At 67.6% G+C, this 41,894-nt stretch carries 37 protein-coding genes, 2 other RNA genes and 1 pseudogene; 7 read left to right on the top strand and 33 right to left on the bottom strand.

The window, feature by feature from the left end; genetic code table 11:
* Positions 1 to 682: 682 nt before the first annotated feature.
* The 6 genes from ssrA to mtnA all read right to left on the bottom strand — a co-directional run bounded on the left by ssrA (position 683) and on the right by mtnA (position 5,991).
* Positions 683 to 1,032, bottom strand: a transfer-messenger RNA (tmRNA) gene (gene ssrA, locus OXF11_01905).
* 30 nt (positions 1,033 to 1,062) lie between these two features.
* Positions 1,063 to 1,530 carry an SsrA-binding protein SmpB gene (gene smpB / locus OXF11_01910; protein ID MCY4485853.1) on the bottom strand — a complete coding sequence of 156 codons (468 nt, stop codon included), beginning with the start codon at positions 1,528 to 1,530 and terminating at the stop codon, positions 1,063 to 1,065.
* Positions 1,531 to 1,587: 57 nt separating this feature from the next.
* Positions 1,588 to 2,442, bottom strand: a complete 855-nt coding sequence (gene panC / locus OXF11_01915; protein ID MCY4485854.1) for a pantoate--beta-alanine ligase — start codon at positions 2,440 to 2,442, stop codon at positions 1,588 to 1,590.
* Between the two features lie 8 nt (positions 2,443 to 2,450).
* Positions 2,451 to 3,254 carry a 3-methyl-2-oxobutanoate hydroxymethyltransferase gene (gene panB / locus OXF11_01920; protein ID MCY4485855.1) on the bottom strand — a complete coding sequence of 268 codons (804 nt, stop codon included), beginning with the start codon at positions 3,252 to 3,254 and terminating at the stop codon, positions 2,451 to 2,453.
* A gap of 312 nt (positions 3,255 to 3,566) precedes the next feature.
* A complete protein-coding gene (locus OXF11_01925; protein ID MCY4485856.1) occupies positions 3,567 to 4,910 on the bottom strand; it encodes a glutamate--cysteine ligase in 1,344 nt (447 codons plus the stop codon).
* A gap of 43 nt (positions 4,911 to 4,953) precedes the next feature.
* On the bottom strand, positions 4,954 to 5,991 hold the full coding sequence (mtnA, locus tag OXF11_01930) for an S-methyl-5-thioribose-1-phosphate isomerase (protein MCY4485857.1): 1,038 nt from the start codon (positions 5,989 to 5,991) through the stop codon (positions 4,954 to 4,956).
* Positions 5,992 to 6,128: 137 nt separating this feature from the next.
* Here mtnA and OXF11_01935 point away from each other — a divergent pair, with 137 nt between their 5' ends.
* Positions 6,129 to 6,392, top strand: coding sequence for a hypothetical protein (locus OXF11_01935; GenBank protein MCY4485858.1), 264 nt, complete (start codon positions 6,129 to 6,131; stop codon positions 6,390 to 6,392).
* Here OXF11_01935 and ftsZ read toward each other — a convergent pair.
* From ftsZ to OXF11_02040, 21 genes and pseudogenes are all read right to left on the bottom strand, one after another.
* Positions 6,389 to 7,612, bottom strand: coding sequence for a cell division protein FtsZ (gene ftsZ, locus OXF11_01940; protein ID MCY4485859.1), 1,224 nt, complete (start codon positions 7,610 to 7,612; stop codon positions 6,389 to 6,391). The genes OXF11_01935 and ftsZ overlap by 4 nt on opposite strands.
* Before the next feature lie 40 nt (positions 7,613 to 7,652).
* Entirely contained in the window at positions 7,653 to 8,879 is a 1,227-nt protein-coding gene (gene ftsA / locus OXF11_01945) for a cell division protein FtsA (protein MCY4485860.1), read from the bottom strand.
* A 37-nt stretch (positions 8,880 to 8,916) separates the two neighbouring features.
* Positions 8,917 to 9,762 (bottom strand): FtsQ-type POTRA domain-containing protein, encoded by an 846-nt coding sequence (locus OXF11_01950; GenBank protein ID MCY4485861.1) that lies wholly within the window; start codon positions 9,760 to 9,762, stop codon positions 8,917 to 8,919.
* Positions 9,755 to 10,720, bottom strand: coding sequence for a D-alanine--D-alanine ligase (locus OXF11_01955; protein MCY4485862.1), 966 nt, complete (start codon positions 10,718 to 10,720; stop codon positions 9,755 to 9,757). Before OXF11_01955 ends, OXF11_01950 begins: the two co-directional genes overlap by 8 nt.
* Positions 10,717 to 11,631 carry a UDP-N-acetylmuramate dehydrogenase gene (gene murB, locus OXF11_01960; protein MCY4485863.1) on the bottom strand — a complete coding sequence of 305 codons (915 nt, stop codon included), beginning with the start codon at positions 11,629 to 11,631 and terminating at the stop codon, positions 10,717 to 10,719. Before murB ends, OXF11_01955 begins: the two co-directional genes overlap by 4 nt.
* On the bottom strand, positions 11,628 to 13,040 hold the full coding sequence (gene murC / locus OXF11_01965; protein ID MCY4485864.1) for a UDP-N-acetylmuramate--L-alanine ligase: 1,413 nt from the start codon (positions 13,038 to 13,040) through the stop codon (positions 11,628 to 11,630). Before murC ends, murB begins: the two co-directional genes overlap by 4 nt.
* A gap of 86 nt (positions 13,041 to 13,126) precedes the next feature.
* A pseudogene (gene murG, locus OXF11_01970) lies at positions 13,127 to 14,173 on the bottom strand (undecaprenyldiphospho-muramoylpentapeptide beta-N-acetylglucosaminyltransferase).
* Entirely contained in the window at positions 14,170 to 15,270 is a 1,101-nt protein-coding gene (ftsW, locus tag OXF11_01975; GenBank protein ID MCY4485865.1) for a putative lipid II flippase FtsW, read from the bottom strand. The pseudogene murG and the gene ftsW overlap by 4 nt, the downstream one beginning before the upstream one ends.
* The gene (murD, locus tag OXF11_01980) at positions 15,267 to 16,652 is read right to left on the bottom strand and encodes a UDP-N-acetylmuramoyl-L-alanine--D-glutamate ligase (GenBank protein MCY4485866.1); all 1,386 of its coding nucleotides are present in this window, start codon (positions 16,650 to 16,652) and stop codon (positions 15,267 to 15,269) included. The genes ftsW and murD overlap by 4 nt, the downstream gene beginning before the upstream one ends.
* 11 nt (positions 16,653 to 16,663) lie before the next feature.
* On the bottom strand, positions 16,664 to 17,740 hold the full coding sequence (gene mraY, locus OXF11_01985; GenBank protein MCY4485867.1) for a phospho-N-acetylmuramoyl-pentapeptide-transferase: 1,077 nt from the start codon (positions 17,738 to 17,740) through the stop codon (positions 16,664 to 16,666).
* Between the two features lie 3 nt (positions 17,741 to 17,743).
* Positions 17,744 to 19,141 carry a UDP-N-acetylmuramoyl-tripeptide--D-alanyl-D-alanine ligase gene (locus OXF11_01990; GenBank protein MCY4485868.1) on the bottom strand — a complete coding sequence of 466 codons (1,398 nt, stop codon included), beginning with the start codon at positions 19,139 to 19,141 and terminating at the stop codon, positions 17,744 to 17,746.
* Positions 19,142 to 19,157: 16 nt separating this feature from the next.
* A complete protein-coding gene (locus tag OXF11_01995; protein ID MCY4485869.1) occupies positions 19,158 to 20,687 on the bottom strand; it encodes a UDP-N-acetylmuramoyl-L-alanyl-D-glutamate--2,6-diaminopimelate ligase in 1,530 nt (509 codons plus the stop codon).
* Positions 20,688 to 20,692: 5 nt separating this feature from the next.
* Positions 20,693 to 22,600, bottom strand: coding sequence for a penicillin-binding transpeptidase domain-containing protein (locus tag OXF11_02000; protein ID MCY4485870.1), 1,908 nt, complete (start codon positions 22,598 to 22,600; stop codon positions 20,693 to 20,695).
* Between the two features lie 32 nt (positions 22,601 to 22,632).
* Positions 22,633 to 22,980, bottom strand: coding sequence for a cell division protein FtsL (gene ftsL / locus OXF11_02005; protein ID MCY4485871.1), 348 nt, complete (start codon positions 22,978 to 22,980; stop codon positions 22,633 to 22,635).
* Positions 22,981 to 22,985: 5 nt separating this feature from the next.
* Positions 22,986 to 23,933 (bottom strand): 16S rRNA (cytosine(1402)-N(4))-methyltransferase RsmH, encoded by a 948-nt coding sequence (rsmH, locus tag OXF11_02010; protein ID MCY4485872.1) that lies wholly within the window; start codon positions 23,931 to 23,933, stop codon positions 22,986 to 22,988.
* 12 nt (positions 23,934 to 23,945) lie between these two features.
* Positions 23,946 to 24,314, bottom strand: a complete 369-nt coding sequence (locus OXF11_02015; GenBank protein MCY4485873.1) for an STAS domain-containing protein — start codon at positions 24,312 to 24,314, stop codon at positions 23,946 to 23,948.
* 34 nt (positions 24,315 to 24,348) lie between these two features.
* Positions 24,349 to 24,801 (bottom strand): division/cell wall cluster transcriptional repressor MraZ, encoded by a 453-nt coding sequence (gene mraZ, locus OXF11_02020; GenBank protein MCY4485874.1) that lies wholly within the window; start codon positions 24,799 to 24,801, stop codon positions 24,349 to 24,351.
* A gap of 396 nt (positions 24,802 to 25,197) precedes the next feature.
* An RNA gene (gene rnpB, locus OXF11_02025) (RNase P RNA component class A) lies at positions 25,198 to 25,577 on the bottom strand.
* Positions 25,578 to 25,624: 47 nt separating this feature from the next.
* Positions 25,625 to 26,359: a C4-type zinc ribbon domain-containing protein gene (locus OXF11_02030; protein ID MCY4485875.1), complete on the bottom strand. Its 735-nt coding sequence runs from the start codon at positions 26,357 to 26,359 to the stop codon at positions 25,625 to 25,627.
* A 173-nt stretch (positions 26,360 to 26,532) separates the two neighbouring features.
* A complete protein-coding gene (locus OXF11_02035) occupies positions 26,533 to 27,933 on the bottom strand; it encodes an FAD-binding oxidoreductase (GenBank protein MCY4485876.1) in 1,401 nt (466 codons plus the stop codon).
* Positions 27,934 to 27,950: 17 nt separating this feature from the next.
* A complete protein-coding gene (locus OXF11_02040) occupies positions 27,951 to 28,721 on the bottom strand; it encodes a 3-oxoacyl-ACP reductase FabG (GenBank protein MCY4485877.1) in 771 nt (256 codons plus the stop codon).
* 215 nt (positions 28,722 to 28,936) lie between these two features.
* On the opposite strand from OXF11_02040, the gene OXF11_02045 reads away from it, so the two are divergent.
* The 6 genes from OXF11_02045 (at position 28,937) to OXF11_02070 (ending at position 36,012) form a co-directional block, all read left to right on the top strand.
* Entirely contained in the window at positions 28,937 to 31,006 is a 2,070-nt protein-coding gene (locus OXF11_02045; GenBank protein ID MCY4485878.1) for a hydantoinase/oxoprolinase family protein, read from the top strand.
* A 115-nt stretch (positions 31,007 to 31,121) separates the two neighbouring features.
* Complete coding sequence (locus OXF11_02050; GenBank protein ID MCY4485879.1) at positions 31,122 to 32,909, top strand: hydantoinase B/oxoprolinase family protein; 1,788 nt, start codon at positions 31,122 to 31,124, stop codon at positions 32,907 to 32,909.
* 220 nt (positions 32,910 to 33,129) lie between these two features.
* Entirely contained in the window at positions 33,130 to 34,878 is a 1,749-nt protein-coding gene (locus OXF11_02055) for a hydantoinase B/oxoprolinase family protein (protein MCY4485880.1), read from the top strand.
* A gap of 64 nt (positions 34,879 to 34,942) precedes the next feature.
* Entirely contained in the window at positions 34,943 to 35,188 is a 246-nt protein-coding gene (locus OXF11_02060) for a hypothetical protein (GenBank protein MCY4485881.1), read from the top strand.
* On the top strand, positions 35,160 to 35,726 hold the full coding sequence (locus tag OXF11_02065) for a nucleotidyl transferase AbiEii/AbiGii toxin family protein (GenBank protein MCY4485882.1): 567 nt from the start codon (positions 35,160 to 35,162) through the stop codon (positions 35,724 to 35,726). The genes OXF11_02060 and OXF11_02065 overlap by 29 nt, the downstream gene beginning before the upstream one ends.
* Before the next feature lie 97 nt (positions 35,727 to 35,823).
* The gene (locus OXF11_02070; GenBank protein MCY4485883.1) at positions 35,824 to 36,012 is read left to right on the top strand and encodes a glutathione S-transferase; all 189 of its coding nucleotides are present in this window, start codon (positions 35,824 to 35,826) and stop codon (positions 36,010 to 36,012) included.
* A gap of 56 nt (positions 36,013 to 36,068) precedes the next feature.
* On the opposite strand, the gene OXF11_02075 is transcribed toward OXF11_02070, so the two are convergent.
* The 6 genes from OXF11_02075 to OXF11_02100 all read right to left on the bottom strand — a co-directional run.
* The gene (locus tag OXF11_02075) at positions 36,069 to 36,728 is read right to left on the bottom strand and encodes a glutathione S-transferase family protein (GenBank protein ID MCY4485884.1); all 660 of its coding nucleotides are present in this window, start codon (positions 36,726 to 36,728) and stop codon (positions 36,069 to 36,071) included.
* 152 nt (positions 36,729 to 36,880) lie between these two features.
* Positions 36,881 to 38,308 (bottom strand): amidophosphoribosyltransferase, encoded by a 1,428-nt coding sequence (gene purF / locus OXF11_02080; GenBank protein MCY4485885.1) that lies wholly within the window; start codon positions 38,306 to 38,308, stop codon positions 36,881 to 36,883.
* Between the two features lie 53 nt (positions 38,309 to 38,361).
* A complete protein-coding gene (purL, locus tag OXF11_02085; GenBank protein ID MCY4485886.1) occupies positions 38,362 to 40,593 on the bottom strand; it encodes a phosphoribosylformylglycinamidine synthase subunit PurL in 2,232 nt (743 codons plus the stop codon).
* A gap of 85 nt (positions 40,594 to 40,678) precedes the next feature.
* Entirely contained in the window at positions 40,679 to 41,380 is a 702-nt protein-coding gene (gene purQ, locus OXF11_02090) for a phosphoribosylformylglycinamidine synthase subunit PurQ (GenBank protein ID MCY4485887.1), read from the bottom strand.
* Positions 41,381 to 41,384: 4 nt separating this feature from the next.
* A complete protein-coding gene (gene purS / locus OXF11_02095) occupies positions 41,385 to 41,627 on the bottom strand; it encodes a phosphoribosylformylglycinamidine synthase subunit PurS (GenBank protein MCY4485888.1) in 243 nt (80 codons plus the stop codon).
* A gap of 141 nt (positions 41,628 to 41,768) precedes the next feature.
* Positions 41,769 to 41,894 (bottom strand): phosphoribosylaminoimidazolesuccinocarboxamide synthase (locus OXF11_02100; protein MCY4485889.1); only part of this gene is annotated, 126 nt, incomplete at its 5' end.

The following is a 41,894-nucleotide window of genomic DNA, read 5'->3' on the forward strand; positions in this document are numbered from 1 at the left end:
CCACCAGCGGCAAGCCAAGGGCCTCGGCCGCCCGCTCGACGGCTTCCCATTGCGTCGCCGAGAAGGACACGTTCAGCCGTCCGCCCGCGTACAGCGACACCCTAGCCCGTCGTATTGGCCGGGCCGTCTGTCCGGAGGCCTTGTCCCGCCTCGTGTCCGCTCTCGTGTCCTTGCCCCTCATGCTTTCCGTCCCTACAGGACGTGGCGTGTTGTCATTGCGCCAACGCGACAAGTTGGCTTGGTGCGTGTGCTGGGCAGCCTCGCGGAACGTGAGCACCGTCACCTTGCGCTCGTCGCCCAAGGGATCGCCGCCAGCCCATGCCGTCCGGCGGTTCTCAAACGCCCTCTCCCTGGCTTCGCGGAGAGTCACGAGCGGGAACGGTCCCAAACCGATGTCGTGACGCTTACCCTTGATGGTGAGCCGCTGGACGAATGACTTTGAGCCGCCAGGGTGGACCACCAGGAACAGCGTCCCGCCGTCCCCGTACCTACCTGGACGCCTAAGACCCTCAATCGTCTTGACCGTGAGCTTAATCTGGACTCTCTCCGTCCCACGAGTTTTCCCACGTTAGGTGTGGAAACATAAGGGAATCGACCGGAACTGTCAAGCTCACGAAAGCCCCTGTTTACAGGGATTTCGTGAGCTTTGGGGGAATGTATGGGAACAGGAAAAACTAGGCCATGGTGGAGGCGGGGGGAATCGAACCCCCGTCCGAAGGCTTTCCGCCGAAAGTGACTACATGCTTAGTCGCCGTTTTGATCTCATCGCCCAAGCCCCCGGCGACGGGGTCTTGTGCGACTATCCGGTTTAGATCTCGACCTCATCCCCTCCGGCAGAGGAATCGGTCCATCCCGCTGAATGACGCCTTGTCCGACCCCGCGGGAGAAAGCCGGCAAGACGCTGGCTATCTAGGCAGCCAGGGCGTAATCTTGTTCGTCTGCAGTTACTTGCAGTCCTGCGTTATTAACGAGGCCGCAGGACCCCGGCATGCCACTTTGACTTCCCACCCCCGTCGAACCCATATCGCCCCCAAAAGATGAGATGTGCCCCGGCAGTCCACTTCAACGGCTCTTCATGGAGCGTTCCATCTCCCGCCGGACCATCCGTTCCTTGACCGTGGCGCGCTTGTCGTAGAGCTTCTTGCCCCGGGCCAGACCCAGCTCCACTTTCGCGCGCCCGTCCTTGAAGTATAGCTTTAACGGGATCAAGGTCAAGCCGCGCTCCTTGACCTTGCCCAGGAGCCTCGAAATCTCGCGTTTGCGCAACAGCAGTTTCCGCGGTCGGGTCGGCTCGTGATTGAACATATTGGCCGCCGGGTACGGGCTGATGTGGGAGTTGACCAGGACCACCTCGCCCTTGTCGACGCGGGCATAGCTGTCGGCCAGGTTCGCGCGCCCGTCGCGCAGCGACTTGACCTCGCTGCCCAGCAGCACCATGCCGGCCTCGAAGGACTCCTCGATGGAGTACTCCCGGCGCGCGCGCCGATTGACCGTGATGGTCTTCTCGTTGGTTTCCTTGGCATTGGCCATGGACGGGTCCGTTTCCTTCTCGCGGCGTGTCGTGCAACCGACGGACGCGGCATCGCGTTACGGCTGGCGGCCTTCCAATATGCGGTTGTCGATGAGCCGCGCCTTGCCCACCCAGGCGCACAGGGCCAGCAGCGTCGGTCCGCGGACCTCGGACACCGGATCGAGGTCGTCGGGGTCGCACAGGTCGGCGTACTCGAGCCGCGCCAGGGGCTGGCGGCCGATCTCCGCCACCACCGCGTCACGGACTTTCGCGGCGCTGGTCTCGCCGCCGCGCACCAACGCCTGGGCCTTGCCCAGCGCGCCTTGCAGACACGCGGCCGCCTGCCGCTCGGCCGCTTCCAGGTAGCGGTTGCGCGAGCTCATGGCCAAGCCGTCCGGCTCGCGCACGGTGGGACAGGCCACGACCTCGACGTCGAGGTTCAGATCCAGGAGCATGTGCCGGATGACCTGAACCTGCTGGTAGTCCTTGAGCCCGAACACGGCCACGTGCGGGCGCACGATGTTGAACAGTTTCAGCACCACCGTGGCCACGCCGCGGAAATGTCCCGGCCGGTGCGCCCCGCAGAGCGGCCGGCTCACCGCCTCCACGTCCACGTAGGTCTGGAAACCCCGCGGATACATGGCCTCGGCCGTGGGGTTGAACAGCAAGTCCACGCCCTCGGCCGCGAGCAGGCGCACATCGCGCTCCAAGTCCCTCGGATAACTCTCGAAATCCTCCGACGGGGCGAACTGGGTCGGGTTGGCGAAAATGGAAACCACGAGGCGGTCGCCGTGCCTCCGGCCCGCGCGCACGAGACTCAGATGGCCTTCGTGCAGGAACCCCATGGTCGGCACCAGGACGATACGCTCCCCCCCGCGCCGGACGCGGTGGCTCCACGCCTGCATCTCGGGGATTTCCTGGATGGCGGGCAGCGCCGGCATCAGTGGAAAGCGTGCTCCTCCGCCGGAAAGGCCGCCGTCCGCACTTCATCCATGTAGGTTCGCACCGCGCCGCCGATGGTGCCCTTGAGGTCGGCGTAGCGCTTGACGAACTTGGGGGTGAAATCGTCGAACAGGCCGAGCATGTCGTGCACCACGAGGATCTGCCCATCGCAGTGCATACCCGCGCCGATGCCGATGGTGGGAATGGTCAGGCGTCGGCTGATCTCCCTGGCGAGTTGCACCGGGATACCCTCCAGCACCACCGCGAACGCTCCGGCTTCATCCACCGCCACGGCATCGTCGAGGATGGCGCGGGCGTCGGCCTCGCCGCGCCCCTGGATGCGGTAGCCGCCGAACTGGTGCACCGACTGGGGGGTCAGCCCCACGTGCCCCATGACCGGCACGCCCATCTTCACCAAGGCCTCGATGGTGGCGGCCTGGGTGACGCCGCCTTCGAGCTTGACCGCCTCGGCACCGCCCTCCTGCACGAGCCGGCCGGCGTTGCGCTTGGCTTCGTCCACGCCCAACTGGAAGGTCATGAACGGCATGTCGGCAACCACCAGGGCGCGCCGGCGTCCGCGAATCACCGCGCGCGTGTGGTAGATGATGTCCTCGACGGTGACGGGCAGCGTGCTCTCGTGCCCCTGCACCACCGAGCCCAGCGAATCGCCCACCAGCATGAGGTCGATGCCGGCTTCGTCCAGGATACGGGCGAAGCAGTAGTCATACGCCGTCAGGCAGACGATCTTCTCGCCGCGTTCCTTCATGCCACGGATTTCCGGCGCCGTCATTTTCCGTCCCATTCGTTTCCCTCCTCGAAGCAGGCCACGGCCGACAACAAGACACCGACAGGGCCGAAAGCAAAAAAGCCCTCCGGACCGATCCGGAAGGCCATCCCGCTACCGTGGAAACGATAGACGCCAGAATGTCTCATCCGTCTCGGTCCGGCGCTTCCGGATCCAAGCGGCAGTGCGCGTCTTTCCGCTGCCCCCTCGTGGAGTCGGCCGGCCCTGCCTGACCGCTCCGGAGCTAGGTGTGGCGCACCACACCTACGGAAAGATGGGACGGATAGTAGCGTGAAGAACGGGAAAAGTCCAGCCTATCGCCATGGGCCCCTACGGCAGCTTGTACGAGCTGTCGTCGATGAGGCGGCGAAGGTCCTGGCGGAACTCGCCCTGCCACTTGGAGAGGATGACGTCCGCGGGGCAAAGGCCCTGCTGCACCAGGTCGCGCAGCGCTTTCAGGTGAATGGTCTCGTCCTCGCCGCGCCGGCTCAGGGCGTGCTGGCGCGCGAGCCCCTCCCAGGCGATGTCCACCATCTCCTTGGCCACGTCGCCCAGGGTATAGCGGCGGAAGCGCGCGGCGAGTCCGTCCTTGTGGGAGTCGTGGTAGGCGGTCATGCGCTCGTCGAAGGTCCAGCCCTTGACCAGATCCCAGGCGGCGCCCAGGCAGTCGGCGTCGTAGCAAAGGCCCTTGATGAGTGCCGGCAACGCGGGCATGAGCTCGGGCGCCTGGCTGTCGGCGGAGCGGAACTCCATGTATTGCTTCAGGCGCACCTCGGGAAAGAGCGTCGTGAGGTGAAGCTGCCAGTCCGCCATGGTGGCGTAATGGCCCTGGTGGCCGTGCTCCAGGAAGCGGCGGAACGAAATCGCGGTCATGTCGATGTAGTGACCGTCCCTGGAGATGAGGTACATGGGGACGTCGAGGGCGTACTCCACGTAGTGGTGGAACGTCGCGTCGGGCGAGAAACAGAACTCCAGCAGCCCGCACCGGTCCGCGTCCGTGCGTGTCCAGATGTGGCCGCGGTAGCTCTTGAAGCCGTTGGGCTCACCGTCCGAAATGGGCGAGTTGGCGAATGCCGCGCCGATCACCGGCGCCAGGCCCATGGTCGTGCGCAGCTTCGCCATGGCGTCCTTCTCGTCGCCGTAGTCGATGTTGGCCTGCACCGTGGCGGTCTGCTTCATCATGCGGTGGCCCAGGGTCCCCACCTTGGACATGTACGGTCCCATGATGCGGTAGCGCCGCTTGGGCAGCCACTCGATCTCGTCCACCCGGCTGAAGGGTTGTATCCCCAGCCCCAGGAAGGCCACGTCGAAGCGCTCGGCGACGTCGATCAGCTCGCGGATGTGCTGGGAGAACTCGGCGTTGCTGCAGTGGATGTCGTCGCAAGGCTCGCCGCTCAACTCGATCTGTCCCCCCGGCTCCAGCGTGATGGCATGGTTGCCGCGCTTCAGGCCGATGAGGAAGCCCTCCTCTTCCTGCGGCTCCCAATCGTAGTCGCTGACGAGCCCTTCGAGGATGGCGCGCACGCCGCGGCGCCCGGAATAGGACAGTGCCCTGGCCGTGTCGCGCTCGATGCCGACCTTCTCGTACTCGGTACCCACGCGCCACTGCTCGCGTGGCTTGCCGGCCTCGTGGAACCAGGCTTCCAACTCGTCTTGTCTCTCGATGACGGCCATGGTGCGGTTTCTCGTGACGGAGTGCGGGATGTTCGCCTTGCCCCTACGGAGCACAGACGTTCCGCAAGTTGCTGCGATAGGGCGCCGTGACCACGGCCTTTTCGGTGATGATGGCGGAGACCAGCGAATGGTCGGTCACGTCGAACGCCGGGTTCAGGGTATTCACTCCGTCGGGCGCGATGCGCTGTCCGGCGATGTGAGTCACCTCGTCGTCGGCGCGCTCCTCGATGGGAATCTCCGCGCCGGAGGGACAGGACAGGTCCACGGTGGAGGTGGGGCAAGCCACGTAGAATGGAATGCCGTGGCGCCGGGCCATCACCGCCACGGTGTAGGTACCGATCTTGTTGGCCACGTCGCCGTTGGCGGCCACGCGGTCGGCCCCCACCACGACGGCGTCCACGCGGTTCTGCTGCATGACGTAACCCATCATGTTGTCGGTGATGAGGGTGACGGGGATATCCTCCTTGCGCAGCTCCCAGGCGGTCAGCCTGGCGCCCTGCAGGAACGGCCGTGTTTCATCCACGAATACCTCGTCGATGGGCATTCCGCTATCCTTCATCGCCCGCAGCACCCCGAGCGCGGTGCCGTAACCCGCGGTGGCCAGGGCACCCGCGTTGCAGTGGGTCAGAATGCGCCGGGAGTCCTTCAGCAGCGCCGCGCCCAGACCGCCGAGCCTGCGGTTCGCGGCGATGTCCGCGTCGTACATCTCGACGGCCGCTTCCTCCAGGCGCTGCCGCAGCGTCCCCAGGTCCCCGTCCCTGTTGGCCTCGTAGACGCGCCGCATGCGTTCCAGCGCCCAGTGCAGGTTCACGGCCGTGGGCCGGGTGTCCGCCAGGGTCTCGAACACCTGCCGCATGGCGCTGTCGACGTTCTTCCGGTCCCGGATGTGCCGCGCCCCCAGGGCAACCCCCATGGCGGCGGTGACGCCGATGGCGGGCGCGCCGCGCACGACCATGTTGCGGATGGCTTGGGCCACCTGGCGGTAGTTGCGGCAAACCCGGTACACCTCCTTCCGGGGCAGACGCCGCTGGTCGATGAGGAGCAGCTCTCCGTCGCGCCACTCGATGGTTCTTACGGACATGTCGGTTCTTTCGGCGTTCGTCCATTCATCCGGCGGTCGTTTGTCTTTGCCACATGCTCAACTATAGTACCCATGAAAGGAGGGTCAAGGGTCGCCGGACACGGCACACTCCCGACGGCCCCGGACGCACACGCGCCATGACCGAGCTCACGTCATTGATCGGATACGCTTCCGGCGTCTTGTTCATCGGGCCGGGCCTGGAGCCCCGGACGATGCTGGCCACCGTGGCGGCCATCCACCTGTGCGACGCTATCCTCTGCTTCTTCGTGGCCCGGTACGGCGGGCGCAACCCGACGTACTGGACCCTGGCCGGACTGGTTTTCGGAGTCTGGGCCACCCTGCCGCTCCTCTTGCGGCGCCGCGTCACCGAGACGCAAGGGAACGCGATGCCCGAATCCTAATCCATCCGTTTGCGCAGAAACGTCGGGATGTCGAAGTCTTCCTCGGCTATGTCCTTCTCTTCGAGGTCGATGGGCTGAGGAGCGCTCGGCTCCTTTTCCTCGACCCGCTGCCAGTTCGGACCGCCGTACTCGTCGTCCACCAGCGTGCCGAGGTGCACGATCTTCTTGTCCCGGGCATCCCGCACGCCCAGACCCAACGACCCCTGCTTCTGCCGCGGCGCATCCTTCTTCTCCACCGGTGCCGGCTGCGGCGCAGTCAGTCCTTCGTCGCCGAAACCCGTGGCGATGACCGTGATCCGCAGTTCATCCTCGATGGCCTCGTCGATCACCGCGCCGAAGATGATGGTGGCGTCGTCGTGGGCCTCGGCCTGGATCAGGGTGGCCGCCTCGTTGACCTCGAACAGGCTCATGTCGGCGCCGCCGGTGACGTTGATCAGCACCCCGCGCGCGCCGTTGATGGAGACGTCCTCCAGCAACGGACTCGAAATCGCCTGCTGCGCCGCCTCGAGGGCGCGGTTTTCGCCGGTGGCGGAAGCCGCCCCCATCAGCGCGAATCCCATCTCCCTCATGACCGTGCGCACGTCGGCGAAGTCGAGATTGATGAGCCCCGGCGTCACGATCAGGTCGGCGATGCCCCGGACCGCCTGGGTCACCACGCCGTCGGCCACCTTGAAGGTCTCCAGCAGCGTGGTGGACTTGCCGGCGATGCTGAGCAGACGCTGGTTGGGGATGACCACGAGGGTATCCACCTTGTCCTTGAGCTCCCGGATGCCTTCCTCCGCCTGTTGCATGCGGCGTTTGCCTTCGAAGATGAAGGGCTTGGTGACCACGCCCACCGTGAGCGCTCCCACCTCGCGCGCGACGCTGGCGATGACCGGCGCGGCGCCCGTGCCCGTGCCGCCGCCCATCCCCGCGGTGAGGAAGATCATGTCGGCGCCCGTGAGGAATTCACGGATGCGCTCCTTGTCCTCCATCGCGGCGCGCCGGCCCACTTCCGGATTGGCGCCCGCCCCGAGCCCCTTGGTCAGGGAGTCCCCTATCTGGATCTTGATCTCGGCCTTGTTCGCGTCCAGCGCCTGGCTGTCCGTGTTGGCCACGATGAAGTCCACGCCCTTGAGGCCCTCTTCGATCATCGTGTTGACCGCGTTGCCGCCGCCCCCGCCGATGCCGATCGCCTTGATCCGGGCTCCCGATTCGATCGGATCCACCATCTCGAACATGACATGCCCTCCTTTTTCGAATTCCTGTTCCCGTCTAACTCTAGAAAAACTCCTTGAACCATTCGGTCATGCGCCCGCGCACCTTGAAGAACACGTCGTTGTCCCGCACGCGGAAAAGGTTTCGGTCCTGCTGCCCGAGGCCGTAGAGCAACAGGCCGGTGGCGGTGGAGTAGACCGGACTGGACACGACGTCCACCAATCCGGTGACGTTGCCCGGCAGGCCCTGGCGCACCGGCACGTCGAAGATCTTCTCCGCCATCTCGATCATGCCCGGCAGCAGCGTGGACCCTCCGGTCATGACGATGCCCGACACCACCTGCCGCGCGTAGCCGGACTTGGTGATCTCGCGGTGCACGAGATGGAAAACCTCCTCCACCCGCGGCTCGATGATTTCGCACAGCACCTGCCGCGACACCGTCCGGGGACTGCGTCCGCCGACACTGGGCACCTCCAGCATCTCGTTGCGGTTGACGACGTCGGCCCCCCCCCCGCCGTAGCGCTGCTTCAACTGCTCCGCCGCCGCCATGGGCGCATGCAGGCCCGCGGCAATGTCGCCGGTGAGATGGTTCCCGCCGACGCTCAGCACCGCGGTGTGCTTCACCGAGCCGCCGTGAAACAGCGCGACGTCGGTGGTGCCTCCGCCCATGTCCACCAGCGCCACGCCCAGCTCCCGTTCCTCCTGGGTCAGGGTCGCGTCCGCGGAGGCCAGCGGTTCGAGGACGAAATCGGCCACGTTGAGGCCGGTGCGGTTGCAGCACTTGATGATGTTCTGCGCCGCCGCCACCGCGCCGGTGACGATGTGCACGCTGGCTTCGAGGCGTACACCGGACATGCCCCGCGGCTCCTGGATCCCTGCCTGGCCGTCGAGGGCGAACTCCTGCGGGAGCACGTGCAGCACCTCCCGGTCCAACGGAATGGCCACCGCCTTGGCCGCGTCGATGACCCGGTCGACGTCGGCCTCGGTGACTTCCTTGTTCTTGACCGCCACCACCCCCTGGCTGTTGAATCCGCGGATGTGGCCCCCCGCGATACCCGCGAAGACCGTGTTGATCTCGCAGCCGGCCATGATCTCGGCCTCTTCCACGGCCTTCTTGATGCCCTCGATGGTGGCCTCGACGTTGATCACCACGCCCTTGCGCAGGCCGTTGGACGGATGGATTCCGACGCCCACCACCTCGGGGCCCTGCTCGGTCTGCTCTCCCACCACCGCGCAGATCTTGTGAGTGCCGATATCGAGCCCGACAACAAGATTGTTCTTTTTGGTCATAGCGTCTCACGCCCCTTCGTTTGATCGCGACCGGCGCTCACGCCCGCTTTCGCGGACGCGTCACCACCTGCCCCTTGAAACTCAGGTCCACGGCCCTGAAACGGGTCTCCTGCTCCCGGAACTCGCGCAGGAACCATTGGAGCCTGCGCAGCTTGTCGTCCCAGTCACCCCAGCCCATGTGGAACGGCACGGCGTAGGAATCCGGATAAAGCACCACGCCGCCGCCGGAGTGGAAGCGGACCTCCGACAACTCCAATCCGGCCCGTTCCACCGTGCGCGCCAACTTCAGCACCTGCGACAGCTTCTTCCGGGTATCCGGCGCTTCCGGCGCGAGACCGGCCGCGCGCAGGCCCGTCACGAACGGCAAGTCGACGGAGTCCTCTTCGTCGAGGGCCTTGAAGATCACGCCGTCGTCCGCCACGTAATACAGCCGGTCCAGGGCGACGATGCCGCCGGCGCTCCACTCTTCCACGGTGATGGTCAGCCGCGCCGGCAGGTCCCGCCGCACCAGCGCCCGTTTCACCCAGGGATGCCGCTCCACTTTCTGCCCAAGCTCCACGGGATCGACACTCCATATGCCGGCGTACGGCCGCAACCCGGACATCACCACGATGTCCTCCCCCTTCACCCGTGCCGCTCCCAGGACCTTGATCTCGCGCACCGTGAAATGGGGATGCGAGAGGACGAACTCCGAGATGTCTCTCGCCGTGCCGCGAATGGCCGCGGACGCCTGGAGCACAACGCCGCCCTGCCGGTAGACTCCGGCGAGAGCCCGCGGGTACAGCCACGCGGCCAGGACCAACGCGCACGCCGCGACGGCACCCGCGGCCAGACCCGCGCGGCGGCGGCCGAACTTCCGCAACCAGGCCCGTGGATCAATCATGGGCCGCCTCCAGCACCGGTGTAGGCCGGGTTCCGTTCCTGAGCACGGCGCGGTCGAGGATACGCTCCACAAGCTCGCCGAACCCGATGCCGACCCCCGCGGCGATCTCCGGCAACAGGCTGAGCGGCGTCATCCCCGGCAGCGTGTTGACCTCGAGGGCGTACAGACGCCCCTCCGGGGAGATGCGGAAATCCACGCGCGGCGCCCCTTCGCAGCCGAGCACCGCGCAGGCGCGCGCCGCCAGACGCATCGCCCGGCGGTAGAGGGGACGGGGCAGGGGCGCGGGAAAGACGTGAGAGGCCATGCCCGAGGTGTACTTGGTCTTGAAGTCGTAGAACCCCGTCACCGGACGGATCTCCGTCACTCCCAGCGCCTCGCCGTTGAGGATACCCACGGTGATCTCCTGGCCCGCCACGTAGGTCTCCACCAGCGCGTCGCGGTCGAAGCGGCAGGCCTCGCGCACCGCCCGCGCCAGGTCGCGCCGCCGGCGCACGATGGTGACGCCGATGGTGGACCCCTCGGCGCGCGGCTTGACCACCACGGGCAACGGCAGCCTGACCTCCTGCCAGCGGTCCGCGGCCACCACCTCGCAGGCCGGCGTGGGGATGCGGTTGCGCGCCAGCACCTGCTTGGCCAGGACCTTGTCCATGCACAAGGCCGACGCCGTCACCCCCGAGCCCGTATAGGGAATGCCCATGACCTCCAACAGTCCCTGCACGCAGCCGTCCTCGCCGAGCTTGCCGTGGAGCGCGATGAAGGCCACGTCGATGCATTCCTCGCGCAGGCGCGCGGGCAGGTCCGAGCCGACGTCGATGAGCGCCACCGACGCGTACCCGCGGTCGCGCAAGGCGCCGGCCACCTCCTTGCCCGACACCAGCGAGACCTCCCGTTCCGCGGAAGGCCCGCCGTAGAGGACCCCCACGCGGCGGGATCGGAATGTCCCGGCCCGTTCGCTCATCGCAGCCATTCCCCCACGAATCGAACCTCCGGCTGCAAGGTGACGGCGAAACGGCTCTCCACCGCGGCGCGCACCTGCTCGATCAGCCGCCACACGTCCTCGGCGCGCGCGCCGCCGAGGTTCTGGATAAAATTGGCGTGGTGCGGGGACACCTCCGCGTGCCCCACGCGCAGGCCCTTGAGCCCGGCCGCCTCGATCAACCGTCCCGCGTGGTCCCCCGGCGGATTGCGGAAGACCGAGCCGAAGTTGGGCCGGCCCGACGGCTGGCTGGCGCGGCGCCGGACCATGATCTCGCGCATGCGCGTCTCCGCCACCGCCGGCGCGTCCGGCGTGAGCGCCAGGTCCACACGGGTCACCACCGCGCCCGCGGGAAGCCGCGTCTCGCGGTAGGCGAAGTGCAACTCGTGGCGCCCGAGCGCCAACGGCGCACCCGCCGCGGTCAGCCCCTCAACCCTGGTCACCACGCGTTCCATCTCCGATCCGTAAGCGCCGGCGTTCATCACCAGCGAACCTCCCACACTGCCGGGAATCCCTTCGGCGAACTCCAGTCCACCGAGGTCGCGGCGCACTGCCTCGCGCACCAGCCGGCTCACGGCGCAGGCCGCGCCCACCCGCGCCCCGTCGCCCAGCCAGCGCACCCGGCGGAACTCTCCGCGCAACCGCAGGACGGCGCCGCGCACGCCCCGATCGCTCACCAGCACGTTGCTGCCGTTGCCCAGAAGCAGCATCGGCTCGGCGTGCCGGGCCACGAGTTCGAGGCACGCGCTCAGGCCCGTTTTCGTATGCGCCTCGACGAAGCAATCCGCCGGTCCGCCGACCTTGAAGGAGGTGTAGCGAGCCAAGGGCTCGCCCGACTTCACTTCCACGCCGGGGATGCCGCTCAGCTCCGCGGCCAGCCGGTCCGCGCTCATGGGCGCTGTTCCCGCAGACACTCAAGCAAAGACTCCCCTACCTTGTAGACGTCCCCCGCCCCGAGGGTGAGGACCATGTCCCCTTCGGCCAGCCGGGGCAGCAACCCGCCGGCGATGTCCTCGCGGGAGGCGACGAACTCGACGTCCATGTGGCCCCGGCGCCGAATGGCCCGACACAGTTCCTCGCCGCCGACACCCGGCACCGGCTCCTCGCCCGCGGCGTAGACCTCCGTGAGGATCAGCCGGTGAGCGCGGTCGAAGGCCGGCACGAAGTCGTCGAACAGGTCCTTCGTGCGGCTGTAACGGTGCGGCTGGAACACCACGGTCAACGGCCGGTCCCAGCCTTCCGTAATGGCCTGCAGCGTGGCCTCGATCTCGGCGGGGTGGTGTCCGTAGTCATCCATGACCAGTATCCCGGCCGCCTCTCCCCTGATCTCCGAGCGGCGGTGGATACCGGCGAAGACGCCCAGAGCCGCGGCCGCCTGGTCGAACTCCACCCCCAACTCCCCCGCCGCCGCAATGGCGGCCAACGCGTTGGCGACGCTGTGACGGCCCGGCATGGGCAGCGTCACGGTCCCGAGCGCGCGGCCGCGGCGCAGCACCGAAAACGTCGACTCCATGCCCCGGGTCGCCACGCATTCGGCGCTGAAGTCCGCGTCGGCCGACAGGCCGTAGGTCACCACCCGCTTGTTGACCCGCGGTATCAGCGCGCGCACCCCCGGGTGGTCCAGGCACAGCACGGCGACGCCGTAGAACGGCACCTTGTTGACGAAGGCCAGAAAGGCGTCGGCCAGGGCCTCCGGGGTGCCGTAGTAGTCGATGTGCTCGCGGTCGATGTTGGTCACCACCGCCACCACCGGCGAGAGCAGCAGGAAGGTGCCGTCGCTTTCGTCCGCCTCGGCCACCAGGATGTCGCCTTTGCCCATCTGCGCGTTGCCCGCCAGCGAGCGCACCCGGCCGCCGATGACCAGGGTGGGGTCCATGCGCGCCTCGGTGAGCACGTGCCCGATCATCGACGTGGTGGTGGTCTTGCCGTGGCTTCCGGCCACGGCGACGCCGTACTTCATGCGCATCAGCTCGGCGAGCATCTCCGCTCGCGGAATCACCGGGATCTGCCTTTCCTTGGCCGCCGTCACCTCCGGGTTGGCGAACTTCACCGCCGTGGAGATCACCACCACCGAGAGCTCCTCCGGCAGGTGGGCGGCGTCGTGGCCGATGTGCACCGCCGCCCCCAGGGCGGCGAGCCGCCGGGTGGCCTCGCTCTCCTGCAGGTCGGAGCCGCTGATCTCGTAACCCAGGTTCAACAACACCTCCGCGATGCCGCTCATGCCCACGCCGCCGATGCCGACGAAGTGCACCCGGTGACGCCGTTCGAACGGCCTGATGTCGCGCCGCGCCGGCGGGCTCATGATCCCGCCGCCTTCTTGCCGGCCGCGCCCGGTGCCGCACCGGCGCCGGATTCGTGCGGCGACCACTCCGGCACCAACGCGTGGCACTCGTCGACGATGCGCTCCGCCGCGTCGCCCCGGCCCAGACGCGCCGCCGCCTCGCCCATGGCGCGGCGCCGGCCGGCGTCGCCGTGGAGCGCGCGCAGGGTCTCCGCGAGGCCCGTGGCGCTCAGCTCCCGTTCCACGATCATCGCCGCGGCGCCCGCCTGCTCCAGCGCCAGCGCGTTGAGGCGCTGGTGGTCGTGGGCCGCATGGGGGTACGGGATCAGCACCGCCGGCTTGCCGAACAGCGTCAGCTCCGCCAGGGTGGAGGCGCCCGCGCGGCACACCACCAGATCGGCCCCGGCGTAGGCCCGGTCCATTCGGTCGATGAACGGCAGCACCTCGGCCGCGCACGGCAGCGACGCGTAGCCTTGCCGCACCCGCTCCTCGTCCGCGCGCCCGGTCTGGTGCGTGACCCGGAACCCGGCCGCCGCCTCCCCCAGGTGCGCCAGCGCGCCCAGCACGGCCTCGTTGATCCGGTGCGCCCCGGCGCTGCCGCCGAAGACCAGCAGGTGGAAACGCTCCGCTTCCCGCTCCACCTCCGGCAACTCGCGCCAGCGCACCGGCGTGCCGGCGAGCACGACCTTGTCCGCGGGGAAGTAGTCCACGCTCTCGCGAAAGGTCGTGAAGATCCGGTCCACGAGCCGGCCCAGGACGCGGTTGGTGAGGCCCGGGCGCAGGTTCTGCTCCAGCACCGCGCAGCGGATGCGCCGCGACACGCCGGCGAGCAGCAACGGACCCGACGCGTAGCCTCCCAGGCCGATGATGCACTGGGGATCGAAGCGGCGGATGATGGCGCGGGAGCGCCACAGGCTCAGGGGGATGCCGTACAGGCCCTCCAGGAGCCCCTTCAGACCGCGCCCCTTGAGACCGCGGATGGGCAGCAGCTCCAGCGGGAACTCGGTCTGCGGGACCACCCGGCTCTCGATGCCCCAGCGGCTCCCCACGAAGAGAATGCGCGCGTTTTCGTCACGCCGGAGAAACTCCCGCGCCACCGCCAGGCCGGGGAAGAGATGGCCGCCGGTGCCGCCGCCGGCTACGATCAGCCTCATGGCCGTCCCCTCCGGCAGGAAGCACTCAGGAGCATCCCCGCGACCGTGAGGTGCACCACCATGGCCGAGCCGCCGTAGCTCACGAAGGGCAGCACCAGACCCTTGGTGGGCACCAGGCCCATGACCACGCTCATGTGCACCAGCGCCTGAAGCCCCAGGAGCAGGGTCAGGCCGAACACCATCAGGCGCGTGAACGGCTCCTCGCGTTCCAGCGCCAGCCGCATGCCGCGGAACAGCAGGATGCCGAAGAGCAGGACGACCAGGAGCGCCCCCCACAGCCCCAGTTCCTCCCCGATCACCGAGTAGATGAAGTCCGTATGTGCCTCCGGGAGGTAGTGGAGCTTCTGCCGGCTCTGCCCCAGGCCCCGCCCCCACAACTGGCCGGAACCGAAGGCGATGTAGGACTGGATGATCTGGAAGCCGCTGTTGGCCGAATCGCTCCACGGGTCCATGAAGGCCAGCAAGCGCCTGACCCGGTAGTCCGCGGTCATGATCAGAAACCCGGCCACCGGCAGCGCCGCCAGGGCCACGGCGGCGAGGTGCGTCACCCGGCCGCCGGCGACGAAGAGCATCGCCATCGCGATAGCGGCAAGGATGAACGCGGAGCCGAAGTCCGGTTCGCCCAGCAGCAGCACCACGAACAACCCGGTCATCAGCAGCGGCGGCAGCAGTCCGGCCGTGAACTGCTGCAACCCCTCGGCCTTCCTGGAGAGCGTGTAGGCCAGGTAGAGAACGAAGGCCACCTTGGCAAGCTCGGACGGCTGGAACACGAACGGCGCCACACCGAGCCAGCGCTGCGCGCCGCCCCGGACCAGGCCCACGCCGGGCAGGAGCACCAGCACCAGGGACACCAGCGCGAGCACGAAGAGCGGCACGGTGAGCCGCCGGTAGACCGAGGGGGGCAGCAGGACGGCCACGCACAGGCCGGCGACGCCCACCGCCACCGCCGCCAACTGCTTGCGGAACAGGTAGGTGCCGTCGCTGAAGCGCTCCTGGGAAAAGAGGTAGCTGGTGTTCAGCACCATGGTGATGCCGATGGCGAGCAGCACCACGAGGCTCATGACCATCCAGCGGTCCATGTTGCGGATCTCGCTCATAGGGCCTGAACCAGCTCCTTGAATGCCCGTCCGCGCTCGGCGTAGTTCTCGAACATGTCGAAGCTCGAGCACGCCGGCGACAACATCACCACGTCGCCCGGACGGGCCTCGGCCCGCGCGGCGCGCACCGCCGCGGCGAGGTCCGGCACCACCACCGTGTCCGCCGACGCGCCCAGCGCCGTGCGCATGAGCGGCGCGGACGCGCCCAGCAGGATCAACTTGCGCACGCGTTCACGCACCAGCGGCGCCAGGGTGTCGTAGCTGCCGCCCTTGTGCACTCCGCCGGCAATCAGCACCACGGGCGCGTCGAAGCTCGCCAGCGATTTCTCCACCGCGCCGACGTTGGTGCCCTTGGAGTCGTTGTAGTAGCGCACGCCGCCGAACTCGCGCACGAATTCCAGCCGGTGTTCAATGCCCGGGAAGCGCCGTGCCGCGGTCTCGACGGCGCGGGCACCCACGCCGGCCGCCCGTGCCGCGCACAGGGCCGCCATGACGTTTTCGACGTTGTGCACCCCGCGCAGCCGCAGGTCCCGCAGCGGCAGACGATCCTCGGCGCCGGCGCCGCGCCACACGATCTCATCTCCCGTGACGAACGCCCCCTCGTCCACCTCGGACCAGCCGAAGGACATCACCCGGGCGGTCAGCCGGCGCCGCAACCCCCACGCCCAAGGATCGTCGCGATTCAGCACCGCGACGTCGTCCGCCCGCTGGGCGGCGAAAATCCTGGCCTTGGCCGCGCCATAGCTTTCCAGTCCGTCGTAGCGGTCGAGGTGGTCCTCGCTCAGGTTCAGGAACAAGGCGATGCGCGGGCGGAACTGCCGTACCCATTCGAGCTGGAAGCTGCTCACCTCCACGACGCCCCAGTCCCAGGTCTCGTCCAGGTAGTCGATCAAGGGCTTGCCTATGTTGCCGCCGGCGAACACGCGCAGGCCCGCCGCCTCCAGCATGGCGGCCAGCAGGCTCGTGGTGGTGGTCTTGCCGTTGGTGCCGGTGACGGCCATGAGCGGCATGGACGCGAAGCGCGCGGCCAGCTCGATCTCGCTCAACACCTCGATGCCGCGGCGCGCGGCCTCGGCGAGAAGCGGGTTGTCCCGCGGCACTCCCGGACTCGGCACCACCGCGTCCACCCCGTCGAGCCAAGCCGTATTCTCGCCGCCGAAGTGGCACACCGCCGCAAGCGGCGCCAGCGCCGCCCGGGCCTGTTCCATTTCCCCGGCGGCGCGCGCGTCCACGCCCACCACGGTGGCGCCGCGACGCGTCACGAATCGCGCCACCGCCAGACCCGTGCGTGCCAGGCCCAAGACCATGATGTTCTTGCCTTCCAGTTCCATGACCGGCTTGCCGTCCGTAACCGGCTCCACGCTCGTTGCGACCGACGCCACGTCGCCACCCTTCAGCGCAGCTTCAGCGTGCTCAACGCGAACAGCGCGCAAATGATCGACACGATCCAGAACCGCACGATGATCTGCGGCTCCGGCCAACCCTTGAGCTCGTAATGGTGGTGGATCGGCGCCATGCGGAAGACGCGCTTGCCGCGCGTCTTGAACGACACCACCTGTATGATGACGGACACCGCCTCCACCACGAAGACCCCGCCCACCAGGACCAGCAGGATCTCGTTCTTGCTGATGACCGCCACGATCCCCAGGGCGGCCCCCAGACCGAGGCTGCCGACGTCGCCCATGAAGATCTGCGCGGGATAGGTGTTGAACCACAGGAAACCCATGCCCGCCGCCACCACCGCGGCGCAGAACACCGTCAACTCGCCAACCTGGGACACGTAGGGGATCTGCAGGTACTCGGCGAACTTCACGTGCCCCGCGAGGTAGACGATGATGGCGTAGGCGGCCGCGGCGGTCATCACCGGGCCGATGGCGAGGCCGTCGAGGCCGTCCGTCAGGTTCACCGCGTTGGAGGCGCCCACCACCACCACCACCGCGAAGGGCACGTACCAGAGCCCCAGGTCCGGCTGCACGTTCTTGAGGAACGGCACCGCCACCGTGCTGTTGAAGTCGGGCTGCGACAGCAGCACCACCACCGCCGCCGCGGCCACGGCGGTCTGGGGCACGAGCTTGCTCCACATGGAGAGTCCGCGGCTGCTGCGGCTCCTGAGCTTGAGACAGTCGTCGACGAGACCGATGGCCGCGAACGCCACGGTCACGACCAAGGCCAGCAACACGTACACGTTGGTGACGTCCGCCACCAGCAGCGTGGACAGCGTCAGGGACAGGACGATCAGGGTGCCCCCCATGGTGGGTGTGCCGGCCTTGCCGGCGTGGTGCGCGGGACCGTCCTCGCGGATGTGCTGGCCGATCTGCCACTGCTTGAGGGAGCGGATGAGCCAGGGACCGATGACGAACGCCAACAGCAGCGACAGCAGCGCCGCCAGCGCCGCGCGAAACGTGATGTAGCGGAACACGTTCAACACCGGGAACGCCGGGTGCAGCGGATAGAGCAGCAGGTACAACACGGGTCAGGCTCCTCCATCCTTCATGGCCGCCAGCACCTGCTCCATGGCCGCGCCCCGCGAGCCCTTGACCAGCACCCAGTCGCCCTTGCGCAGGACGCCGCGCAACTCCTCGCCCAGCGGTTGGTGGGCGCGCGCCACGCGCACCGCCGACGGCTCCATGCCGGCGCCGACGGCGCCGCGCCGGATCTCGCGGGCGAAGCGGCCCATCACGTACAGGGTGTCGAGGCCGCTGCGCGCCGCGGTCTCGCCGACCTCGCGATGGCACGCGCTCTCGTTCTCGCCCATCTCCAGCATGTCTCCCAGGACCGCCACGCGCCGGCCCCGCGACGGTATCGCCCGGAGCGCGGCCAAGGCCGCCTCCATGGAGGCCGGATTGGCGTTGTAGGCGTCGTTGATGATGCCGATGCCGCGCCAGCGCTCGACTTCCATGCGCATGGAGACGGGACGCACGGCCTCGAGCCCCTTGCGGATGGCCGTCACGTCCACACCGAAGGCGTGCGCCATGGCCGCGGCGCCCACCGCGTTGCGCACGTTGTGCAGGCCGCACAGCCGCAGGCGTACCGGTTCGCGCACCCGCCCCACGCGCAGGTTGAAGCGCAGGCGCCCGCCGACGAGCATCTCCGGGTCCTCGCCGCGCACCTGGCCGCCGGTGCCGTAGGTCACCACGCGCCCCTGGAACGCGCGGCTCTGCCGCGCCACCCGGGCGTCGTCGAGATTGACCACGGCGGTGCCGTGCGCCCCCAGGCCGCGGAAGATCGCGCCCTTCTCCCGCGCCACTCCCGCGACGGTCTTCAAGCCGGAGAGATGCGCCGGGGCCACCGAGGTGATGACGGCCACGTCCGGTTCGGCGATGGCCGTAAGCCGGCGGATCTCGCCCGGCCGGTTGGTGCCCAACTCCACCACCGCGGCGCGCTCGCGTCCGCGCAAGCGCAGCAGGGTCAAGGGCAGACCGACGAGGTTGTTGTAGTTGCCCTCGGTCTTGAGGACCCGGCCGCGTAGCGGCCGGTCATCCAGGCGCGCGCGTTGGAGGATCGAGAACAGCATCTCCTTGGTCGTGGTCTTTCCGTTCGAACCGGTAATCGCCAGCACCCGCGGCGCCAGCCTCCGGCGATGGTAATGGGCGACGTCTCCCAGCGCCCGCAAGGTGTCGCGCACGCGGATCACCGCCACTTCCCGCGCCAGCGCCACGTTCCCCTGCACGATGACGCAGCCGCTCCCGCGCCGCGCCGCCTCGGGGACGAACGCGTGTCCGTCGTGCACCTCGCCCCGAAGCGCCACGAACACGCCGTTCCGCTCCACCCGGCGCGAGTCCGTGCAGACCTCGCCGACCCGGAGCGCGGCGCCGCGCTGGACGATGGTCCCCCCGGCTGCCTGCGCCAACTCTTCGATGCTCCAGTCCATGACCCTTCACGCACCGTCATCCCTCGGCCGCGATTTCCGCGGCTTCCTCCCGCAGCACTTCCCGGTCGTCGAAGTGGATCCTGCGCTCGCCGAGGATCTGGTAGTCCTCGTGCCCCTTCCCGGCCACCAGCAACACGTCGCCGGGATCCGCCAACGACAGGCCCAGGCGAATGGCGGCGCGGCGGTCCGGCTCCACCCGGTAACCGCGCCGAGCGCGCCCGGACCGGTCCCCGCCGATGCGCCGCATACCGCCGCGGCGCACACCGCCCTCGATGCCGCGGATGATCGCCAGGGGTTCCTCGCCGCGTGGATTGTCCGAGGTCACGACCACGGTGTCGCTGGCGCCGGCGGCGATCTTCCCCATGAGCGGGCGCTTGCCCGCATCCCGGTCGCCGCCGCAGCCGAACACCGTGATCAGCCGTCCCCGGGTCAACGGCCGCAAGGCGTGGATGACCTTGTCCAGGGCATCCGGCGTGTGCGCGTAGTCCACCACCAGGGTGACCCCCAGCGCGTTGGGCACGCGTTCCAACCGCCCCGGCACGCGCTCCAGCCGGGCCAGCCCGGCGCCGATGGCCTCCGGCGCCGCCCCCAACGCCCAGGCCGTCCCGGCGGCCGCGAGGATGTTCTCCAGGTTGATCTCGCCCATGAGCGGCGATGTGAACTCGATCTCCTGTCCGCCGCATGCCAGGGTTCCCCGCAGGCCGTCCACGTCGCTGTCCAGGCGTAACGGGTGGATGTCCCAACGGCCCGAGCGGCCGTAGGTGAGCGCCGCCAGGCCGGCGTCCCGGGCCAGCCGCGCCAGCTCGAGCCCACGGGGGTCGTCCGCGTTGATGACCGCGACGGGGCGGTCCTTGACGCTGGCGGGCAGGCACTCCGTGAACAACCGCGCCTTGCTGCGGAAGTACGACTCCATGTCGCCGTGATAGTCCAGGTGGTCGCGCGACAGGTTGGTGAACACCGCCGCGTCGAAATCCAGCCCGTGTGCCCGGTCGAGGTCCAGGGCGTGGGAGGAGACCTCCATGGCGACGAAGCCCACCCCGGCCCCGGCCATCTCCGCCAGAAGTTCCTCGATGTCGAGGGACTCGGGCGTGGTGAGGGGCGCGGGCTGTTCCCGTCCGCCGTAGCGCCGGCTGATGGTGCCGATGACCCCGCAGGCGCGGCCCGCCGCGCCGAAGATCGCCTCCAGCAGGTAGGTCACCGTGGTCTTGCCGTTGGTCCCGGTGACGCCCACCAAGACGAGCGAGCGGCTCGGACGGCCGAAGAACACCGCCGCCGCGTGAGCGATGGCGCGGCGCGCGCTGGACACCGTCACGCAGGCGGTCTCGGGGGGCACCGTCACCGGACGCTCCACCACCACCGCCGCCGCGCCTCGCTTGACCGCGTCGCCGACAAACTCATGGCCGTCGGCGCGCTGCCCCGGCAGGGCGAAGAAGACGGAGCCGGCGTCCACCCGGCGCGAATCGCACGCGAGCCCCTGGACCTGGCGGTCCACGGGGCCCCGTTCGTCCCGGACATCCGGTGTATGCAGCAGCTCCCGCAGCAGCATCGGCGTCATTCCTTGAGCGTCAGGACGAGGCGCCGGCCGCCCCGGTCCATTCTTTGTGCCGCGACGTAGCCGTGCCCGCGCAGCACCACCGAGAGCCTGAGCTTCCTGGCCTCGTCGACGGCTTGCCGCATGCTCATGCCGATGAGGTTCGGCCCGCCCGAACCGGCCTTCCCCCGCGGGGTCTTCGTACGCGACACCCGGACGACACCGACCTTGCCGGCCGGGGACGTGGCCGCGAGAAGGCGGCCGTCGGGCTTCTGCCCGAGCGCGTGCAGCGCCGGACCGGCGATGCGCTGGAACAGCGGCGCCGCCACCAAGCCGCCATAGACTTGAACCGTGGGTTCGTCCACCAGCGTCAGGAGCACGAAGCGGGGCTCATCGGCGGGCACGAACCCGGCGAACGAGGCCACCCGCTTCTCCGAGTAGCCTCCCTTGACGCGGTCGGCCTTCTGGGAAGTGCCGGTCTTGCCTGCCGTCTCAAACCCGGCGACGGCGGCACGGAAGCCGGTGCCGCCCTCGGCCACGACGCCCTTGAGCATGTCGACCACCGTGCGCGCGGTCTCGCGCGAAACCACGCGCCGCAGCATCTCCGGCTTGTTCTGGAACAGCACCCGGCCGTCCTCGCCCACCACCCGGTCCACGAGGTAGGGGCGCATGAGCAAGCCGCCGTTGGCGATGGCGGAGAAGGCCATGACCATTTGCAGGGGCGTCGTCGCGATGGACTGCCCGAAGGAGGCCGCGGCAAGGTCCACCTTGTACCACTCGTGGTGCGGGCGCACCCTCCCTTCCACCTCTCCCAAGAGATCCACGCCGGTCTTTTGCCCGAAGCCGAAGCGGCGAATGTAACGGTGGTAACGCTCCTTGCCGAGCTTGTCGGCGACCTTGGTGACGCCGATGTTGCTGGAGAGCTCAAGGACCTTGGCGAACGACAGCCAGCCGTATTCCTTGAAGTCGTGGATGGTACGGCCGCCGTAGCGGTACTTGCCGTACTCGCAGAAGATCAGATCCTCCCGTCCCACGACACCGTCCTCCAGGGCGGCCGCCGCCAGCACGGCCTTGAAGACGGAGCCCGGCTCGTAGGTATCCGTGATCCCACGGATGCGCCAGCGGCTCCGATCCTGGGTTTGGTACTGGTTGGGATCGAAGAACGGGTAGCTCGCCAGTGCCATGATCGCGCCCGTGTACGGGTCGGCCATCACGACGGTGCCGCCCTTGGCGCGGTAGCGTCGGACGGTCGCTTCCAGGTGCTTTTCCGCCAGATGCTGGAGCGCGGTATCGAGCGTCAGGTGCACGTCGGGCCCAGGCTGGAGCTTCAGCTCGTCAAGACCCGCCACCAGCATGCGCCGGCCCAACGCGTCGCGTTCCACCACCCACGAGCTCGACTCCCCGCGTATGTAACGGTCGTAGCTGCGCTCCACCCCTTCGAGGCCCTGGGCGTCCCTGCCCACGACTCCCAAGGCCTGCCCGGCGAGCCGCCCTTGCGGGTAGTACCGTTTGGGCTCATGGTAGAAACCGATTCCCTCGATCTTGAGGCGCCTGACGCGCTGCGCCTCGCGCGGCGTCACCTGCCGCTTGAGCCACACAAAGGGTTCGCCGGCGGTCATCTTGCGGCGCACGTCGGCGCGCTTCATGTCCAGCGCGCGCGCCACGTCGGCCACGACCTTGCCGGTGACCTTCAGGCGCCGTGGGCGCACGTACACCGACTGGGTCTCGATGCTGATGGCCAGCGCATCGCCGCCGCGGCCGAAGATGGTGCCGCGCTCGGGCTGGACGATCCACTCCTGGAGGTGCTGCCTCTCGCCCATGCGCGCGAGCCGCTCCCCGTCGAAGGCCTGGAGCTGTATGGCGCGAAGCGCCACGGTCACCAGCAGCACCAGGAGCAGGCCCCCGGCTACCCGCAACCGAAACCGCATTCTCGCGGCAAGTTCCTGTGGGTTCTCCTTGGTCATGGTACGATGACGACGTGCTTACCTTCCGGGTCCTTGAGGCCGAGACGCTTCCGCGCCATGGTCTCCACACGGTCGGGAGCGGTCAGTGACCCCAACTCCAGCTTCAATTCGCGATTCGTCTGCTCCAGCCGGCGCTCCAGCTTGGCGGCGGTGGAGAGCACGTAACCCAGTTGCACGACGCGCAGCCGCTGCCACACCAGCAGCAACGCCAACGCCACCAGCAGGCAACTCAGCACGATGGGCAGCCACGCATCGCTGCGCCGTGCCGCGACCCGGGCCTCGGCCACGTCCTGCTGATCGAGAACGCCGGTTGTCCGGGTCGGTTGCTCGCCGGTTCTGAGCATCGTTCCTAGATCCTTTCGACCGCCCGGAGCCGGGCCGAGCGCGCCCTGGGATTGTTCCGCACCTCTTCCTCACCGGGCACGCGCGGCTTGCGCGTCACGGCGGCGGCCTTGCGGCTCCAGCCGCAGACGCACCCGGGGAGGCGCGGCGGGCACACGCAATCCAGACCCCATTTATGGAAAGCGCGCTTGACGAGCCGATCTTCCAGTGAGTGAAACGAAATGACGACGAGGCGCCCGCCGGCACGCAGCATCTCGTAGGCCGTTTCGAGAAACGTCGCCAGGTTTTCCAGCTCCTGGTTCACGGCGATGCGCAGAGCCTGGAACGTCCGGGTGGCCGGATGGCTCACCGGCGTGCGTGCTCCGCGGGGGCGGCCGCCACGCGCGACCCGAGCCACGGTCTCGGCCAGTTGCCGGGTGGTCTCGATGTCCCCTCTGTTCCTTTCGGCGTCAATCGCCCGCGCGATTCGGCGCGCCGCCGGTTCCTCGCCGAATTCGCGTATCAGTTTCTCCAGCTCAATCACGGACAGCGTGTTCACCAGCTCGCGCGCGTCCGGTGAACGGCGCCGGTCCATGCGCATGTCGAGACGCGCATCGTTCGCAAAGCCGAAACCCCGGTCGGGAACGTCGAGATGATGGGAGGACAGCCCCAGGTCCAGCAGCATGCCGTCCACGTCCGTCCAACCCAGTTCGTCGAGCACCGCGTGCGCGTCGGTGAATCCCGCCCGGCGCAGGACCGCGCGTCCGCCGAATCCCGCCAGGGCACGCCCGGCCGCGTCTATGGCGGCGTCGTCCCAGTCAAGACCCAGAAGCTCGCCGTCCGGGGACGACCGGCGCAGGATCTCGCGCGCGTGTCCGCCGCCCCCCACGGTGGCGTCCAGGTAGCGGCGCGCCGGCGACGGCGCGAGAATCTCCAGCACCTCATGAAGCATCACGGGCTCGTGCGCGTAGCTCATGGCGGCGGCCTTTCAATGACAGGTGGCCGCGCCCTCCCAGTCGTCATCGAAGCTCTCGATGGCATCGTCCAGAGAAGCGTAGTATTCGAACACGCCATCCATGCCCACCACCCGGAAGATATCCTTCAGGTGCGGACTCATGCCCGAGATCTTCAGGTCTCCGTTCATCTCGCGCAGCAGTCTCAGGCGATCCAGCAAGACCCCGATGCTCAGGTAGTTGATATGGTCGACCGCCTTGAGGTTCAGCACCACCTTGTGCCGTTCCTTCTCGATCAAGCCGCCGATCATGTCCTTGATCCGCACCATCTCCCGGAGGTCGATGTCGCCGTTGACGTCGATCACGGCGATATCCTGGATAGCCTTTCGGTCGAGTCCGATCATGGATCGCTCCTTTCTTCCGGCATCGCCTCGAGACTCACAGGCCCAAGTCCGAGAAAGAACCGGGATCCTCCATGAGTTGCCCCTCAGCCTCCGTGAACACCTCTTCCCAGGCGTCCTTGTCCCAGATGCGAAACTTGTCCCCCGCCGACACCAGCATCACGTCGCGCTTGAGGTCGGCGTACTTGCGCAACGTGGGCGGGATGAGAATGCGTCCGTGCGTGTCCACCTCGCACTCCATGGCTCCGCCGAGATAGTAGGTCTGAAACCGCACCATGTTGGGATCGAACTTGGGCCTCTGGCGCACCGCCTCCTCCAGCGCCGTCCATTCGTCCAGCGGGTACACATCGAGACAGCGCTTGGAGCTGACCACAAAGTTTGTGATAATAAGTCGAGGATCTCCCTTACCCAGGAGGATTTCGCGATACTTGGCGGGAATGCTCAGCCGCCCTTTGGTATCGACCGTATGCTCGTAACGTCCGCGGAACATTTGCGTACACTTTCGGTGCAAACCGAGTTGGAATTGCATGGGATTTTATCCCACTTTATCCCACCTGAGGCGAATATACCGTCGCACCAACCCCTCGTCAACACGAAAACGTCACAAACTTCGCGATTTGAGATGTAGCCGGATCGGATGCGGAAAGCATGAGTTATTCCCACATCTGGTTGGTCCGGAGCCGCCAAAGGGAGAGTCGCCACAAGATGTGGGTTTGAGAACCTGTTCGCAAGCGTCGGCTGGCGGCGAGTTGCGCAGGATTCTTTCGTCCTCGGCAAGGCGCGATGACGACGGGGCCGCGACGGCCCGTCCGTGGGCGGAACGGGTGGGGAACGGGCGGGAACCGTGTGGAGGTTCGTGGCGAATCGCCGCCGAACGGAGGGACGGGGGACCAGCGGACCGGTAAGCCGGATTCTGTCGCGCTTCCCAACGAGAAGCGGGACGGTCATTCATCTAGCCCCGCGATTGCTCGCGGGGTCCAGCGACCTTACCCGAGGGCTTCGGGCGGACGACCCAACCCTCCTATTTGGTCTTGCTCCGGGTGGGGTTTACCAAGCATCCGCCATCACTGGCGGACCGGTGAGCTCTTACCTCGCCATTTCAACCTTACCCGGTGGTCCGGCGTGAAACCGGAACCCGCCGGGCGGTGTGTTTTCTGTGGCACTTTCCCCCGATCGCTCGAGGCCGCCGTTAACGGCCACCCTGTCCTGTGGAGTCCGGACTTTCCTCCTCCACGAAGCCGCGGAGGCGACCGTCTGGTCCGCTGGTCTATCCTCAGTTTCCCGTTTGCGAGGCGTGGACGCAACCCTTGGCGCTACGGCTGCCCGCCCGGTTCCGGCGCCGGCGGGTTGTAGAAGAGAATGCGCTGGCAACTGGGACAGAGGTTCACACGCTCGTTGCGCAGCACCTCGTTCCAGAGTTGTGGTGGAAGGTTCATGTAACAGGCTTGGCAGATGGCCGACGACACCTCCACCACCGCCGTGCCGCCACGCCGATTGAACAGCAACTCGTAGCGGCCCACCAGATCGTCGTTCAGCCGTGACGCGGTGGCCGCGCGCTGGTCGCGCGTCTGGTCGATCTTGTGCTCCAGTTCCGCGATCTCTCGCTCCAAGGGGCCTTTTCTCTCATTCCAGTCGTTCTGAAGGGCGTTCAGTTCCTCTTCCTTCTCCTTGAGGACCCTTTCCTGTTCCTCCAGGTCGGTCATCACCTCGAGCAGTTCCTCTTCCAGAATGGCGTTGGACTCCTTGATGACACCGATCTCCCGCTGCAGGGCCTGGAGCTCCTTGAGATTCTTCACATGGCTCATGCGCATGCGCTTGTCGGTGGCCTTCCGGCTCGCGTCGTGGATGACGTGCTCCTTGTCGCGGCGCACGCGGTCCCGCTCCTCCCAACTCTCCCTCAAGATCTTGACCTCGGCCGCCAGCTTGGTGATATCGCGGTCACGGCTCTCCATTTCCTCACGCCGTTCGGTCTGCGCGTCCTTGTGCTCCTTCACTTCGAGATCGATGCCTTGCAGAACCGCGAGTGTTTCCAACTGCTCACGCAACACGATAACCTCCCGTCGGCGGCCCTCCGATAAAAAAAGGAACCGCCCCCGTGGGTGCAGTTCCTTCTTGGCCGTTCAGGCTATCCGCCCGTATCCGATAGATTCGTCGTCTCATTCCTGAATGGGAGGGTATCGACATTTGACTGGATTGTCAAAGGCGGCGTGCGCGGAGTGAGTCACAGGCCCAGCTTGCCGGGATTCATGATGGCGTTGGGATCCAGGCGGCGCTTGAGCGAGCGCATCAACTCGAGGCTTGGGCCATGCTCGCGGACCATGAAGGGCGCCAGCTTGACGCCCACGCCGTGGCAGTATTCCACGGACCCGCCGTGAGAATGCACGCGCTCCAGGAGGGCCCCGATCGCGTCGCCCAGTTCGGCCCGCGCCCGGTCGCCCCCCTCCTTCGCGAGCCGCAGGGAGAACAATTCCGGGCCGGTCCAGAGCCCGCTCTCCCGGAGCCGCACGCCCCGCGCCGCGGCCAGGGCGATGGCCTCCCGCCGGAAGGCCAGCACCCGCGACGCCGGCAGGGCCACGTGGACCCAATCCTGGTGTACGCCGCCCCGGCCGCGCTTGCGGCGCTCGCCCCGGTTCGCGGCGAAGCGCCGGGCCGCGGAGTGGCGTTCGCGCCAGAAACGCTCCGCCCGCTCGGCCGCCAGTGTCCGGGCGCCACGGCGCCGACAGGCGTCCAGCGCCACGCCTTCTTCCGCGGCCGTCAGCTCGGCGTTCCCTTCAAAGCCCAGGTACAAAATCGCGGTTCCTTCCGGATCCTCGGTCTCGTCGCCGTAGTCGAGGAGGATCGGCCGGCATCCGGCCCGGGTCAGGTCGCGCACCGCCTCGAAGCCCGCGGCGAAGGAATCGAACCGCAAGGCATGAAGGGAGCGGGTCTCGGGGACCGGGAAGACACGGAGCGTGACCTCGGTGAGGATGCCGAAGCAGCCTTCGCCGCCGATGAACAGGTGCTTGAGATCGAGTCCGGTGGAGCGTTTGCTTACCGCGGGTGTGCGGCACACCTCGCCCTGCGGCAGCACCGCCTCCAGCCCCAGCACCTGGCTCCCCATGGAGCCGTACTTGCCGCCTCGGTAGCCGAGACTGTCGGTGGAGACGGTGCCGCCCACCGTGGCCACCGGCAGGGTCCAGGGGTCGTGCCCCAGCATGAGTCCCGAGCCGCGCAGCTCCGCATCGACGGTCTCCAGCACGGCCCCGGCCTGGACCCGGGCGGTGAGCGAGTCCGCGTCGATGTCCAGGACGGCCTTCATCCGGCGCAGGTCCACGACGATGCCCGGCACAAGCGAGGCGGCCGCGCCCATAAGCCCGGAGCCGCCGCCGTAGGGAACCACCGGGACCCGGACCTCGTTGGCCAGCCGCACCACGCCCTGGACCTCGGCGGTGTCGGCGGGCGTGCAGACGCACAGGGGATGAACGGGGACGATGGGGTGCGCGGGGTGGATGCGGCTGTGGCTCAGGGCGTCCCAGGCGTACAGATCCAGGTCGGCGGGGTCGGTGAGGACGGCGCCTTGGCCGAGCAGGTCAACGAGCCGGCCGATCGCGCCGGCATGTCCGTGGTTGGCGTGCCCGGCCATGTGCGCTGCCTTGGACGTCAGTGCATGTTCTGGCCGCCATCCACCACCAGGGTCTGACCGGTCATGAAGTCGGCCAGGGGCGAGGCCATGAACAGCACGCCGCCGACGAGGTCCTGGGGCACCTGGACCCGCTTGATGGCGCGTTGCCCGATATTGCTCTGACGCATCTTGAGGATCTCCTCGGTGGGGTCCACCTCGGACAGCGTCGACCCGGGGCACAGGATGTTGACCTGGATGTTGTCGTCCCCCACCTCCCGCGCCAGGGTGCGGCTGAAGCCCATGACGCCCGCCTTGGAGGCCACGTAGTGAATGCGTCCGGGAGGGCCGGAGAGCGCGGTGCCGGAGGCCACGTTGATGATCTTGCCGGACTTCTGCTGGCGCATCTGCGGCAGCACCGCGCGACAGCAAAGGAACACGCCCTTGAGATTCACCGACATGAGCTTGTCCCATTCCTCGATGCTGATCTCCTCGATGCGGCCCCGGTTCATGGGAATGGTGGCGAAGATCGACGCGTTGTTTATAAGCACGTCCACCCGGCCGAACTGCTCGACGGTCTTGGCCACCATTTCCTTGGTGGAGTCGTCGTCGGACACGTCCACCTGCACCGCCAGCGAACCCGCCTCGCTCATCTTGCCCAGCTCGGCGGCCACCTGCTCCGCCGCGCCCTTGTCGATGTCGGCCACCACCACGCGCGAACCGGACTTGGTAAACCCTTCGCAATACGCCTTGCCGATACCGTGCCCGCCACCCGTGACGATCACCACTTTGCCCTGCAAACCTTCGATCATGAGTGCTCCTCTCCGGCCGCCGCGTCACCGCGACGGCTCCTGTGGACGCGAAGTTTTCTGGCACTGCTCTATCGGGAAACCGCGGCGACTGTCAAGCAACGCGGAAGGGCGGAAACCCCGTTCCGGCGGTGCCGGCGTCCCGGATTTCCAGCCTCCCGGCATGTTTGCGAGCGCGGAAATTGAACCCCCCAACAAATCGTGTTAACGCAACTCCGATGGCGCGATATCGAGTAGCGGTGGACACCGGCGGGACCTTCTCCGACTTCGTATTCTTCAACGAGGACAGCGGCGAGATCAGCATCACCAAGGTGCCCTCGACCCCGAAAGAACCGTTCGAGGCGGTGCTCAACGGGGTCCGGGAGCTGCTCGACCAGGGCGTCTCCGCGGGCGACGTGAGCTTCTTCTCCCACGGCACCACCGTGGGCACCAACGCCCTCCTGGAGGAGAAGGGAGCGGTCACCGGGCTCTTGGTGACCGAGGGTTTCCGCGGCATCTACGAGGTCATGGAGCAGAGCCGGGGCTACGGGCCGGTGACCTACGACCTGTTCTTCGAGAAGCCGCGCCTGCTGGCCGCTCCCTACACCACCGAGGAGGTCCGCGAGCGCGTGGACTTCCAGGGCAACGCGCTCACGCCGGTGGACCCGGCGCAGGCGGCGGAGGCCATCCGCCGGCTCAAGGCCAAGGGCGTCGAGTCCGTGGCCGTGTGCTTCCTGTTCTCCTTCCTGAACCTCGACCACGAGCTGGCCGTCAAGGAGGTCATGGCCGAGGAGTTCCCGGAGGCGAGCCTGTCGCTGTCGTGCGAGGTACTGCCGCAGATCCGCGAGTTCTACCGCATGAGCACGACGGTCATCAACGCGTACATCGCGCCGGTGATGAGCCGTTACCTGGGCCTGTTGGAGACGCGCCTGCGGGAGATGGGGGTGACGACGCCGCAGCTCTACATCATGCAGTCCAACGGCGGCGTCTCGACATTCAAGACCTCCGCGCGCATCCCCGTGGCCACGGTGCTCTCCGGCCCCGCGGGCGGCGTGATCTCGTCGCTGGGGGCCAGCGGCAAGGTAGGCATCGACAACATCATCACCTTCGACATGGGCGGCACCAGTTGCGACGTGGCGCTGATCCACCAGGGGCGCCCGGTGGTCACCACCCAGGGGCGCATCAACCAACGGCCCATCAGCCTGCCCATGCTCGACATCCACACGGTGAGCGCCGGCGGCGGCACCATCGCGCGCATCGACTCCGTCGGCGCGCTCCAGGTAGGCCCCGACAGCGCGGGGGCCGACCCCGGCCCCATCTGCTACGACCGGGGCGGCGAGAACACCACCGTCACCGACGCCAACGTCATTCTGGGCGTGCTGGACCCCGACCACTTCCTCGGCGGCCGGCTCCAACTCGACAAGGCCAAGGCCGAGAGGCTGGTGGAGGAGAGTATCGCCAAGCCCCTGGGGCTGAGCCTCCACGAGGCCGCCGACGGCATCCTCCGGATCATCAACGTGAAAATGGAGGAGGCCATCAAGGCGGTGTCGTCCCAGCGCGGCTACGACATCCGGGAGTTCACCCTGGTGGCCTTCGGCGGCGCCGGCCCCATGCACGCGGGGCGGCTGGCTTTGGACCTGGGCATCCCCACTTTGCTGGTGCCGCTGACGCCCGGGGTCAACTCGGCGCTGGGCCTCTTGATGTCGGACGTGAAGCACGACCACATGCGCTCCAAGCTGGCGCCGATGCAGGAACTCGAGCCCGGCGACATCAACGCCTTGTTCGACCAGCTCATGCAGCAGGCGCGGGAAGAGCTTTACGAAGAGGGCTTCTCGGACGGGGACATCGTGCTGACACCGTACCTTGACCTGCGCTACGCCGGACAGGGCTACGAGCTGACGGTGCCGTGTCCGTACCCGCCGCTCGGCCCCGAGGACATGGAGCTGGCGCAGCAACGCTTCCACGAGGTGCACGAGCAGGCCCACGGCCACAAGGCCGAGTCCGAGCCGGTGGAGCTGGTGAGCGTGCGGCTGGTATCCGAGGGACGCGTGCCGCAGACCCGGCTGTCGCCGTTCCAGGCCACGGGGGCAACCGTGGACGACGCCCGCACCGGCGAGCGCCGAATCTTCTTCGGACGCGACCTCGGCGTTCAGGACTGTCCCATCTACGACCGGGACCGCCTGGAGCCGGGACACGAGCTGGACGGCCCCGCGGTGGTGGAGCAGATGGACACCACCACCGTCATTCACCCGGAACAGCAGGCGCGGGTGGACGACTACAAGAACTTGATCATCACCGCGAAGGGCTAGTGTGGTGGCGTCCTGAGCGTAGCGTAGCGAAGTCGAAGGACGCCATCTCGGACGACGGCAACCGACTCAAGACGGTGCACAAAACGCAGGCCAGGGGCCCGCGGAAAGAAGACCCATGGCACATCCCCAATCCACGTTGACAGCCGCCGCCGCGGACCCCATCACCCTTCAGGTGATCCAGGCGCGGCTGGCCGGCATCGTGCAGGAGATGCAGAACTCGCTCTTCCGCACCGGCTTCTCCACCATCATCCGCGAGTCCCAGGACGCGAGCTGCGCCCTGCTCACCTGCGACGGCGAGGTGGCGGCGCAGCACGTGGTGCTGCCGCTGCACATGGGGGCGTTCCCGGCGTGTGCCCAGGGCGTGCTGCGGAACTATCCACCGGAGGAGATCCACGAGGGCGACGCCTACATCACCAACCACCCCTACCTGGGCGGAAGCCCCCACGCCCCGGACATGTGCGTAATGACGCCGATCTTCTTCGACGGCGAGTGGGTAGGATTTTCCGCCACCATGGCGCACAAGAGCGACATCGGCGGCCCCGTGCCCGGGAGCTGCTGGAGCCAGGCCCGGGAGGTGTACCAGGAAGGGCTGCAAGTGCCGCCGGTCAAGTACATCGACCGCTTCAAGACCAGCAAGGACATCGAGGAGATTATCGGCTGCAACAGCCGCACACCCGAGCTGGTGGTGGGCGACATCCGCGGACAGGTGGGGGCGGCACGGTTGGGTGAGCGGCGCTTCGGGGAGATGATGGCCAAGTACGGGCGCGAGACCGTGCTCGCGTGCTACGACCGGCTGTTCCAGCTCACCGAGGAACGTGTGCGCAACGAGATCGCCACCTGGCCCGACCAGAGCGCCGAGGGCGAGCGCTTCCTGGACAGCGACGGCATCGACCTGGACAAGCCGGTGCGCATCCGCGTGCGCATCGACAAGAAAGGCGACCGGCTGCTGTTCGACTTCACCGGCAGCGCGGACCAGACCCGCGGCCCGGCCAACATCCGGCCGTCGGTGGTGCGGGCGGCGTGCTCCTATTGCCTCACCGCCCTCACCGACCCGGCGCTGCCCACCAATCAGGGCCTGGCGCGGGTGGTGGAGGTCAACTGCCCCGAGGGCAGTGTCCTCAACCCGCGCTTCCCGGCGCCGGTGAACACCTACAATCCCACGGTGCACGCCCTGGTGGAGGCCCTGTTCGAGGCCCTGAGCCAGCTCACCCCGGTCAAGAAGATCGCCGACGGCTGCGCCAGCCGCTCCATCATCATCGGCGGCAGGAACGAGAAGACCGGCCGCAGCTACGTACAGTACGAAATCTTCGGCGGCGGCTCCGGCGCCCGCACCGGCAAGGACGGCGTGTCCGGCACCAACGTCAACCAGTCCAACGCGCGCATCGCCCCCATCGAAATCATCGAGTCCGAGTTCTCCACCCGCCTGCGCCGCTTCGAGCTGGTGCGCGACTCGGGCGGCGCCGGCCGGTTCCGCGGCGGCCTGGGCTTCGTGCGCGAGTACGAGTTCCTGAACCCCGAGGGCCGCTTCTCGCTTCGTTCCACCAAGCACGTGATCGCCCCCAAGGGCGTGGAAGGCGGCGGCAACGGCCGCACCGGCAAGGGCATCCTCAACCCCGGCGCCGAGGAAGAGCGGGAGATCCCCTCCCGCTGCTCCGACGTCGCCGTGCGCCGGGCCGACGTCTTCCGCCTGGAGACCCCGGGAGGCGGGGGCTTGGGCGAGCCCCTGGAACGCGACACCAGGGCCGTGCTGCGGGACGTCAGTAACGGCTACGTCTCGCCGGAGAACGCGCTGGAGGTCTACGGCGTGGCCGTAGAGGAGGCCGGCGGCGCGTTTGTGCTGGACGAGGCGCGAACCGAGGCCGCGCGGCGGGAACGGGCGCAAGCTGGCGACGAAAGCCGTTGAAGCGACACTGGCGCCGACCCCTTCGATTCGTCATTCCCGCGGAAGCGGGAATCCAGGGGCGGTGGTGGGGCACCGCAGCGGCGTATTCCCCGCCTCCCCACCCCTGGATTCCCGCTTCCGCGGGAATGACGAATCGAGGAGGTCGGCCTCATTCGGGGTCGAGGGCAAGCCTTCGCGGGAATGATGGAGGGAGCGCGCGAGTGACGCCTGGAGGACAGACATGACCGCCGACCCCATCACCGTCCAGGTGATCCGCGCCGCGCTGGACGGCATCGTGCAGGAAATGCAGACGTCCCTCTTCCGCACGGGCTTCTCCACCATCATCCGCGAGTCCCACGACGCCAGTTGCGCCATCCTGAACACCAAAGCCGAGGTCATCGCCCAGCACGTGGTGCTGCCGCTCCACATGGGGGCCTTCCCGGCCTGCGCCGAGGGCCTGCTCGAACGGTTTTCCCCCGACGATTTGCAGGAGGGCGACGCCTACATCGTCAACCACCCCTACCGCGGCGGCAGCCCCCATGCTCCGGACATGGGCGTGCTGACGCCCGTCTTTTTCCAAGGCGAGTGGGTGGGCTTCTGCGCCAGCATGGCCCACAAGAGCGACATCGGCGGCACGGTGCCGGGCAGCGGCTCGGGCACGGCGAGAGAGATCTTCCAGGAGGGCCTGCACCTGCCGGCGGTGAAGTTCATGGACGCGGGCCGGCCGGTGCGCGAGCTGGAGTGGTTCATCCACGCCAACAGCCGCACGCCGGAGGTGGTGGTGGGCGACATCCGCGGCCAGGTGGGCGCCAACCGGCTGGGCGAACGGCGCATGGACGAGTTGCTGGAGAAGTACGGCAAGCCCACGGTCATCGCCGCCACCGAGGAGTTGGCGGGTCACGCCGAGCGGCGGCTGCGGCAGGTCATCGCTTCCTGGCCCGACGGCCGCTACCAGGGCGAGGCGTGCGTCGACAACGACGGTATCGACCTCGACACGCCCGTGCGTATCCGCGTCACCGTGGAGAAGACCGGCGACCGCATCTTGTTCGACTTCTCGGACTGCGGCCCCCAGACCACCGGCCCGGCCAACATCCGCCCGCCCCTGGTCCGCGCCTGCTGCTACTACTGCCTCATCGCCCTCGTGGACCCGTTCCTGCCCATCAACCAGGGTCTGGCGCGGGTGGTGGAAACCCGCTTCCGCCAGGGCACCGTGGTGTGCCCCGACTTCCCCGCCGCGGTCAACGCCTACATGCCCACCGCGCTGGTAGTAGCCGAGGCCGTGCTCCAGGCCATGAGCACCCTGGTCCCCGACAAGACCATCGCCGAGGGCTCCGGCAGCGGCGCCATCGCCCTGGGCGGCCGCGCACGTGACGGCAAGCGCAGCTACGTCCAGTACGAAATCTTCGCCGGCGGCGTCGGCGGCCGCAACGGCAAGGACGGCGCCTCCGCCACCTCCTTCCACCTGAGCAACGGCAAGATCGCCCCAGTGGAGATCATCGAGTCCGAGTTCCCCACCCGGGTCGAGCGCTTCGAGCTCCTGCAAGACTCCGGCGGCCCTGGCCGCCACCGCGGCGGCCTCGGCTTCGTCCGCGAATACCGCATCCTCCAGGACGAGGTGCGCTTCTCCATGCGCACCGACAAGCACGCCCTGGCCCCCCAAGGTATCGCCGGCGGCCACCCCGGCGGCACCGGCGGCTGCATCATCAACCCCAGCGCCGGCGACGAGCGCAGCATGCCCTCGCGCTTCGGCGACCAGCGCCTCAAGAGCCAAGACGTCCTGCGAATGGAGCGGCCGGGCGGCGGCGGCGTGGGCGCCGCCTTCGAGCGCAGCCCCGAGGCGGTGCTGGAGGACGTGCGGCAGGGGTACGTGTCGGTGGAGCGGGCAAGGAGCGACTACGGGGTGGCTTTGAGCAGCCGAGAGGGGGAGATCGTCCTGGATGGGGCCGCGACTCGCCAACTGCGCGGCAAGCAAGATGACGGTTCCCGTTGATCCAGGAACGCAATCGTCAACGGTTGTTGTCCTCGAACTCAAGACGTAAACTGTCTTACAGAACATGCTTGGCGACGAGGAAAAAGAACTGCGCGCCTATGCCGAACGGTGGCGGCTGGCTTCCGCCAAAATCGAGGAACTGCGACGCCAAGACCTCCGCAACGTCAACGTTGCTGAGCATATAGAGGCCATGAACGGCGCTTTCGAGGCCGCGCTCTCAACTCAGACCAGGACCACATCGGGGCTCGTGGAACAACAGGCGGTCTTCGCCAAACTACGAAATGCGCGATCTGTTCCACCTGGCAAGTGAGGTCCAATCGTTCTGTCAGGTCCGCGGCTGGCGCTTCTGTTTCATTGGCGGCATCGCATTGCAGCGCTGGGGCGAGCCTCGACTGACTGCTGACATCGACGTCACCATTCTCACGGGCTTTGGTCCCGAAGCACAGTACATCGAAGAACTTTGTGGTGCGTTTGCCGGGCGCTTTGCCGATGCTGACGAATTCGCTCGCCGGCACCGGACCCTGCTGCTTCAGTCGGAGCATGGCATCCCCATCGACATCACGCTTGGTGCGCTTCCCTTCGAGGAGCGTGTGATAGAGCGCGCGACATTCTATCAGTTCCTGAAGGAAGCCCGTTTGAACACCTGCTCCGCAGAGGATCTGGTGATCCTCAAGGCCTTTGCGGACCGTCCGCGCGATTGGAGCGACATTGAAAGCGTCATCGTGCGAACCGGTCACCGTATCGCCTGGCAAATCGTCGAGAACGAGTTGCCGCCTCTCTGCGACGCGAAGGAAGCACCGCATATTCTGCCTCGACTCGCCGCCTTGCGTACGCAGATCAGTGATTGAACGGCCCGACGACCGACCGCCGTTACCACTTCAGTGGACCCGTTTCGGCCGGTAGTGGCATACGGCCCGGGGTGACCGTGAACGACCGGAGGAACCGATGGACGAACTCGATATCGCCGATTGTATCAACGAAACCTGCCCCTGGTCCGGCGAGCCGGTGCAGCCCGACTCACTGACCGAGTACGACGGCCACGTCGTCGGGTTCTGCAACACGGGTTGCCGCGACAAGTTCGATGCGGCAATCCGCCACTTCGAGGAGGCGAGAGCGGCAAGAGCTAGCCGCTAGTGCCTTGCCCGGACTCCCCGGACTGCACCAGTGCCATGATTTCCCCGTGACGGAATTCAATCGATCTCGTCTTCGGGCACGATCCAGGGTTCTTGAAGCGCCGCGTCGCGCCACTCGACGAAGGCAGGCAGTGTCAGGACCGCACGGCTGTAGGCGGCGCACATGTCGTCGAGCTCGACCCCGTACGTATCCAGGCGGGTGACCACCGGGGCGAACATGGCATCCGCCGCGCCGAAGCCGCCGAAGAGAAAGTCGCCTCCCTTGCCGTAGCGGTCACGGCACTCACGCCAGATCTCGCATATCCGCGCTATGTCTTCCGCGACACCGGAACCGCGGCCCTTGCCCTTCAGGTCCGTGCGACGCAGGTTCATGGGCATGCAGTTGCGAACAGCGGTAAAGCCGGCGTGCATTTCGCAGGCGATCGAACGAGCCATCGCCCGCGCATCCCGATCCTCGGGCCACAGGCCGGCCTCCGGGAACAGCTCGTGGGCGTATTCCAGGATCGCGAGGGTTTCCCAGATGGTGCGCTCGCCGTGAAGCAACACCGGCACGCGCCGCGACGGGGATACCGCGGCGATGGCTTCCTTCCAGTTCTCGTCGAACAGCAGGAGCATCTTTTCGGCGAACGGGATGCCGGCATGGCGCAGGGCCAGCCAAGGCCGAAGGGACCACGAAGAGTAGTTCTTGTTGCCGATCACCAGAGTCAGTTCGCTCATCTCAACATTCTCCCGCCACACGCCGTTCTGTGGTGAAACCGGCTGCATGGACGGTCATTAATACCAACGGTGCGTCACACGGACAGGGTACCCGTGGGCGGAAAGGGGAAAGGGGGTGGCCGCTTGTCATGCGGCACAACCCTATTGATGCTTCACCGCCGGCTCACCGCCTCGAACAAATGCAACTGCGGGGTCTTGCCGGTGTCGTCCGCCAGCACGGGGTAGTTGGCGGTGAAGCAGGCGTCGCAGTAGCCGGTGTCGTCACCCTTGAAGAAAGTGTAGAGGCCCTCGCGGCTCAGGTAGGCGAGGGAGTCGGCGCCGATGAAGTCGCGGATGCCGTCGACGGAGTGGACGGAAGCGATGAGTTCCTTGTGGGTGGGGGTGTCGATGCCGTAGTAGCAGGGGCTGATGGTGGGGGGTGAGCTGATGCGCACGTGGACCTCGGTGGCCCCGGCCTCGCGCAGCATGCGGATGATCTTCTGACTGGTGGTGCCGCGGACGATGGAGTCGTCCACCACGATGACGCGCTTGCCCTGGAGCACCTCGCGCATGGCGTTGAGCTTGATCTTGACGCCGAAGTTGCGGATGTGCTGCTGCGGTTCGATGAAGGTGCGGCCGACGTAGTGGTTGCGGATCAGGGCGAGGTCGAGAGGGATGCCGCACTGTTCGGCGTAGCCGATGGCCGCGGGCACCCCCGAGTCGGGCACGGGGGTCACGATGTCGGCGTCGATGTGGCTCTCGCGGGCGAGTTGGCGACCCAGCTCCTTGCGGTACTGGTAGACGCTGTGACCGTAGACGTTGCTGTCGGGCCGGGCGAAGTAGATGGACTCGAAGATGCAACGGGCCGGACGGACCTCCGGGAAAGGCTTGAGGGACTCCATGCCGCCGCGGCTGAAGACCAGCACCTCGCCCGGCTCCACCTCGCGCACGTATTCCGCCTCGATGAGGTCCAGCACACAGGTCTCCGACGCCACCACCCAGCCGTCCCGGTCCCCGTCCCCGCGAAACCGGCCCACGATCAGCGGCCGGAAACCCAGAGGATCGCGAGCGGCGATCATGGTGTGGGTGGTGAGGAACACGAGGGAGTAGGAGCCCTTGACCCGGTGGAGGGCGTCGATGACGCGGTCCGTCAGGGTCTTCTCCTTCGAGGTGGCGATGAGATGGACGATCACCTCGGTGTCGGAGGTGGACTGGAAGATGGAGCCCGATTCCTCGAGCTGCTGGCGGAGCTGGTTGGCGTTGATCAGGTTGCCGTTGTGGGACACGGCGATGGGGCCGTCGGCGTACTCCACCACGAACGGCTGGGCATTCTTGAGGTCGGTGTGCCCGCTGGTGGAATAGCGGTTGTGCCCGATGGCCGCGGCGCCCTGCAGGTTCTTGATGATGTCTTCCTTGAAGATGTCCGCCACCAGACCCATCTGGCGGTGGGAGATGAGGACGTCGCCGTCGGAGGACACGATGCCGGACGATTCCTGGCCCCGGTGCTGCAGGGCGTAGAGCCCCAGGTACACCATATTGGCGGCCTCGGGATGACCGTGGACACCCACCACCGCGCATTCTTCATGGAACTTGTCGAACATCAGGTCCTGCCTGCGGAAGAGCCAGCGTGACTCCGCTTCCCCGAGCCTGTTCGTCACTTAACATACCGTTCCAGGGCCGTCGACCAAATGTTACGCAGCCGTTGCACCGGCGCACGCACCCAGTCGTTGATGGCCAACCGGTTCCCGTCCACTTTCCCGATGACCGCCATCGGAACGTTCTCATGGGTCGCGATGTCCTGCAACCGGCCGTAGTCCCTTTCCTTCAAGGAAACCACGATGCGCGACTGCGATTCGCCGAACAGGAGCGCGTCCGCGTGCCCGCGTTGCTCGATCTCGATGACCGCTCCCATCCCCGCGGGGCCCGGATGTGAGATGCAGCACTCGGCCAGGGCCACGGCGAGTCCCCCTTCGGAAACGTCGTGAGCCGATGAGAGCAGCCCCTGCTGCACCGCCAACCGGCAGGTTCGCTGCACTCCGCGTTCCAGCACCAAGTCCACGGTTGGCGGCTTGCCCGCCACCTGTCCGTGCACCACCTTGAGGTACTCGCTGCCGCCCAACTCGTCGCGGTTGACGCCCAGCAGCACCACGAGGTCGCCCTCCTCCTTGAACCACGGGGTGGCGATGCGGGTCACATCCTCCAGCAGCCCCACCATGGCCACCGTGGGCGTGGGGTGGATGGAGACGCCGTCGGTCTCGTTGTAGAAGCTCACGTTGCCGCTCACCACCGGGACCTCCAGCGCCAGGCACGCGTCGCGCATGCCCCCGATGGCCTGGGAGAACTGCCACATCACGTCCTCCCGCTCGGGGTTGCCGAAGTTGAGGCAGTCCGTGAGCCCCAGCGGCGTTGCCCCGACGCACGACAGGTTCCGCGCCGCCTCGGCCACCGCGGCCATGCCGCCCGCACGGGGGTCCAGGTAGCAGTAGCGCGCGTTGCAGTCCACGGTCAGAGCCAGTCCCTTGGAGGTGCCCTTGACGCGGATCACCGCGGCGTCCGCGCCCGGCGCCAGTACCGTGTTGCCGCGCACGTAGTGGTCGTACTGGCGGCAGACCCACTCCCGGGAGCCCAGGTTCGGGGAATCCAGCAGTTGCTCCAGCACCCGGGTCATGCTCTCGGGCCGCGGCAACGCGTCCGCGTCCAGGCGCTGGATCTCGTCCTGACGCACCGGCCGTTTCGCGGGCCGGTCGTACGCCGGCGCGGCGTCGGTGAGCGCCGCCACCGGGATATCGGCCACCGGACGGCCTTCCGACAGCACCCGGAACACGGGTTCGTCGATGACCCGGCCCACCACCACCGCGTCGAGGTCCCAGCGCTCGAAGATCGCCTGGACTTCGGCCACCGACTCCGGATGTGCCACCAACAGCATGCGCTCCTGGGACTCGGACAGCAGGATCTCGTAGGGGGTCATGCCCCGCTCGCGCAGCGGCACGTGCGCCAGTTCCAGCTCCACGCCCGAGCCGGCGCGGCCGGCCATCTCCACGGCGGAACTGGTGAGGCCCGCGGCGCCCATGTCCTGGATGCCCACGATGGCGTCGGTCCGCATCAACTCCAGACACGCCTCGATGAGGAGCTTTTCGGTAAAGGGGTCGCCCACCTGCACGGTGGGGCGGCGCTGCTCGGAGTCCTCGGAGAAGGACTCCGAGGCCATGGTGGCGCCGTGTACCCCGTCGCGCCCGGTCTTGGAGCCCACGTACATCACCGGGTTGCCGGCGCCCTGGGCCTTGCCGGTGAAGATGCGATCCCGCTCCGCCAGGCCCAGCGTGAACGCGTTCACCAGGATGTTGGCGTCGTAGCATTCGTCGAAGTAGATGTCGCCGCCCACGGTGGGCACGCCGACGCAGTTGCCGTAGCCGCCGATGCCGCCCACCACGCCGTTCATCAGGTAGGGCGTCTTGGGGTGGCGGATGGCGCCGAACCGGAGCGAATTGAGGCTGGCGATGGGACGCGCGCCCATGGTGAACACGTCCCGCAGGATGCCGCCCACGCCGGTGGCCGCCCCCTGATAGGGCTCGATGAAGGACGGGTGGTTGTGGCTCTCGATCTTGAACACCACGGCGAGGCCGTCGCCGATGTCCATGACGCCGGCGTTCTCGCCCGGGCCGTGGATGACGCGGGGACCTTCGGTGGGAAGCTGTTTCAGGTGCTTGCGCGAGCTCTTGTAGCTGCAGTGCTCCGACCACATGACCGAGAAGACGCCCAACTCGGTGAGGTTAGGCGGCCGTCCCAGAAGACGCTGGATCTCGGTGTACTCGTGGTCGGTCAGGCCGTGAGCGTGGACCACCTCGGCGGTCAAGGGCGCGGTGTCGGGGTTCGTTGCGTCGCTCATGTCGCTGCCTGGTATGATACGGCACGAATACCGTCGTGAACCCGAGCGTACTTGTCGCAGGCCGGCATGACGCCGTGCCGGGGCGTCATGCGCGGTTCCCGTGCAGGAAGTCGGCCATCGAGGAGAAAATCGTCAGGCCGCCGACGCCCCCCAGCAGTTCTTCCGCGGCATCCTCCGGATGCGGCATCAGGCCGAAGACATTCCGGCCGCGGTTGCACACGCCGGCGATGTTTTGCACCGAGCCGTTGGGATTGGCCGCGTCGGGAGTGTCGCCGTCCGCGTCGGCGTAGCGCAGCAGCACCTGTCCGTGGTCCCGAAGTCCCTCGAGGGTGAGGGTGTCGGCGTAGTAGCGGCCGTCGACGTGCTTCACCGGCATCTCCAACAGCTCACCGGGCTGCGCGGTACACGTGAACGGCGACTGGGCGTGTTCCACGCGCACGGTCACGCGCCGGCACACGAAGCGCAGGGACTCGTTGCGCGTGAGGGCTCCGGGAAGCAGCCCGGCCTCGCAGAGGATCTGGAAGCCGTTGCAGATGCCGAGCACCAGGCCGCCGGCCGCGGCGAAGTCGACGATGCCCTGCATGACCGGCGCGAACCGGGCCATGGCGCCGGCGCGCAGGTAGTCGCCATAGGAGAAGCCGCCCGGGAGGACCACGCCGTCGCAGCCGCCGTCGAACGGGTCCTTGTGCCACAGGGTGCGCACCTCGTGCCCGAGCACGTGGCGCAGACAGTGGACGACGTCATCGTCGTCGCAGGAGCCGGGAAAGACTGCCACCCCCCAGCGCATACGGCTACCTTGCGACCTCGAAGCGGTAGTCCTCGATGACCGGGTTTGCGAGCAGCTTCTCGCACATGCGCCGCGCCTGCTGCTCGGCGTCCTCCGCCGCGGCCACATCCAGGCGCAGCTCCAGGTACTTGCCCACGCGCACTTCCTGGACGGCGTCGAAGCCCAGGCTGTGGAGCGAGTTCTCCACGGCCTTGCCCTGGGGGTCCAGGACGCCTTCCTTGAGGGTTACGAAGACTTTGACGAGCATGATAAAACGGCGCCCCGCCCTACCGCCTGGATTCCCGCTTCCACCGGAATGACGTTTCGAAAGGTCGCTGTCTCATGAGTTTTGACACAACCTGCTTCGCGGTACTGACGGGTGGCCGGGCGGGGATGCGGCGGATCCCCACTAGCTGCCGGTCACCCGGCGGCAGACCTCCTGGTAGGCTTCCTCGACGCCGCCCAGGTCGCGGCGGAAGCGGTCCTTGTCCATCTTCTCGAGGGAGCCCTTCTGCCAGAAGCGGCACGTGTCGGG

The sequence above is a fragment of the Deltaproteobacteria bacterium genome (assembly GCA_026712905.1).
Lineage (GTDB): Bacteria > Desulfobacterota > Binatia > UBA9968 > JAJDTQ01 > JAJDTQ01.

What these genes read in the sequence shown, in the direction of transcription:
- smpB (MCY4485853.1), bottom strand. Translation starts at nt 1,530, where the DNA reads ATGGCCAATGCCAAGGAAACCAACGAGAAGACCATCACGGTCAATCGG.
- panB (MCY4485855.1), bottom strand. Translation starts at nt 3,254, where the DNA reads ATGGGACGGAAAATGACGGCGCCGGAAATCCGTGGCATGAAGGAACGC.
- OXF11_01925 (MCY4485856.1), bottom strand. Translation starts at nt 4,910, where the DNA reads ATGGCCGTCATCGAGAGACAAGACGAGTTGGAAGCCTGGTTCCACGAG.
- mtnA (MCY4485857.1), bottom strand. Translation starts at nt 5,991, where the DNA reads ATGTCCGTAAGAACCATCGAGTGGCGCGACGGAGAGCTGCTCCTCATC.
- OXF11_01935 (MCY4485858.1), top strand. Translation starts at nt 6,129, where the DNA reads ATGACCGAGCTCACGTCATTGATCGGATACGCTTCCGGCGTCTTGTTC.
- ftsZ (MCY4485859.1), bottom strand. Translation starts at nt 7,612, where the DNA reads ATGTTCGAGATGGTGGATCCGATCGAATCGGGAGCCCGGATCAAGGCG.
- ftsA (MCY4485860.1), bottom strand. Translation starts at nt 8,879, where the DNA reads ATGACCAAAAAGAACAATCTTGTTGTCGGGCTCGATATCGGCACTCAC.
- OXF11_01950 (MCY4485861.1), bottom strand. Translation starts at nt 9,762, where the DNA reads ATGATTGATCCACGGGCCTGGTTGCGGAAGTTCGGCCGCCGCCGCGCG.
- OXF11_01955 (MCY4485862.1), bottom strand. Translation starts at nt 10,720, where the DNA reads ATGAGCGAACGGGCCGGGACATTCCGATCCCGCCGCGTGGGGGTCCTC.
- murB (MCY4485863.1), bottom strand. Translation starts at nt 11,631, where the DNA reads ATGAGCGCGGACCGGCTGGCCGCGGAGCTGAGCGGCATCCCCGGCGTG.
- murC (MCY4485864.1), bottom strand. Translation starts at nt 13,040, where the DNA reads ATGAGCCCGCCGGCGCGGCGCGACATCAGGCCGTTCGAACGGCGTCAC.
- ftsW (MCY4485865.1), bottom strand. Translation starts at nt 15,270, where the DNA reads ATGAGCGAGATCCGCAACATGGACCGCTGGATGGTCATGAGCCTCGTG.
- OXF11_01990 (MCY4485868.1), bottom strand. Translation starts at nt 19,141, where the DNA reads ATGGACTGGAGCATCGAAGAGTTGGCGCAGGCAGCCGGGGGGACCATC.
- OXF11_01995 (MCY4485869.1), bottom strand. Translation starts at nt 20,687, where the DNA reads ATGCTGCTGCGGGAGCTGCTGCATACACCGGATGTCCGGGACGAACGG.
- OXF11_02000 (MCY4485870.1), bottom strand. Translation starts at nt 22,600, where the DNA reads ATGCGGTTTCGGTTGCGGGTAGCCGGGGGCCTGCTCCTGGTGCTGCTG.
- ftsL (MCY4485871.1), bottom strand. Translation starts at nt 22,980, where the DNA reads ATGCTCAGAACCGGCGAGCAACCGACCCGGACAACCGGCGTTCTCGAT.
- rsmH (MCY4485872.1), bottom strand. Translation starts at nt 23,933, where the DNA reads ATGAGCTACGCGCACGAGCCCGTGATGCTTCATGAGGTGCTGGAGATT.
- OXF11_02015 (MCY4485873.1), bottom strand. Translation starts at nt 24,314, where the DNA reads ATGATCGGACTCGACCGAAAGGCTATCCAGGATATCGCCGTGATCGAC.
- mraZ (MCY4485874.1), bottom strand. Translation starts at nt 24,801, where the DNA reads ATGTTCCGCGGACGTTACGAGCATACGGTCGATACCAAAGGGCGGCTG.
- OXF11_02035 (MCY4485876.1), bottom strand. Translation starts at nt 27,933, where the DNA reads ATGGCCGGGCACGCCAACCACGGACATGCCGGCGCGATCGGCCGGCTC.
- OXF11_02040 (MCY4485877.1), bottom strand. Translation starts at nt 28,721, where the DNA reads ATGATCGAAGGTTTGCAGGGCAAAGTGGTGATCGTCACGGGTGGCGGG.
- OXF11_02045 (MCY4485878.1), top strand. Translation starts at nt 28,937, where the DNA reads ATGGCGCGATATCGAGTAGCGGTGGACACCGGCGGGACCTTCTCCGAC.
- OXF11_02050 (MCY4485879.1), top strand. Translation starts at nt 31,122, where the DNA reads ATGGCACATCCCCAATCCACGTTGACAGCCGCCGCCGCGGACCCCATC.
- OXF11_02055 (MCY4485880.1), top strand. Translation starts at nt 33,130, where the DNA reads ATGACCGCCGACCCCATCACCGTCCAGGTGATCCGCGCCGCGCTGGAC.
- OXF11_02060 (MCY4485881.1), top strand. Translation starts at nt 34,943, where the DNA reads ATGCTTGGCGACGAGGAAAAAGAACTGCGCGCCTATGCCGAACGGTGG.
- OXF11_02065 (MCY4485882.1), top strand. Translation starts at nt 35,160, where the DNA reads ATGCGCGATCTGTTCCACCTGGCAAGTGAGGTCCAATCGTTCTGTCAG.
- OXF11_02070 (MCY4485883.1), top strand. Translation starts at nt 35,824, where the DNA reads ATGGACGAACTCGATATCGCCGATTGTATCAACGAAACCTGCCCCTGG.
- OXF11_02075 (MCY4485884.1), bottom strand. Translation starts at nt 36,728, where the DNA reads ATGAGCGAACTGACTCTGGTGATCGGCAACAAGAACTACTCTTCGTGG.
- purF (MCY4485885.1), bottom strand. Translation starts at nt 38,308, where the DNA reads ATGTTCGACAAGTTCCATGAAGAATGCGCGGTGGTGGGTGTCCACGGT.
- purL (MCY4485886.1), bottom strand. Translation starts at nt 40,593, where the DNA reads ATGAGCGACGCAACGAACCCCGACACCGCGCCCTTGACCGCCGAGGTG.
- purQ (MCY4485887.1), bottom strand. Translation starts at nt 41,380, where the DNA reads ATGCGCTGGGGGGTGGCAGTCTTTCCCGGCTCCTGCGACGACGATGAC.
- purS (MCY4485888.1), bottom strand. Translation starts at nt 41,627, where the DNA reads ATGCTCGTCAAAGTCTTCGTAACCCTCAAGGAAGGCGTCCTGGACCCC.